The following is a 57,671-nucleotide window of genomic DNA, read 5'->3' as shown; positions in this document are numbered from 1 at the left end:
TTCAATTAAACTTAAAGTTATATCTAATATTCTAGTCATTGCTGATAACGTAAAAACAATACTGAAATGCTTTTAAAAGAACTGTATTTCAAAATATAATCTATAGAAGAGCATTATCAGAAAAGGGCTATATGAATCGCATTAATCAAATATTTACATAGCAAGTAAATAAAATGTTTTGTTATTTGTGACTAAACACGTATCGTCTTTTGTATTGGTTTATTATGCTGGAAAATTTCCTAAATTTGTTTCTCTTTTTTGAAATATTAAAGGCTTTCTTTAGAATTGTAGGTAATGTATACACATATAAAATATAATAGACTAGGTTTTGTGACCTTCAAAGGAGTAGATGATTTTTCCACATTGATGGAGGAGCTTGGGGGATATATGAAAATTCTTTTCTTGAAAGAGGGAGAAGTGCTGATCGACTTTACCCATTATCATATTCATTCAGATACCCTTTTTTTTATCAATCATTCGCAAATATTTGAGTTGCTAGGTGACCTTCCGGTAGAGGGAATATTGCTGTATTACAGCAGGGATTTTTATTGTGTTGAGATCAATGATTCTGAGGTAGCATGTCACGGTATCTTGTACAATAATGTGTATGAAATTCCATCGATCGACTTGAATGAAGAAGAGTCTTTTTCTATACAAAGTATTTTCAATAATATTCAGTTTGAGACTGAAAATGTTGATTCAGCAAATGAAGAGATGCTACAGCTTTTGCTAAAGCAGCTGATTATAAAAGGAACTAGGATCTGGAAGATAAAGCATCATATCAATGATAATGCAAGCAACCAGGAGCTTGATTTTGTGCGAAAGTTCAGTCAGCTTATCGAACGCAATTTTAAAAGTGTGCATGCTATCGCCGAATATGCCGACATGTTATTTGTGACACCTAAACATCTGAATAAAAAAATCACGCAATTCGGTTATCAATCACCAAAGCAGATCTTGATGGAACGGATCATGCTGGAAGCTAAAAGACTTTTAGCGCATTCAGTACTTACCGTTAAAGAAATAGGCTATAGCTTGGGTTACGATGATGATGCTCATTTCGTACGTATTTTCACCAAACATTGTGGCGAGTCTCCTTTGCAGTTCCGCAAACAGTATATCGCGTTACGTTAAGGGGAAAAAGTGCAATTATAGGAGATAAAAGGTCTATAATGGGACATATAGGGTAATGTAATTTTGCATTAGAAATTTAAACAGTTATCAAAATGCAAAGAGCAACAGATAAATATTTATCTAAAAAAACTGGATACTTCAACTTTATACTATCCAGAACATTACTAGTATTCACTATTATAACTTTATCAATCAAAATGAATGCACAAACTAAATTATCAACTTCAACTTCTAGAGAAGAATATATAGAAGTTGAGAAAAATGTAAAATTACATGTAACGGATCTGGGAAATGGTCCGGCGGTTGTTCTAATTCATGGTCTGCCGCTTAACGATGCGATGTTTGAATATCAATACCAGGAGTTGGTTGAGAAAGGGTTCAGAGTAATCGGTATTACTTTACGTGGATTTGGCAAATCGAGCAAGCCTTTCGGTCAATACAATTATGATGTATTTGCAGACGACATTGAAGAGGTTATTAAAAAACTCAAATTAGAAAATGTTACTTTAGGTGGTTTTTCTATGGGCGGAGCAATTGCTATTCATTACGTGGCAAAATTTGGGAACAAACAGGTCAGTAAACTTGCCTTATTTGGAGCTGCTGCACCAATTTGGACTCAGAGATCTGACTATCCTTACGGTCTTCGTATTGAGGATCTCAACGGTCTGATAGCACTTAGTAAAAATAATAGACCTTTACTATTGCAAAACATTAGTACCATCTTCGGTGCATCGGAAACTTCAATTTCTTCAGAACTGAGCAGCTGGCTGTTTTCGATCAATATGGAAGCATCACCTTATGCTACGACGCAAGGCCTGATTGCTCTTCGTGACACAGATTTAAGGCCTGAACTGATTAAAATAACCATCCCAACTGTTATTTTCCATGGTACGCAGGATAAAATTGCAGAATTTGCGCTTGCAGAGCAGATGCATCAAGGTATTAAAGGATCTAAGCTTGTAAAGTTTGAAAAAAGTGGCCATGGACTTTTTATCGAAGAACTTGAAAAATTCAACACAGAGTTTATTGCATTTTTGAAACAATAAACCAATTACAAAAGAAAAATTTAACTAAGTCTACATAATTCATGTGGGCTTAGTTTGTTTTTTCCGGGTGCTGCACTGAGCTGTTAAAGTTTTTCCTAAAATTAACCATACTTACACCAACCTGTTTTTTAAAGAACTTGTTGATATGGCTTTCGTCTGTAAAACCGAATTCATCAACAATTTCATTGATACGGCAATCGCTAAACTTTAAACGATGGACAATTAGCCGTAGCCTTGTCTTATTGATATAAGCTTGTAATGTTTCTCCGCACTGCTTTTTGAAGTATGCACTCAAATATGAATCGGATACGCCAAACTCTGTGGATATGACTGTACTTCTAAGGTTTGCAGGGCTATAAATGTTGGCTTGAATATAATTTAAGATCCTAACAATCTTTGATTCAGAAGTACTTGTTATTGTGTCAGGTTTTACAGCTGAAAGGTTTCTTGCTGTAATGACAATAATTGCATTAATCAGATTTCTCAATATATCCTCATTATAAGAGTCGGTATCTGTATTGAGCTCCAGAATTGCTTCAACAAGTGATCTTACAACATATTTATCCTTATTATTTTGCAAAACAGATCCAATGATATTGGAAGAGTAGTAGAGCAAACATTCAATATGATTGATGCTTTTCCATGAATAGTCTTCAATATATTTCTTTTTAAATTTCAGTACAACAAGTTCGCATTCCATATTCATTTTAAAGGTATGGGAATCATTGGGTGTAATCAGGAACAGATCACCATCTTGGAAACTGGTGCTGCTCTCATTGATCATGTAGGAACCATTTCCTGATACAATATAAATAAACTGAAACAGATCAAGGCTTACATTATTGATCGGACATTCTATGATTCGCTTATGAATAACTTCAAAATCATTGTGAAAATTACTGCTTCTCATTTTTAAATTATTGAGCTTTTTAGCATCACAAAATTACTTAATTATATTTAAAATATACCTATAAATGATTATTTATTCAGTATAATTTTGTGTTGTTAAATTTAAAGAACAAATATTATGAGTAATACCATGTTATTGTCTCCATTTCAGATTGGAGATCTGAAGTTAAAAAATAGAGTTGTGATGTCGCCTATGTGTATGCATGCCGCTGATGAAGACGGTGAGGTTACAGACTGGTTGACGACGCATTATACGGCACGCGCTCTTGGTCAGGTTGGGTTGATTTTTTTGGAATCGCTGGCCATCAATAAAAAAGGGATGATAGGTCCGAATGATATAGGGATATGGGCAGACAAACATGTTGCAGGCCTGAAGAAACTGATCGATAAAATTCATTCATATGGTGCTAAAGTAGGAGCACAGATCTCACACGGAGGCCGCCTAAGCTATGTTCCAAAAGAAGGAGATTATGAACGTCTTGCTCCATCAGCAATCCCTCTGTCTGAGGATTTTCCAATACCAAGAGCTCTAACCATTCCTGAGATTAAAGAACTTGTGGCGGAGTTCGGCCAAGCAGCGAGACGGGCAAAAGAAGCAGGCTTTGATATTTTAGAAATTCATACAGCACATGGCTATATGCTCAATGAATTTCTTTCACCATTATCCAATACACGTACAGATGAATATGGCGGTTCACAGGAAAACAGATATCGTATTCTCTCCGAGATTATTAGAGAAGTAAAAAATTATTGGGATCAAACTCTTTTTGTAAGAATATCAAGTAATGATTATAAAGAAGGGGGGAATATACCTGAGGACTTTATCAATTATGCAAAATGGATGAAAGCTGATGGTATAGATCTGATTGACTGCAGCTCTGGAGGGATTGCTGCTGTAAAGGTCAATTCTTATCCCAATTACCAAGTTGGTGCAGCGGAACTGATCAAGAAAGAAGTTGATATTCTGACAGGGGCGGTTGGCCTTGTAGAAACTGGAAAACAGGCTGAGGAAATTTTGAGAAATAATAGAGCTGATCTTGTTTTTGTCGGAAGAGCAATGCTAAGAGATCCTTTTTGGGTGAGGAGCGCGGCAGTGGATCTGAAAGAAGAAATTGATATACCGGTAGAATATACAAGGTACGGTTCAAACTGGTTTGTAAATTAATCTTATTGTTTATAAATACAGGCTGGATATAGTGAAATTAAATTTAAATTGGAAAAGGAGTACATAACTATGTACTCCTTTCTTTTTTTAATGAAGGTGAAAAATTGCCACCCTTTTGCCACAAAATTTACGAGTTCATTTGAAAAATATGCATTTTTTCAAATAAAAATCCTGCAAAAAAAAATTGCAGGATTAATAAATTTTTAGTGTATTTAGAGGTTTTACCAATTATACCAAGTGGAGAATACGGGATTCGAACCCGTGACCTTTTGACTGCCAGTCAAACGCGCTAGCCAACTGCGCCAATCCCCCTTTTTTGAAGCGGTACAAAAGTAAGTATTTAAATGGTATTTACAAATATTTGTAAGAATATTTTTGAAATTTAATGGCTTAATGGAATTTTTAATTACTCAGGACAATAAAAAACCGTCAAACTAAGCTTTTTTTATTACCTATAAATGAAATAGTCCTTTAATAGAGGATTTTTACTAGAATACTTCAGTTATAGTTTTGTCAACTATTGTGATAAAACTATTCTTTAAAAGTTCTGAGGGATAAATGAGTTGTTCTCCCTTATCGTTTCTTACAACTATAGCTGCCTGTTCATTATTTAAACATCTGTCAATCTGTTCCTGCATTTCATTAAGCCTGCCGGGAGTTATATCTAATATATATTTTCCTGTAACATGGGTGATCTGAACGATTTTTTCTTTCATGATTAAAAATTTAATTCTTTCAAAGATAACTTTTTTCCCTTAACTAAAGGGGTATCATTGGAGTAGAAATGGATTAAAAATAACAAACAGAAACTGACAGATCATTTTTACTTTTTTGTAGTTTTATGAAGGTAATCCTTTTTGCCTGTGCTTATAGGATATAATAAAAAAGAAATTTAGCGTGATTCTGTTCATACTGAAGAAATAAAGTAATTGGAAATCGTTAATTTTGAGGACGACTGAGGACGTATTCAATTATAAAAAACAAAAACATTCTATGACCCAACAGACCAAAGCCACAGCTATCGGATTTTGTGCTATTTTACTGTGGGCCTCCATTGTGGGGCTTATCAAAGAAGTAAGTCATTCCTTTGGAGCGACAGTAGGTGCAGCCTTAATTTATACTGTGGCTTCTATATTTTTACTTTTCACTATGAAATGGATTCCGTTATCAAAATTTCCCAAAAAATATTTGATATATGGAGGGCTGCTTATGGTTTCATATGAGCTCTGTCTGGCCCTTTCCATAGGATATTCTACTAATAGTAAACAGGCTATTGAAGTAGGAATGGTCAATTACCTTTGGCCAACATTTACAATGGTGGCTACTATTCTTTTTGCCAATAAAAAAGCCAATTGGCTGATTGTCCCCGGAATTGTTCTTTCTATGTTGGGAATCGTCTGGGTATTGGGTGGAGAGCAGGGACTGGATATTACTCAAATGCTTGCCAATATAGAAACCAATCCGCTGAGTTATGGATTGGCTTTTATAGGAGCTCTGTTATGGGCTGCTTATTGTGTGGTAACCGTTCGTATCGCAAATGGAGTAAACGGAATAACATTATTTTTTATGATGGTAGCTGTTGCTTTATGGATAAAATATTTAATAATAGGTGATTCAGTGAATATAGAAATTAATCTTTCTTCAGTTGTATACCTCTTGCTTGCCGCATGTGCAATGGGATTTGGATATGCGGCCTGGAATATCGGAATTCTGGGTGGAAATGTTACGATTTTAACGGGGGCATCCTATTTTATTCCGGTTTTGTCTTCGGTACTGTCGTCAGTTCTTTTATCTACATCATTAGGATTGTCTTTCTGGCAGGGAGCTTTAATGGTTTGTGCAGGCTCCGTACTTTGCTGGCTGGCAACAAAAAAATCTACTGTCAAGAATTATAGCAGTTCTTAACCCTATCGCACAAGCTGAATATTTTCGATTTCCTTATTCACAAGGATAAAATTTAAGTCTTCATCGTAATCAGCATTCCATGTAATTAATTTGCATAATTAATCTAATTGTATTATAGGTGAAATTGAATGCATAATGGTTTAATAAATCATAATTTTATTTAATAAAAGAAAACCCAGAGAAAGAATGATTTTCTCTGGGGTATATATTAATTCACACTAAATCCTTTACTATAAACTTTTTGAACGAGCTATAGAAAGAAGGTATACCAGGTGGGCATACATGTTTCTTTTTACAGATTCTATTTTTATATCTCCGGTTGTCTGGTTAATGGTTGTTATCAGATCCGTATTACACTGCCCGTTAAAGTTTCCGCTTCCTAAATAATTTACAGAATTAGCACCCGGATAGGAGATTCTCGGGTAGTCTGGTGCCGTTTGGTTAGCCACAGCAGTAGCATTTGAAAACCCTTTATTATCAACATATCGGGCAGACCATGAACCTAAGAATTGTCCGTTACTTGTATTAATACCTTGTACCACTACAACTTGCGTGTCTACGGGATTGCTAAATCCTGCACAAGAGGTATAATGATTTAAAGAAACAGTACAGGAAGAAGCATTGTCTCCAGGTTGAAAGCATTTTCCTTCATATACGGTGAATCTTTGCTCAGTGGATGACATGGAAGTATTTAATAAAGCCTTAGGAGAAAAAATCTCTTCAGGAGAAATTAGCATCAGAACCCCCTGTGCATTAGCAGCAACGATTTTATTTTCAGGATTTGAAAGTCCTCTTACTCTTATCGACCCGTTAACATCCAACGTGTTTGTAGGAGACGTTGTATTGATTCCTACTTGGGCACTTGCGAAACTAGACAAAGCAAGTGCTGACAAAAAAAAAGTCTTTGTTTTCATGGTATTATTTAAATACGTTAAAATTTTTCACTAAGGTAAGAAATATGTATGAATGGAGTATAAAAAACTAATTAAAAATCTTTTATATCTAAATTTATATTACAATATATGTTTATTGATGAAAATTTTAAACAAAGACTTTTAAACAATAACTCAAAAATTTAGCTTCTCTGTTTTGTTTGAAAAATATTTGTATTTTAGCCAAAATATGTTGTTTTTTAATAAACATATTGTCTCCTGATTAGAATTCAGATAATTTGAATGAAAAAATTAGTAGATTTGCACGGAATAAAAAATAATAAATATTAAGCTCATTCTCTGGAACAAAGTGTGTCTAATGCAATGTAATAGAGAATAACAGGATTTTAGGTTATAAAACTACTGAAACTATGAAGAAACTTTTTTTACTTTTACTAACGGCATTTTTATTTATCGGTTGCAGCTCTGATGATGACACTATCTATGATTATGTAGGAACATGGTCCGGAACATACGAAGGTGGTGATAAAGGAGTGTGGAATTTTGTAGTGGATAAATCAGGAAAAGTATCAGGAACGATGCACTCCGAAGTTAGTAATGACAACTATAATATTTCAGGTAATCTGAGTAATACAGGAGATCTGATTGGAACAGTAGGTCTTCCGTCAAAAGGAGAATTCAAAGGAAAACTTAATCCGGATAAAAAAGGAAGCGGAAGTTGGTCAAATACTCTGCCAACTCCGGCACAATACGGAACCTGGAAAGGAGACAAAAAATAACAGAAAAAAGCCTGCAAAACTGCAGGCTTTTTTATTTATACAAATCCCATCCGGGAAATTTCACCATTTTCATTTTTCAGTATTATAAAATAAAGTATAAAACCATCCTGTGAAAAATACTTTTTAAAAGCTATCTGATGCTGGCCCAAAATGAGATCTTCTTCAGTTTTCTCAACAGTATAATTCTCTGAATTCAGCTTTATGGTAATGATTATCGCTTTTCCTGCCTCAGCATTTTCTTTTATACGCAGAGTGTAATCCTGACGTTGAACTTCTAGGGCTACATTTTTTATTTCTCCAAACTGAAAGGTTGTAAGGAGTTTCTTTCCTTCTTCAGTTTTAAGTCCGTTCTCAACGGTCCGTTTTCCTTTCTCAGAAATAACATCCAAATCCTTTATTTCAGTCATCAGCTTTGCAAATTTCTGGTAGAGTAGGGTATCACCTGTTTCTTTCAGGTAAAGATCTATGCTTTTTCTGATGATCTTTCCCATTTTTGAACAATGTCCGAATTCAGAACTGTTCTGTCTTACCTTTTCATAAGACGGATCCTTTTTAAAGGCCGTTTTATTGAACCCGCTTTTCTTCCGAACCACATTTTTTCCATTCAGAGTATAAAAAACCAGGTCACCCACAGCTCCTTTGATCTTAATTAAACTTTCATATGTTGCCATATTCCAAAATTGAACTCAAATATAGCAATAAATAACGGGAATTCAAATTTTAACATATATTTATAATATAGTTGTAGTATAGTTATACTATAATTAAAATATAAAATGTATATTTGTACATCAATCGTTAATCAAGTAAAAATCAGACGAATATGGGATCAGGATTATTTGAAAAAAAATTGAGCATAAAGCAGCTTTCTGTATTGCTGATTGCATCTGCTTTTGTAGTGTCTTGTGGAAGCTCAAAAAAAGTATCTTCCAGCAGGAAATCAGGTTCTAAAACGGTGGTGAAATCCGAAAATCTAAGGAAGCTGGATTCTAAATTTGATGGAAATATTTCAAGATCCATTAATGATGTATTAAAAGATGCTGAAAAATACCTTGGAACTCCGTACAGATTTGGGGGGAATACCTCTTCAGGTTTTGACTGTTCAGGATTTACCGTAAAGGTTTTTGAAGAAAACGAATTTAACCTTCCAAGAAGATCTTCTGATCAGGCTGAAACAGGAAGAAATATTGATATTAGAGATGTGAAGCCCGGAGATTTGTTGTTTTTTGCAACAGCAGGCGGAAGCAGGGTTTCCCATGTAGGAATTGTTCATGATATTGGCCCGGACGGAGAAGTGAAATTCATCCATGCTTCCACTTCAAAAGGAGTTGTTATTTCATCCCTGAACGAAAAATATTGGAATAAGGCTTACCTTCATGCCCAAAGGGTTTTATAATAGTTTCCATGGAGAACCGGACATTTGCTTTTATTAAAACTGACAAAAAACTGGTAAAGCTTTTTTTTAAAGATATCGTTGTCATCAAAGGCCTTGGAAACTATGTCGAAGTTCATACCATAGACGAGAAAAGATATATTTATTATCGGACACTTAAAGATCTTATTGAAAGCCTGCCGGATGAATTCATGCGAGTTCATAACTCATATATTGTGAACCTTACTAATATTGATTCTTTTGAGGATAATCAGCTTGTATGTGGGAATTTAAAAATTACCGTTGCCAAAAGCTATAAAGATTGCCTCCTCAATACCATCAGTAAAATGATGCTTTAAAAATCAATCTGCATATACAAATATACCATACACATCTTATTTCTATCCCTCTGTATAAAAAGTTTTTATTCAATACTTACTAATCATAGTTTTACAGAAACTTATTAGCAAAATGAATAAAAACAAAGTACTGGATTATATTAAAACTAATAATCTTATCGGAATAAAAGCAGGATCAGAAAGACCTGATTTTTTGGAGATCTGGATGGTCGTAGTTCAAAACCGAATTTTTGCCAGATCATGGGGACTTGCTGAAAGAAGCTGGTATAATACTTTTTTGAAAAGCTCAGTAGGACAGATCAAATGTGATGATGAAATATATACCATTAAAGCAATAGTTTCTGAAGATATAGAGCAATTAACCGACAAGATTAACCAGGCTTACCTTACAAAATATAATTTCGGGAGAAACCGAAAATATGCAATGGGAATCATTGAAGAAAAACATATTGAGAGGACGATGGAGTTTATTATTGATGATGTAAAATAAAGAGAATCTAAATATTTCACAATAGCATATAAATCAATAGGATAGATAATAGCTCTGTAGGGTCGAAGTTTAATCCGTTTTGAGAATGATTTATCATATTCAATAGGAACGGACTTTAGTCCATGTAATCAATAAAACAAATCAATTCCATTGGCTTTAGCCAAAACATAACAAAAAAAGCAACTCTTTCCGGAGAGGAGTTGCTTTCATTTGTAAAATAAGCTCTTTGTATAGATTAAGTTTGCTCACAAGCAGAAGTTACAAGTTCGTTTTGTTCGGTTTTTTCCTTTTCTAAAATGTCTTTTGGGAAAGAAAAGAAACTTAGTAAGAATGTAGCTGAAAGAAGTAGAACACTTACCGAAAGGACATACTGAACTCCATAATAAGCACTGACTATTCCTCCAAGAAAGGCACCTAGTGAAATTCCAATATTAAAAGAGGATGTAAGTAAGCTGTTCACAAATTCCAACGCATGATGAGGAATGTTTTGCGTGGTTCGGATATTTGAAACCAAAAAACCTCCTGTATGAATCATTCCCCAGAAGGACACAATGATAACCATCGGAATAAAAACTCCACCCATGAAGTAAGCCAGAACCTGTACTGAAATCAACAGCAGTAAAAACAACCTTGAGGTGAGTTTTACATTTCTGCTTAAAGCTATTCCCATGAGCCAGTTACCGAGCGTTCCCATCCCTCCGAAAAGAAGAAGCATAATGCTGATCTGGGCTCCATTCATTCTGGTGATTTCTTCCAGATAAGCAGTAAGATAAGTGTAACTGGAGAACATAGCGGCTAAAGTACCAATAGTAGAAATAAGATTCATCCACAAGAAAGGATTTTTCAATATGGTTAATTGATTCTGTCCGGATTTTTCTTTTTCTGCAGGTATAGAGGGAATAAAAACCAATAATCCGATAAATGCAATTAAACTGATGCCACTGCTCAGAAAAAATGAAGCTTTCCAATCGTGAAAGAGGTCAGCTGCATAGGTCGTCATCGGAATACCGAGAACTGTGGCAAGACTCAGTCCCAGCATGACGGTAGAAACTCCTTTTGCACCCTTTTCCTTAAATGCAATAGCAATGGAAATATTCCAGAAAAGTGGATGTAATATTGCCGGTAATATTCGGGCAATCATAAGCATCGTAAAGTTTGTAGAAAAAGCAGATATAATATTGGATAGTACAAATATGCTCATTACAAGGCATAGGAGAAACTTACGGTTTATTTTGCTGGTGAAAGAGGTGATAAAAGGAGAAGACACAGCGACAGTAATGGCAAAAGCGCTCAATAACCATCCAGCTGTATCAATTGATACCCCAAATTGTCTGCTGATGGTAGGAAGAATACCTACAACACCAAATTCAGTAGTAATAATGCCAAAAGCTCCAAGCGCCAGGACATAGATTGATCTTTTCATTGATTTTAAAAATTTTGATGTAGCAAATTTGGACAGAAAAAATGTAAAAAATCAGTATATTTTAATGATAAATAAGTACTTTTACCACATGAAAAGAGAGAATATAGATCAATTGGTTAAAGTTGAATATTATGAAACTGAAAATTGCCCCTTAAAAGGTATTCAATTCTCGTTCTTTCAGATTATATATGTCATTTCCGGAAAAGGTTCTTTTGTAATCAATGACAATATTGCTTCTTATACTAAAGGGAGCCTGTTATTACTGACTCCTGAAGATAAACATCACTTGGAAATTAAAGAAAGAACAGAGCTTTTACTCGTAAAGTTCAGTGAGCGTTATGTAAAAGATTATAAATGGAATAACATTAATTCAATAGGGTGCCTGCTGTATGGAGCATCTTATCTTTCCGGATGTATTTTGCAGAATAAACCGGATGTTGTTCTGGTGGAATCAATTGCTTCTTCACTTCTTCATGGGATTCATCATCCGGATATTTATCAGGAAGAACTGACGCTGCATTATGTGAATGCTTTAATTGTGATTGCTGCAAGAAATATATCAAAAATGCGGATTGAACATGTGGCTTCCAACACTGATAAAAGAATTGTTGAAATCATTGATTATATTCAAGGTAATATTCACGATCCGGCTCTTTTAAAAGTCTCTGTAATCGCTCAGAAATTTGGATTGTCTGAAACTTATCTCGGCAGCTACTTTAAAAATCACAGCGGAGAAACCATTACCCACTATATTCTGAATTATAAATTGAGACTAATTGAACACCGTCTTCTTTTCAGTGATATGAGAGTTAATGAGATTGTTACTGAATTCGGTTTTTCCGATGAAAGTCATCTGAATAAATTTTTTAAAAAGCAGCATAACATGAGCTTGACAGAGTTTAAAAAGCGCAAGTCTGTATCTAAATCTAAGGTTTAAATAAATGTATTTAATGTATTGTAATATAATTTTTTAGTTTGTATTATTAAAAGCTGTATTTAGCCGAAATTCAATACATGCGGCTATTGTACAAAATGTACCGGATTGTGCCGGATAAAAGGTTGCAATGATTATTTCTGTACAGTAATTATTGCAATAGTATTGCATGGTAAAATCCTTGAAATTTGTCACAAAAACAAACCATGACAGATTTTATCAGATTCTTTATCCCTATTTATTTTATCCTGTTTTTTTTAGTTTCATTTCTCGGAATCAGCATTGCTGTAGCTAAAAAAATAGGGAAGAACCCTAATGTTTTACCAAAAGATGATTCTGCTTATGCATTGGTAGGGTTGTATTTTAAGCTTGTTTTAATGGGGTTATTCATGTATACATCACTGCTTTTATTATTTCCGGATATAATAATGGATGCGTTCAAAATATCTGTTTTAGATTCTGATGTATTTCAGTATATCGGCATTGCATTAATGATATTTTCTTTTATATGGGTGATTGTGGCTCAGCTTTATATGAAGGATTCATGGCGAATCGGGATTGATGATAAGTTGAAAACTAAGCTCATTACCAATGGTGTATTTTCCTTTTCCAGAAACCCTGTCTTTTTAGGAATGACAGTAAGTCTTATAGGATTCTTCCTCCTTCTTCCTACAATGATTTCTCTGATATTTTTCTTGACAGGAAATATTTTGATACAGGTTCAGATACGCCTTGAAGAGGATCATTTATTAAAACAACACGGAGAAACCTATGAGACTTATAAAAAGAGGGTTGGACGTATGCTGAGTCTTTATTAAAAGCATAAACTTAAAAATCGTTTTGCTGAACTTTTTTGTATCTTTGGCGGGTATAATTTTTCAAACTAATTTAAATAAGAAACATGTCGTTACAACAAACTATTGAAAACATCTGGGATAATAGAGAGCTATTACAAAATGAAGACAGCCAGAAAGCGATCAGAGAGGTTATTTCTTTATTAGATTCCGGAGAACTTCGTGTAGCTGAACCTACGGAAAACGGTTGGCAGGTAAATGAATGGGTGAAGAAAGCAGTAGTAATGTATTTCCCGATCCAGAAAATGGAAACTATTCAAGTAGGTCCGTTTGAATTCCATGACAAGATTCCTTTAAAGAAAAATTATGCGGAAAAAGGAGTAAGAGTAGTTCCTCATGCCATTGCGAGAGAAGGTTCTTTCGTAGCTTCAGGAGTAATTATGATGCCATCTTATGTAAACATTGGGGCTTATGTAGATTCAGGAACAATGGTAGATACTTGGGCAACAGTTGGAAGCTGTGCACAGATCGGTAAAAACGTTCACCTGAGTGGTGGTGTAGGAATCGGTGGTGTACTTGAGCCATTACAGGCTGCTCCGGTAATCATTGAAGATGACTGTTTTATCGGTTCGAGATGTATCGTTGTAGAAGGAGTACATGTAGAAAGAGAAGCGGTATTGGGAGCAAATGTTGTATTAACGGCTTCTACAAAAATAATTGACGTAACAGGAAGTGAGCCAATCGAAATTAAAGGAAGAGTTCCTGCCCGTTCTGTAGTAATTCCTGGAAGCTATACAAAACAGTATCCTGCGGGAGAATATCAGGTTCCATGTGCATTGATCATTGGTCAGAGAAAAGAATCTACAGATAAAAAGACATCTCTTAATGATGCTTTGAGGGAGAATAATGTAGCTGTTTAAGATTAAGTTTTTAAACTAATACCAACCTATTTTGAAAGAAAAATTTCTTAACATACTTTTAAACCCTAAATATATATTTGGGGTTTATATTATTGTAGCCATCGCTACTGCACTTTCTAAATTTTCCAGAGGATATCAGGCAATTAATAACTATTTGATTTTCAAAGGGGTGTTTTTCAATACTCTTGATGAGAAAAATCTGTATTTACAGTATCCTGAGCGTTATTCTGATATGAATCATTATGGCATTTTTTTCAGTTTACTGATTGCTCCTTTTGCGGTAATGCCTGACTGGATGGGAATTGCCTTATGGAATGTAGCCAACACAGCCATTTTCCTGTATGCGATTCATAAGCTTCCATTTTCAGATCCTAAGAAGGCACTTTTTGCCTTGTTATGTCTGCAGGAATACATTACTGCTGCTGTAAGTTTACAGTTCAATATTGCTTTAGTAGGGCTTCTAATGTTATCTGCCATATTCATTTATGAAAGAAAAGAAGTACAGTCTGCTACAGCCATTGTGATTGGGATTTTTGTAAAACTTTACGGAATTGTAGGGTTATCTCAGTTTTTCTTTATCAGAAACAAGGTTAAATTTATTCTTTCAGGAATTGTCATTGCCGCAGTATGTTTATGTATTCCGATGATCTATTCCAGTCCGCAGTTCGTGATTCAGAGTTATTCTGACTGGGCAACATCTCTGATTTCAAAAAACAATGATAATCAGGTGTTGGGAAATATGCAGGATATATCACTGATGGGGTTTGTAAGAAGAATTCTGGGGGATGCGTCCATTTCAAATCTTACCTTTTTAGCTTTTGGTGTTCCTTTATTTGCATTACCGTATATCAGAATAAAGCAGTATAAGAACTATGCATTTCAGTTGATGATTCTGGCTTCTACATTACTCTTTTTAGTATTGTTCAGTTCAGGTTCAGAATCACCAACGTATATTATTGCGGTAGCAGGAGTCATGATATGGTTTACTCTTCAGAAAGAAAAAACACCATTCATTATTGGATTACTGGTGTTTGTTATCATTCTGACCTGTTTTTCACCATCGGATTTATTCCCGAAATTTATCAAGCAAAATTATATCATTAAATATTCTTTGAAAGCCGTACCTTGTATCGTCGTTTGGTTGAGAGTTATTTACGAATTAACAACCAAAGATTTCGAAAAGGATTACACTTTAAATTAAGGTATGAAGAAAATTTCTATTGTCATTCCTGCTCATAATGAAGAAGGTAACGTTGCTTTAGTTCATGAAAAAATAAAAGAAGTTTTTTCAGAACTGGAGAATTATGATTTTGAAATCATCTTTGTGAATGATGGAAGCAGAGACAATACACAAGAGAAGTTGGAAGAACTGTCCGGCAAATATGAAGAAGTAAAATTTATTGAATTCTCCAGAAACTTCGGACATCAGCCAGCTGTAAAAGCAGGAATGGATTGTGCAGATGGAAACGCCGTTATTTCAATGGATGGCGATCTTCAGCATCCTCCTGAGCTGATCCCTGAAATGATTCAGAAGTGGGAAGAAGGGTATGATATTGTGTATACGGTAAGAACCTATCCCAAACAGATTTCTTATTTTAAAAGGAAGACTTCTGATGTGTTCTATAAGCTTTTGTCCAGTCTTTCAGATGTGAACCTTACCAAAGGAGGCGGATCTGATTTCAGACTGATGGATGCCAATGCCGTAGAGGCGATGAGAAGCTTTAAAGAAGATGACCTGTTCCTGAGAGGTCTAACCAGCTGGATGGGCTACAAACAAATCGGAATCGATTTTACAGCAGGAGAAAGAATAGCAGGAGAGAGCAGTTATAACCTGAAAAAAATGCTCAAATTTGCTTTTACAGGAATTACTGCCTTTAGCGTAAAACCGCTTTATTTAGCAGCTTATCTGGGCTTTTTATTCTCAGTACTTTCAGTAATTGGATATCTTGCCTATGTTATTCATTCATTTGTGGTGCATACTGAGATCTCAGGCTGGGCATCGTTAATTATGACCATTGTGTTCTTTGGGGGGCTTCAGTTGATTATCCTGGGAATCATTGGTATCTATTTAGGTAAGATCTTTAAACAGGTTAAAGAAAGACCTAATTATATTATAAAAAACAAAAATTTTTAAATGGTTTTATTAAGTTTTGATATCGAGGAGTTCGACATGCCTTTAGAATATAAAGGAGAAATTTCTTTCGATAAACAAATCTCTATATCTCAGCACGGACTTGAAAATATTTTAAATATTCTAAAAAAATACGGAGCAAAAGCGACCTTTTTTTCTACTGTAGTCTTTGCTGAAAACAGTAAACATCTTATTGAAAGGTTGCTTAATGAAGGGCACGAACTGGCTTCTCATACCTGGTTTCATTCAGAATTTGAAAATAAACACCTGAAAGAATCAAGAGAAAGGCTGGAAGAATTATTTTCCACAAAAGTGACCGGATTAAGAATGCCGAGAATGATGCCGGTAGATGAAAAAGAAGTGGAGAAGGCAGGGTATTCATACAATTCATCCGTTAATCCTACGTTTTTACCCGGAAGGTATAATAATCTTAAAGTATCAAGAACTTACTTCAAAGAAGGAAATGTAATGCAGGTTCCCGCATCTGTATCGCCTAATTTCAGAATTCCTTTATTCTGGCTAAGCTTTCACAACTTTCCTTTAGCTTTCTATAAAAAGTTAGCTGCTGATGTTTTGAAAAAAGATAACTATCTGAATATTTACTTCCATCCGTGGGAGTTTTCATCTATTAAGGATGAAGCATTTAAACTGCCTGGCTTTACCGTGAAAAATTCCGGACAGGATATGGTGGAAAGATTTGATACCTTTGTAGGATGGCTTAAAGAAAAAGGCCATACTTTTGGTACTTTTCAGGAATTTCAAAAACAGATACACGCATGAAAATTGCTTTTGACGCAAAACGTTTTTTCCATAACACCTCCGGACTGGGCAATTATTCAAGAGATCTGGTAAGGATTCTTTCACAATATGAGCCGGATAATGAATATCTGTTGCTCAACAAAAATAAATCTGAACGGGGAAAGGATATTCTTGACCGCCCTAATGTTAAGTTTGTGGAAACCTCAAAAGGAAACTTTTCACGTCAGCTTAAAATGGGAAAAGATTCCCAGAAACTAGGAGCAGATATTTACCATGGTCTATCCGGTGAATTACCTTTGAAATGGGATCAGAAACCTATTAAAAAAATCGTTACCATCCATGATCTGATCTTTGTGAGATATCCGCAGTATTACTCCTTTTTTGACCGTAAAATCCACTTTTGGAAGTTTAAAAAGGCTGCTGAAATGGCAGATAAGATCATTGCAATTTCAGAACAGACCAAAAGAGATATTATTGAGTTTTTAAAAGTTCCTGAAAGCAAGATTGAAGTCATTTATCAGGGCTGTCATAAAGCGTTTAAAGAACAACAGTCTTCCGAACAGATTCAAGCAGCCAAAGATAAATTTAATCTTCCGGAAAGGTTTATTCTGAATGTAGGAACCATTGAAGACCGCAAGAACCTTCTGAATGTTGTAAAAGCGATCAGAGATACAGGAATTCCGTTGGTAGTCGTAGGAAAGAAGACCAAATATTATCAGAAAATAGAAAGCTTTCTGAAGAAAAACAAAATGGAAAAGCAAGTGCATTTTCTGGAAGGAGTTTCTATGGATGAATTGGCTGTAATCTACAAACTTGCTAATATTTTTGTATATCCAAGTTTCTTTGAAGGCTTCGGAATTCCTGTGATAGAGGCGCTTTTTTCAAAAACAGTAGTGGTAACAAGCAATGCAAGCTGTCTTCCGGAAGCAGGGGGGAAAGATTCCGTCTATATTGATCCTAAAAATGATCTTGATATCAAGGCCAAGATAAAATTTTTGTGGGAAAATGAATCCGAAAGAAAACGCCGTGAGGAAAAGGGTTTTGAGTTTGTTCAGAAGTTCAATGATGAGTCCATTGCAAAAGATCTGATGAATCTTTATCAAAAAATTATCTGAAAAAACTTTGCATTTTAAAAATAAATCCTACATTTGCATCATAATTCAATACAATGAAACCAATAATTTTAGCATTACATCATTATTATCATCATCTCTGTTAGGCGGAATTGATTGATATATGTTTGTGCTAAAATCAAAAATATTAAAAAAACCGTCTGAGTAAGTAGACGGTTTTTTTGTTTCCTGAATTCTCTTCAGAAATTTCAACAGATCAGCTTTTATTTACTCAGACTCAAAAAAGACGAAATGAGTAAATTAAAAATTGCGATTCAGAAAAGTGGCCGTTTATATGAAGAATCCCTGCAGCTTCTCAAGGACTGTGGAATCTTTGTCAACAACGGAAAAGATCAGCTTAAAGTTTCAGTAGACAGCTTCCCGATGGAAATCATGTATCTCCGGAATTCAGATATTCCTCAATACCTGGAAGACGGAGTGGTGGATGTTGCCATCGTGGGAGAAAATCTTTTAATTGAAAAACAGAAAAAGATTCAGATTGTTGAGAAACTGGGTTTTTCAAAATGCCGTGTTTCCATTGCGGTTCCCAAAGAAATTGAAACTGATGATCCGGCTTACTTTCAAGGTAGAAAAATAGCCACCTCTTATCCTAACACCCTTAAGAATTTTTTAGAAACAAAAGGAATCACATCAGATATTCACGTGATTTCCGGTTCTGTAGAAATTGCTCCAAACATTGGGCTTGCAGACGGAATCTGTGATATTGTAAGCTCCGGAAGTACCTTATTCAAAAACGGATTGAGGGAAACTGTTACTTTATTGAAATCAGAAGCTGTTTTGGCTCAAACACCACAGCTGTCATCCGAAAAAGCTGCTATTCTCAATAAATTTCTTTTCAGAATTCAAGCCGTTTTAAAAGCAAAGAATTCAAAATACATCCTGATGAATGTTCCCAATGATAAGATCCAAAAGGTAGCAGATGTACTTCCGGTACTGAAAAGCCCTACTGTAATTCCATTGGCTGAAGAAGGCTGGAGCAGTATTCATTCTGTGATTGATCAGGAAAGATTCTGGGAAGTTATTGATGAACTGAAAGAAAACGGTGCTCAGGATATTCTCATCATTCCTATTGATAAAATGGTCATGTAAAGCACAAAATAATGAACTGTTAAGAAAAGAAAAATTAAGATAAGTTAAGTTTGAAAATACCTTCAATTATCGTTTTAATCATTCTTAGCTCCTTAAAAAATCTTAAGTCAAAAAATAACAATCAATTTATACTAAGAAAAATAATACAGATGAAAATATATCGATATCCAACAAAAGAAACATGGGCAGATCTGGTACAGCGCCCCGTTTTTGAACGGGAAGAAATTAGCGGATTGATCTCAGAAATTTTTAATGAGGTTGAAAACAACGGAGATAAAGCTCTTATAGCATTTAATAAGAAATTTGATAAAGCAGAAACAAAAAGTATCTCTGTTCCTGAAAATGAGATTGATAATGCAGAAAATGAATTAAGCAACGAGTTGAAACTGGCTATTCAGGAGGCCAAAGAAAACATCTATAAATTTCACGTTTCACAAAATGCTGAGGTTCAGAAGATTGAAACTGCAAAAGGAGTGGTGTGCTGGAGAGAGAACCGGGCTGTAGAAAAGGTGGGGATTTATATTCCGGGAGGTACAGCACCCTTATTCTCAACCGTTTTGATGCTTGCAGTACCTGCTAATATTGCCGGGTGTAAAGAAATCATTCTTTGTACGCCACCAGATCAAAACGGAGCTGTTAATCCTGCTATTTTGTATGCTGCCAAAGTGTGCGGAATTTCAAAGATCTTTAAAACAGGAGGTGCTCAGGCAATTGCAGCAATGGCTTTGGGTACAGAAAGTATTCCAAAAGTATATAAAATTTTTGGTCCGGGAAATCAGTTTGTAGTAGCAGCAAAAGAATATGCCCAACGGTTTGGAGTAGCCATCGATATGCCGGCAGGGCCAAGTGAGGTGCTCGTGATAGCTGATGAGCAAGCCATCCCGGAATTCTGTGCAGCAGATTTGCTTTCACAGGCAGAACATGGTAGTGATAGTCAGGTTATCTTCCTTACGACAGACCTTAAAGTTTTTAATGAGACGGTTGGATCCGTTGAACAGCAAATTAGGGACTTACCTAGAAATGAAATGGCAGGAAATGCACTTGAAAACAGCAGTTTTATAGTGTTAAACAGTATTGAAGATGCCATTGAGTTCAGCAATTTATATGCTCCGGAACACCTTATTTTGGCGATCAGGGAATTTGAAAAATATATTCCTGATATTCAGAATGCGGGATCTGTATTCCTTGGAAATTATTCCTGCGAAAGTGCCGGAGATTATGCCAGCGGAACCAATCACACCCTTCCGACCAATGCCTATGCAAAGAACTATAGTGGAGTATCTCTGGACAGCTTTGTAAAGAAAATTACCTTTCAGTATTTATCCAGAGAAGGTCTTCAGAATTTAGGAAAAACAATAGAAGTAATGGCTGAGGCAGAAGGCCTTTTTGCCCACAAAAATGCAGTATCAATAAGATTAAAATAATAAAATGAGCACAATAAGTATCAATACACTGGTAAGAGAAAATATTTTAAAACTAAAGCCGTATATAAGTTTCAGAGACCATAATGAATTTAATGCCCCAACATTTTTAGATGCTAATGAAAGCCCTTTTGGGGAATGGAACCGTTATCCGGATTCTACCCAGAGAAAGCTTAAAAACAGCTTAGCAGAAATTAAAACTCTTTCTCCTACGCAGATCGCTATAGGAAACGGAAGTGATGAACTGATTGATCTGATTATTAAAATTTTTTGTGAGCCTAAAAAAGATGCTATTCTGATGATGAATCCATCGTTTGCAATGTATGGTTTTTATGCCACTATTAATGAAAACAGGGTTTTACAACTGAATCTGGATGAGAACTTTGAGATTGTAAAAGATGACTTTTTAAAAATAGTAGAACAAGAAGCTATCAAAGTTTTCTTTTTATGCTCGCCCAATAATCCAACCGGTAACAGTACTGAAGATATTGAATTTTACCTTCAGAATTTTAATGGTATTGTCGTTGTAGATGAAGCTTATATTGAGTTTTCCGGTAAAAAGTCAAGTTTGGAACTGTTGGGTCAGTATCCTAATCTTATTGTTCTTCAGACCTTTTCTAAAGCCTGGGGGATTGCAGGAGCAAGAGTAGGGGTTGCCTATGCTTCGGAAGAGACCATTCAGTTGGTCAATACAGTAAAAGCGCCTTACAATGTTAATGCATTGAGCCAGGAACTGATCCTGAAAGCACTTGAAAATGAAAATCAGTTAAAAGAAAATGTCCGCGATATTATCACAGAACGTGAATGGTTGCAGGATCAGTTTAACAATATTGAATGTATTACCAGAGTATTTCCAACAGATGCTAATTTCTTTCTGATCAAATTAAAAGATATAGAAAATGTTTATACACAAATGCTGGAGCAGGAAATATTGACCAGTAGGAGAGATCCTGCAATTCCCGGCTGTATCAGGATTAATATAGGCAACCGTCTGGAAAATGAAAAATTGATTAACCTTTTAAAAAACATATAAGGATGAAAAAAGTATTGTTTATCGATCGGGATGGTACCCTGATTATAGAACCTCCCATTGATTTTCAGGTTGATTCATTGGAAAAACTGGAATTCTATCCCGGTGTTTTCCAGAACCTTGCAAAAATTGCCAATGAACTGGATTATGAATTGGTGATGGTGACCAATCAGGACGGGCTGGGTACAGAAAGCTTTCCTCTGGATACCTTTACTCAGCCTCATGAAAAAATGATGAAGGCTTTTAAGAATGAAGGAATTATTTTCAGTGATATTCTTATTGATAAAAGTTTTGAACACGAAAATATGCCCACCCGCAAACCGGGAACAGGAATGCTTGGAAAATACATCTATGGTGATTACGATCTGAAAAATTCCTATGTAATTGGTGATCGGGAAACGGACGTTCAACTTGCTAATAATTTGGGTTCTAAATCTATTTTCTTAAACCAAAACTTTAATAATGAAGCAGATTTGGTGACAACAGAATGGAATGAGATTTACCAGTTCTTAAAGTCTGGAATGAGAAGAGCCAAAGTCTATAGAAAGACCAATGAAACGGAAATAGAAATTGAAGTGAATATCGACGGAAATGGAAAATCTGAAATTTCAACAGGGCTTCATTTCTTTGATCACATGCTGGACCAGATTGCAAGGCATGGTAATATGGATCTTCGCATCCAAGTAAACGGAGATCTTCAGGTGGATGAGCATCACACGGTTGAAGATACGGGAATAGTGCTGGGAGAAGCCATTTTAAAAGCCTTAGGAAAGAAAAAAGGAATCGAAAGATATGGTTTTCTACTCCCTATGGATGATTGTCTTTCGCAGGTAGCTATTGATTTTGGGGGTAGGCCATGGCTGGTATGGGATGCTGAATTTAAAAGAGAAAAAATAGGGGATGTTCCCACAGAAATGTTCTTTCACTTTTTTAAATCTTTTACAGATTCTTCAAGAACCAATTTAAATATTAAAGCAGAAGGAGAGAATGAGCACCACAAGATAGAATCAATTTTCAAAGCTTTTGCTAAAGCTGTGAAAATGGCAGTCAACCAATCTGATAGTAACTATAATTTACCTTCAACCAAAGGAAGTTTATAAGCACATAAAAGATTGAATTTAATTTAAAATCTACTGTCAATGTTAGTAAACTATTGTAAAAACTTATGATCGCAATAATAAAATATAACGGAGGCAATGTAAGCTCCGTACAGAATGCTTTAAACAGGCTAAATATCAGCTCAGTCATTACAGATGACCATGAGCAGATTATGAAGGCAGATAAGGTGATTTTTCCTGGTGTAGGCGAGGCTTCATCTACGATGAAACTTTTGAAAGAAAAAGGACTTGATAAGCTTATTCCTACATTGAAACAGCCTGTTTTGGGAATATGCCTGGGAATGCAGCTGATGTGTAAAGGAAATGAAGAAGGAAATACCGAAGGAATGGGGATTTTCGATATCAAAGTAAAAAGGTTTCCTCCTTTGGAACTTGTTCCTCATATGGGCTGGAATACTGTTTCGGGAGGTAATTCCTCATTATTTTCAGGAATTACCCCGGAAAATGATGTTTATTTTGTTCACAGCTACTACTGCGAGTTATCAGAATTCACCACTTCTGTGTGTGATTATATCCTTCCATTCAGTGCTTCTTTACAGAAAGATAATTTTTATGCAACACAGTTTCACCCTGAAAAATCAGGAAGCGTAGGCAGCCGGATACTCAACAACTTTATAAATTTATTATGATGAAAATTATTCCGGCTATTGATATTATTGATGGAAAATGCGTGCGTCTGTCCAAAGGAGATTACAGCACAAAGAAAATATACAATGAGAACCCTGTAGAAGTGGCCAGGGAATTTGAAGACTTTGGGATTCAGTTTCTTCATCTGGTGGATCTTGATGGGGCGAAGTCTAAACATATTGTAAATCAGAAAGTATTGGAAGAGATCGCAAAATGTACTTCGTTGCAGATTGATTTTGGAGGTGGATTAAAAAGCTTACAGGACATTGAAACAGCCTTTGATTCAGGTGCCAAACAAATCACATTAGGAAGTATTGCCGTACAGGATCCTGAGTTTTGTCTTACGATCATTGAAAAATATGGTCCTGAAAAAATTATTCTGGGCGCCGATTGTGATAACAGGAAAATCAAGACCTCCGGTTGGCAGGAAGAAAGCGATGAAGATATTATAGATTTTATTCTCGATTATCAGAAAAAGGGAATGCAAAGCACAATATGCACCGATATTTCAAAGGATGGAATGCTGGAAGGACCTTCAACAGGTCTCTATATTGAAATTTTATATAAAACCTCATTACAGCTGATTGCCAGTGGTGGTATTTCGGGGATTAAAGATGTCTATAAAATGAAAGATATCGGATGTGCAGGAACCATTATCGGTAAGGCTATTTATGAAGGAAAAATAAGTCTCCAACAACTTCAAAATTTTATTGAAAATGCTTAAAAAAAGAATTATTCCATGTCTGGATATTAAAGATGGAAGTACAGTGAAGGGAATCAATTTTGAGGATCTTAAAAATGCCGGTGATCCGGTGGAACTTGCCAAAAAATATGAACTGGAAGGGGCTGATGAGCTTGTTTTTCTTGATATTACGGCGACCATTGAAAACAGAAAAACATTTGTGGAACTGGTAGGGAAGATCGCCAAAGAGTTGAGTATTCCCTTTACCGTTGGGGGTGGAATTGCCTCTGTGGAAGATGTAAGAAAGCTTTTGGAGGCCGGAGCAGATAAGATCAGTATCAATTCCTCTGCGGTAAAAGATCCAAAACTGATTGCTGAGCTGGCTAATGAATTTGGAAGCCAGTGTGTAGTAGTTGCAATTGATACTAAAAGAGTCAACCAAACCGATCTTGTTCACATTAAAGGCGGAAGAGAAGCTACAGAACTGGGCACTGTAGAATGGGCCAAGAGAGCAGAAGCATTAGGGGCCGGTGAAATTCTTTTAACCTCTATGGATGGTGACGGAACTAAAAATGGTTTTGATCTTAGCATCACAAAGCAGGTTTCAGAACAGATAACAATCCCTGTAATAGCTTCCGGTGGTGCGGGAACAGTCAATGACTTTGTTAAAGCTTTTAATGAAACTAAGGCTACGGGAGCATTGGCAGCCAGCATATTCCACTTTAATGAAATAGGGATTCAGGAGTTAAAACAACAGTTAAAAATTCAAAAAATAAAAGTACGATGAATATTAATTTTAAAAAAGATAATGGCCTTGTTCCGGTAGTAGTCCAGGATGACCGGACACTGCAGGTGCTGATGTTGGGATATATGAATGAGGAGGCTTTTGAGAAAACAAAAAAAGGAAAAGTGGTCACATTCTTCAGCCGTTCCAAAAACAGACTGTGGACAAAAGGAGAGGAGTCCGGTAATTTTTTAACAGTGAAGAGTATAGCTATAGATTGTGATCAGGATACGATACTGATTAAAGCCGTTCCCACTAATGTGGTATGCCACACAGGAAGTTTCAGTTGTTTTGGTGATAAGGATGCAAAAGGTTTTTTATACGAGTTGGAAGAGACGATATCTCAAAGGATTGACGGTAAAGTTGATGGATCTTATACCTATTCACTTTATCAGAGAGGAATGAATAAAATGGCTCAAAAAGTAGGTGAAGAAGCAGTAGAGCTAGTTATTGAAGCTAAGGATGATAATGAATTGCTCTTTAAAAATGAAGCAGCTGATCTTTTATATCATTTACTGATTTTATTAAAAGCAAAAGGATTTTCCCTGGAAGACATTGAAGAGATTCTTAAGAAAAGAGATCAATAAAACCTTTGAATTATTTCAAAGGTTTTTTCGGTAAGACAGTAAAAATTTATTAAAGCAAAGATATCGTTGGGTAGTTTTATATATGATGATTATCAGCTATCATTGATAAAATTAACTGCATAGATAAATTGGATTGATTATTTAATTTAAATATTTTAAATTAATTTATATATAACTAGATCATAAAGTTAGCTGTTAAAATATCCAAATTTTGAAATAGGCTCAAAATTGTAATTTTGTTTTTAATTATTCTAAATAACACTTAAGTATGAAAAAAACTATTTTATTAATCGGAAGTCTTGTGGTATTTTCCCAAGCGGCTGCTCAGAAAAAAGATTCATTAGAACAGAACAGACTTGATGAAGTTATTGTTACCGCATCAAGATCTCCTGAAATAGTAAAGAAAACAGCTTCTACAGTTAACATTATCAACAAAAAAGAAATTACAGAGCAAGCATTAATTTCTGCCGATCTGAGTAATATTCTGGCTTATAAAGTACCCGGATTAGCATTTGGGAATAATCTGGTAAGCAACAGAGGGCAAACTTTAAGAGGAAGAAACGTACTGATTATGATAGACGGAATTCCACAATCAAGCCCTTTACGAAATAATGACAGAGAAATACGAAGTATTGATCCTTCTGTTTTAGAACGAATTGAAGTGGTAAAAGGAGCAACATCTATTTATGGGAATGGCGCAGAAGGAGGAATCATCAATTATATTACCCAAAAAAGTAACTCTGGTAAAACTTTTTCAGGAAGAACCGTATTGGGATTTACCAGCCATGATCTGTTTAATAACAAAATGTTTAAATCTGATGGTGGTGCGGGGTACAGAATTTCACAAAGTTTCTTTGGAAAAGCAGGAAAGTTCGACTATCTTGTGAATGGAACGCTTACCCAAAACGGAGTAAAAATAGATGGTGAAGGATTAGTCCAGAACCCAAGATATGGATTGGGAGAGACTGCCGTCAACAATATTTTTGCAAAAATAGGGTATGATCTTAATGATAACAACAGGCTAGAAGTGATGTATAATTACTATTCGAGTCTGCAGGATTCCAAATATATACTGGATCTAGGAAAATACGGTGAACAGCCTTCTACCGGGAAATTAGGTAATAGAGAAGGTGTGAAAGAAGGAACAAGATATAATCACAACGGATATCTTAAATATATCAATAAGAATATTTTTCGTAACACAACTCTTAGCACCACTTTGTATTTCCAGGATTTTTATACCATTTATGATTACAGAAATGCACCCAGATGGAAAACAGGAGGACAATCTGCTATTTTAGAAAAAAAATATGGATTCAGAGCAGATTTTAATACTGAATTTGGAAAAGAAAAAGGATTAAAAGGTTCACTGACTTATGGTCTGGATCTCCTGAATGAAAAAACAAGTCAGCCTCTGGTAGATGGAAGAATATGGGTTCCGGAAATGAATATGCTGGCTGTAGCCCCTTTTCTACAGGGGAAATTATTCCTTACTGATGATTTAACGGTAAAGGCAGGTGTTCGATGGGATAAAATGTCCATAAAAGTTCCGGATTATACTACTTTGCCTTCCAACAAAGATGTTCCGTTCAATGTAGAAGGGGGAAGATTGAATTATTCAAACCTATCTTACAATGTAGGAGTGAGTTATGTGGCATTTGATTTCTTCCAGCCTTTCACCTCTTATTCCAGAGGGTTTAACATTTACGATCTTGGCCGCGTACTTAGAGACGCCAAAAGCAATGTCTTAAATGAAATCAATACGGATCCTGTAGTTATTGACAACTATGAAATTGGTTTCAACAGTAAAATAGGACAGTACATAGATTTTTCAGCCAGTTATTTTTATAATTATTCCAAGATGGGAGCTGATCTGGTTTCTATGAATGGCTTCTGGACTCCGCTTCGTGCACCTCAATATATTAACGGAGTAGAGCTGGCATTGAATATTTATCCGACACAGGGATTAACTGTCGGAACCAATTATACATATCAGGAAGGAAAAGTAGATGTGAAAAATGACAACAGCTACGAAAAATATTTAAGCGGTTTAAGAATTGCACCCGCGAGGTTGAATTCTTTCGTTAAATGGAATGATAAGGCTCAAAAACTACAGCTGGGAGTCTATCATATGTACTCATTTAAAAGAGATCAGTTTGAACCTGCTGCTTCAGGAAAGTATGCTGAAGGAGAAGGTCCTGTAAAAAGTTTTAACCTTTTCAATGTTCAGGGAAGTTATAAAATTAATAAGCTCCTGACAGTAGGACTTGGAATAGAGAATGTTTTTAATACTTCTTACTTCACACCTACCTCAATGTATACTGCACGTGATGCAGAATATGTACGTGGAAACGGAAGATATTATACGCTTTCTCTTAATTTTAATTATTAATCTAAATCCCTTCTTATAAAAAAAAACTTTTCTTAATGGAAAAGTTTTTTTAGGGAGGACAGCAGATTATACAGAAAATGCAGCTGCTTATTATGTTTATAATAAGTATGGCCAGTTTGCATTTGTGATTTCACCTTTAGCTATAGATACAACTCTATCAGATATCCTTTGTTATCAATATAAATATGACGAAAAAGCACCTTGTGGAAAAGAAATTTTCGATTGGGAAATAGCTGGATTATAAGCATAAGCGAAAGGATTTGCACTAAAAAATATGGAAGAAACTCTTCTGAACAGAAACAAGTAAACCTTTGAAATTTTTCAAAGGTTTTTTTGTGGAATATAAGTAATATACGACAAGTTCTGTCGTTGTGCTGTGGTAGATTTGTATAATTAGAATAAAGTATAATAATTAACCTGATATTATAAATACTTTGTATTAAATCATGCCAACGTGATATTGTTGTATTAAAAAAAGTTAAATTTGCAAAAATTTGAAAACTAATCATTAAACTCAAAAACAACACAGGAATGAAAAAGATTTATCTCAGTGCATGTACTGTATGCACAATTCTTGGCGTATCTGCCCAGAATGTTCTTTGGCAAAAAGATGTCAAGTCCTCTACTCAGGATTTCCTAAGCCAGGTCACTACCACTATCGATCAGCAGTATCTTATCACAGGAAGCTCTATCCAGAGCGACAAACAGCAAACTTCAGGAAGTAAACAAAACAATGGCTATGATTTCCACCTGGTTAAACTCAATCAACAGGGAGAAGAAGCCTGGGAAAAGTATTTCTCAGGAAATAATCACGATTATTTATCTGCAGTAGTCAGCACTCAGGAGGGAGGATTTCTTTTAGCAGGAACCTCATACTCCGGAAAAGGACTGGATAAGAAAGAAGATTCCAAAGGCGGTTCAGATATCTGGCTGATCCGGATCAATGAATTTGGCGATGAAATCTGGCAGAAAACATTAGGAACCACTTCTGATGAAGAAGCCAAGGCAGTCATTCAGAGCACAGATCTTGGATTTTTTGTTGCCGGGAATGTACAAAACTCTTCCCAAGGGTATGGCTCCAAAGATGTCTGGATCACGAGACTCGACAAAGACGGAAAAGAACTTTCCCAATTGATAGTAGGTGGAAAAGGCTTGGATGAAGTAGAGAAAATGATCCCCACAAAAGATGGTGGAGCCTTATTAGGAATTTATTCAAGAAGCTCCGAAGTTCGAGGTTCAGGATTAAGAAATCCTGAGAGTAAATCTTCAGATGAAAGATCTGTCAGTTCAACAGCCATTAGCCAGACGCCAAAAGCCAGCAGCAACTTCGGTGAAGGCGACTACTGGATCATCAAGCTGGATAAAAACGGAAAAGTAGAATGGGAAAAGAATTATGGTGGTAAAGGAGATGACCATATCAGAACCCTGTCTTTAACCTCAAATGGCTATATCATCGGTGGGGAATCCCGATCCGAAAGATCAGGAAACAAAACGGTAGGAATTGAAGAAGGAACCGATCTGTGGCTGATTTCTTTAAATGAAAAAGGTGATGAACAGTGGCAGAAATCCTACAATTTCAAAAACCGTGATATCCTGATGGGAGCCAGTGTGATCCATTCAGGAGACGAAAAATCCTCGAAAGGAATTCTTTTGGGTGGTTACACCCAGGCAGAAGGAAGAATAGAAAAAGATGATGAGACGTTCTGGATGATCTACTTGGATGGTAATGGAAATGAACAGTGGCGAAAACATGTAAGCGGAGAATCCAGACAGAAAGAAGAGAGACTTTCAGATTTGAAACTCAACAGAGACGGTTCTATTATTTTAGTAGGAACCAGTGCCAAAGAATTAGGAAAAGAAAACTGGAAGATTGTAAAGCTTGGTGATAAACAGGTCAATGATCTGATTAAAAAATATGATATTAAGATCTATCCCAATCCTGTATCTGATTATGCTTATATAGAAATAGGTTTTGATTTTAAAGAGGCTGATATTATGCTGTATGATATGAGCGGAAGACAGCTTCAAAGCTTGAAAACAAAGAACAGAGTGACTAAGATAAATACCCAGGCTTTGGTACAGGGAGCTTATCTGGTTACCATAAAAACTGATACTAATAAAACAGCGAATGCAAAGCTGATTAAGAAATAAAAAACTAAAAATCATGAAGAAAATATATGTGTCAATAAGCATGCTTCTGGTATTTCAATTATACAGTGGGCAGGCATCACCCGAGCCCAATAACAATTACGGACTCCCTAAAATAGTGGCTCCATCACAGGAGACATTTGCCAGCAGCAGGATCAGCTTTGAACAGTCTTCCAATGGTGATTTTACCCATCAGGTTCCTGTTTATACTCAGCTCCGTACTCCCATATCCTTAAACTACTCCAGTGGAGTGAGGGCAGATGATATTGGAACCAGTACAGGAATGTCCTGGATGCTGACAGCTCCAGGTGTTATATCAAGGGTTGTAAAAGATGAAACAGACGAAAACAACACGAACTGGAAACCTGAAACGGTAAATGAAACTGCCAATCTGGCCCAAATAAGAGAAGCCGCAAGAACAGGCAACGAAATGGATACCGAATACGATTGGTTTAACTTTTCAATTGCTAATGGGTTGTCCGGAAGTTTCTATATTAACAATACCTTACAGGTTTTTACCGAATCCAAGGATAAAGTCAAAATTGAGATTACTGATCTGAATCTACCTGTTTTTGGTTACGGAAAACTGTTCCGTTTTAAACTGACGGACAAAACCGGAACGGAGTATTATTTTGGGGGAGCGGTAGAAAATATTGAAAGGTCTACCACCCAGAGCGCAGGACCTGACCGTAAGGCCATCACGGGCTGGTATTTATATAAAATCATCAGCCCTGACAAACGGGAAACCAATTTTACCTACATTACAGAACCCCTTACTTATTATTCCTCTTTGAATGCGGGTTTTAGCTTACTTGGCAAATGCCCGAGTGCCTCATCCGGCTCTCAGTATACATATAATGATATCGTTAAAAGCAAAGTTATCCAGCAGTCCTACAAGCCGAGACTTACCCTCATCTCAGAAGATGACAAGAATGTTTCTTTCATGTATGGAAAAGCGAGAAATGATTTGTTTAACAGCAATGCTGAAAACAATCTTCTGACTTCCATTGAGGTAAAAAACGGGAATTTGCTTATTGAAAAATTTAACCTGGAATATCAGGATGTTGCATCGTCCGCAGCAGCTACTTATTACGGGATTCCTTCCAACGAAACATCTACACGAAACAGACATTTTTTAACATCATTAAAAAACGTGACCAGGAATACCAGTACGGATTTCAGCTATTACAGCCCTGAAAAACTTCCTGCAAGGTTTAGCCTGGATACGGATTATTTTGGATATCCCAATAATAAGAGTAATTCTTCTCCTTTTCCTGCTCCTCGTCCTACCAACAATTTTGGTATTTTTCAAAGTTTTGGTGCTTATATGCCTTTAACGATCCTTTCTGCTAATAAAGAGGTGGAGCCATCATGGGCTTCCATTGGTAACTTAAAACAGATTACCCATCCTACCAAAGGGATTTCTGAGATTTTTTATGATCCCAATTCAAGCGCTGGAGCCACCACAAAAGAAGTGATGGAATTAGGAGGTGTGGAAGCCCTGTATACTCCCTGTGATCCATCACATAATTTTCCTACCGGGACCTTTACTTTTGTTTCTAACGGAACGGATATTCATTACTTTGCAGCGGCAGGTCCTTATCCGGCACAAGGATGTTACGAGCCGGAGCCTAAGCTAGTCAAACATACTTTGACTATTACGGATGAAACAACAGGAACGAATGTACGTACTGCTGCCGGCAATGGTACTAAAGAATTAGATTCCAAAGCACCGGGTTCTTCTGCTATAGCTACTGTAGCCGGACATACTTATAAAGCGACATATACGGTTAAAGGAGTCGCCGCCTCATCTGGCGTTGCTTCAATTTACTATAATGCCCATAACGTTACCACCTATGAACCGGTATATTTTGGAGGAAGCAGGGTTTCGTCTATTAAAGAATCTGATATAGAGGGAGATAGCTATACCCGGAAGTTTTATTATAATTCCCTGGCTAATATTAGCAGTCCCAAAACTTCAGTGGCAGACTTTAACCTGAACTATATAGGTGCAAAGGCGGGCGAAACTTCAATGCCTTGTACATCAGGGTCCAATAATTTTCCATCCGTAGAAATAGTGAATATTTATACAGGCAGTCAGAATAATTTACTCCCAAATTTCAACCATAGAAAAAATAAGGTTACCTATACTGATATTACAGAAGTTATAGAAAACAAAAGTGCCATAGAGAAAAAGTTTAGCTATATTCCCAATGCAGAGTACAATATTGGAAGATGGCCAGCTATTTATAATATCCCAGGTACTAATTCCGGAGAAGAAAAATCTTATTTACTGCTGGAGGAGAACAGGTATCAATATGAAAATGTGGCTTTTAAGAAGCAGCTTGTTAAGACGTACAAATATGAGTACAGCCAGCTGAAAAGTCTTAAAAGCTATGTCTTTAAAGAAAATTTCACCTATAATCCGAATCCTAATGAAGACCAACTACTCAATATATCCTACGGGTCTTATGAAAATTATTACGGGTTTTATAATCTCACGGAAGTAAAAACTACGGAATCTCTGCCTGATGGTTCTGCCATGACCAGCACCAGCTTCAGTAGTTACGGGAATCCTAATCATCACCAGGTAACCTCTTCAAAAACGGTCTATGCTGATGGTTCTGCTCGTGAAACCACGTACCAGTATGCCCATGAAAAAGGAAACCAGAAGTTGATCAATGCTAATATGATCGGTGTTCCGCTGGAAACTGCTGTAACTAAAATACAAAATGGGAATAGTCCTTCCGGAAAAATCATCTCCAAAATGGAAACCCGTTATGATGATCCTGCAACTTTATTTCCTACATCTGTCATTTCTACCGGACTTCAGAGTAATACAACTACCGAAGTTATGTATGATCAATATGATTCCAAAGGGAATATCCAGCAGTATACTACAAAAGATGGTATTCCTACTGTTATTATCTGGGGATATAATAAGACTCAGCCCATTGCGGAGATAAAAGGTGCAAAATTAACAGATATACTACAGTCACTGATTAATTTGATTGTCAATGCTTCCAATACAGATGAGCTGGCCGAAATCAATAATGATGAAACAGTACTCTTAAAAGCATTGAGAAGTTTTAGAGAGAGGCTTCCAGAATATCAGATCTCTACATATACTTATGACCCGCTTGTAGGAATTAGAAGCATTACTCCGCCGTCGGGGATTACAGAATTCTATTATTATGATTCTGCTAACCGCCTTGACAAGGTAATAGATGCCAATGGAAAGATCCTGAAGGAAATGAAATACAACTATAAAAACTAAAACCGATGAAAAAAATAATAATCCCTATAAGCATGCTGCTGATTACCCATTCAGTGCATGCCCAGCTTACCCCGCTCCCTAATATGGAGAATTATATACAGACCAAAACCTATCTGGATTATAATGGATCTGTTCCTACAAAATCTTCTGAAACAGTAGGATATTTCGATGGCTTGGGAAGAGCCAAGCAGGTTGTGAATGTAAAAGCTTCCCCATTAGGAAGAGATGTAGTCACTCACATCGAATATGATCAGTTTGGAAGACAGACAAAAGATTACCTTCCTGTCCCACAATCAGGAACTCAGAATGGTACCATTATTACCAATCCTTTATCCAATGCAACCCAACCAGGGATTTATGGGTCAGAAAAGATCTATTCGGAAAAGATGCTGGAAAAATCACCTTTGGACAGAATCATGCAGCAGATTCAGCCTGGTAACGACTGGGCCAATAAACCTGTAGGATTTTCATATGAAGCCAATATGGCTAATGAAGTATATCAGTATACCACAAAAACAACATGGGAGAACGGAGCTACCAAAAGCGAGCTTATTCTGGCTTCAGCTACTTCCTTCTATGCTCCCGGAACATTGTATAAAAATGTAGTAACTGATGAAGACGGAAATAAAACCGTGGAGTTTAAGAATGGAAAAGGTCAGACCCTGATGGTAAGAAAGATCATTACCAATGCATATATAGACACTTATTATGTGTATAATGAATATGACCAGTTGGCTTTTGTTATTTCCCCCAACGCTGTTAATAAACCAATAAATGAAACATTACTTAATGATCTCTGCTACCAATACCGCTATGATAGTAGAAACCGTCTGGTTGAAAAGAAATTACCCGGCAAAGGTTGGGAATTGATGGTGTATGATAAAGCAGACAGGTTGATTTTGACACAGGACGCTGTAATGGGATCCAAAGGTAAATGGCTTCTCACTAAGTATGATATTTTGGGAAGAGCGATCTATACAGGAGTACTGGTATCAACAGCCAAAAGAGCAGTATTACAGGATCTTATTAAAGACCTGGTCATTACCGAACCTCGCAGTGCCCAGGGATTTATCAGAAATGGGATGACGATTTATTATGTCAATAATTATTTCATGGTGGATACAGAAAGTATTCTAAGTGTCAATTATTATGATACTTATCCTGGATATACCTTTAATCCGCCATTTCCTTCCACCATTCAGGGAGTCACTACTTTAACGGAAGAACCTTCATCGGAAGGAAGAAGTACCAAAGGGCTTCCTGTGATGAGTCTGGTAAAGAATATAGAAAATGACAGTTGGACTAAAAACTACACCTATTATGACACCAAAGCAAGAGCTATTGGAGCGTATTCTATCAATCATTTAGGGGGTTATAGCCAAACAGAATCCAAGCTGGATTTTGTCGGAGTAGCTCAAAATGTTGTTACCAGACATAAAAGACTGGCAACCGATACAGAAACAGTGATCATAGAAAACTTTGAGTATGATCACCAGAACAGACTGCTTGTCCACAAACATCAGGTGAATTCCAATCCTGTGGAAATCCTTACCCAGAATACATACAATGAACTTTCCCAGCTTGAATCTAAAAAAGTGGGTGGAATTTCTGTAGGAACTCCGCTTCAGCAGATTGATTATAAATACAATATCAGAGGCTGGATGACTAAAATTAATGATCCTGCTAACCTGAATGGGAAACTGTTTGGGTATGAAATAAAATACACTAATCCAGTTAATCCACTCTATGCCACTGCAAGATACAACGGTAATATCGCAGAAATAGACTGGAATACCTCCAACAATAATGTATTGAAAAGATATACCTATGATTACTATGCAGATAATAAACTGAAGTTTGGGCATTATTCCGAACCCTGGGCAACAGCACCTCAAAACAGCTTTTACAGTGAGTATATTATTTATGACCTGAACGGAAATATCAGTCAGTTATACCGTAATGCTAAGAACTCCACTACTGGAGCGGCAATGCAGATTGATGATCTTACCTATAGCTATACTGGAAACAGGTTACAGACGGTAACAGATGGCACCCAGAATAATGCAGGTTATGAAGGAGGAGGTAATATTATTGAGTATGACCTGAATGGGAGTATGACCAGTATGAAGGATAAAGGAATTACATCCATCGCTTACAATTTTCTCAATCTTCCTGATAAAATGATCATGCTACAGTCCGGAGTAGGTCTTACTTATTTATATGGAGCCAATGGTACAAAACTTCAGAAAGTAAACTCAACTTATGAATGTGGTATTGTAGATTGCTATACTGTCAATGCTGTCTCAGATTATCTGGATGGCTTCCAGTATATGAGTACTTCTATAAGCAGAGGTAATGGTGGTGATACTGAGTTATTGTCTAAAAGTCGGGAAATGTCTAAGGCAATGGAGATCCAGGCCTATACACTCAATGATACTATTGTCCCAGCTACAGCAAGAGGTTCTTTGGGACAAACAAAGAATCCCAATCTTTCTTTTTTTTCAACAGCAGAAGGGTATTATGATTATCAAAAAGATCAGTATATTTACCAATACAAGGATCACCTTGGCAATGTGAGAATAAGTTTCGGAAGAAACAGCGCAGGTGCTCTTGAAATCACAGATGCCAATGATTACTATCCATTTGGGATGAATCACCTCAATACCGGAAATACATTTTTTGGTCAGGGTACTTATAAGAACTACAAGTACAATGGCAAAGAGTTGCAGGAGACGGGAATGTATGACTATGGAGCAAGGATGTACATGCCTGATTTGGGAAGATGGGGAGTTGTGGACCCGTTGGCAGAGCAATATTACACAATGTCTCCATATAATTATACTATGAATAGTCCTATAAATTACATTGATCCTTTTGGATTAGATGTTTATAAATTGGGCAAAGATGGTTCTATAGAAAGAGTTTCTGATTCTAAGGATGATGTAGTTTATGCAGCTAATCAATTTGATAAAAAAGGAAATCTAAATAAAAATGCCAAAGGTTTTACAGTTGGTAAACAGGGATATATTGCAGATAATACCATCAAAGGTAATATTACTGATGAAAATGGAAATATTGTAAAACAATATAGTATAATAAGTTTTAGTAATCAAGATACGGCTTTAGGCTTACATGAATATATTTCAAATAATACAGATGCTGAATTTGCTATTGGATCTGGTTTAAAGAATGGAGTTGAGCAAACTGTAGTTGGAAAAAATGGAGCTTTAGGTGATCCTGCAAGTACAGGTAGCGTTTCAATAAGTCCTTATCTAAGTTATTTTGATTCGAATTCAATATCATTATTTGGCCATAATCATCCAGATAGGGCATTTGAAATCGAACCTTCAGGATATGATGTACGAATGACTGGATGGAAAGGAAAAGACTATACATCTTTTGAAAATGTAAATAATGATATTGGAAAGCCAGTAAAAAGCGGAGACAAAAATACTAGTTCTCTTTTTCCAAAGACAGCTACATTATTTATGTATAATCCACAATATTTTACTGGCTCAAAAACAGTATACTATAATCAAGAAAAAGTGACTTCAATAAAAAATGGCTATCATAAAAATATGAAAAAATGAAAAACTTAATTACGATTTTATTACTATTATTATTCTCCATTTTTCATTCGCAAATAAAATGTGATAAGTTGGGTGAAATAACAGAAAATATTATAAATCTTTACGTTAAAGATACATTAAAAACTTCTTTTAAATCAGGAGATTTTATAGCAGTTAGTGTTTTTTCTGATTCAATATCTAATAAGAATAGCTTGTACATTGAGACTATAGAAAAAGATTTTAAACTTTATAAAAATACGCCTAATTATCGATGGTTTACAGTTGGGGGTAAGAAAATGATTATTTTTTGTGGTTTAGGCTCTAATGATAGATGTAATAACTATTTTGAAACATTAAATTTTAAAAGAAAAGAAGATAATATAGAATTATTGGATATATCAACTTCTTCATATGAATTGGATGGAGAAATTAAACTTTGGAAATTACTTCTGAATAAAAACTATAAAATTATTAGTGTTAATGGTAAGGTAATTGAGTCTGAAATTTCTAACCCTCGAGATTTTAAAATATTCCTTAAGAAGTATTCTAATCTAAAACTTTATCAAATGGTTGAAAATGGAATAATTGTTTACCCTAAACCGAATAAGTGATTCTTCGCTTCGCTTCGCTTATACTTTTAATAATTATAAGTACAACGGTAAAGAGCTACAAAAGACCGGGATGTATATGCCGGATCTGGGAAGATGGAGTGTTGTTGATCCGTTGGCGGAGAAGATGACAAGACATAGTCCTTACAATTATGCTTTTAATAATCCTCTAAGATTTATAGATCCAGATGGAAGAGCTCCATTAACTGATTATAAACTTCTACAAGGTGGGAAAATTGAAAGAGTAGACAAAGAAGATGGAAGCGAAAAAAATAGTACAGATACTATATATGCTACTGACGAAAAAGGTAACATAAATAAAAGTAAATCTATTACAATCAATAAGGATGTTATAGGCAACAGATTAGATGGAAGGTCAACAATTCGCGAAGGAGATAAATCAAGGATTACGGATTCTTCTGTATATATCTCTACAGATAAGAAGTCAATGAAAAGTTTTTTTAATTTCATTAAAGATAATGTAAGAAATGAGTTTAGTTTGGCAGGATATAAAAATGTAAAAGACGGAGGAAAAGAAGTTTTTGCAATTTCCACAGAATATAAAAAATCTCAAGAGGGTGTTGGAGGTTATTTAGCCTGGCAAATTTTAAATAATAAAAATATGAAGATGACAGAGTTTACTCATTTACATCCTGGAGGCACACTTGTTCCATCAGGGTTCAATGGTTATGGTTTACCAAAAGAAGGAGATAGAGGAAATAAAATACTTTTTGAAAACGATTTTTACGAAAATAGAACACCTGATAATTTTAAAATAGTTGTACCAAATTCAAACGAAACAATAATTTATGATTCCTACAAATTTGATATTAAAAAATAAGATCATTATAATTTTTTTACTAATAGTATCCTCCTGTAAATCGACAGATAATAATATTAGTAACATTGTAACCGACGAGGCTGAAAAAATGATAGAAAATTCTTCGAAAATTAAAAGTGAAGATGATGTATTATGCCTTTATAGTACAGTCAGAAATAATGATTCTATAGTAGGAATCGCTTATGGTATGCCTACTTTTGAAAAAAATAAATATTATTTAAAAAAAGTTAGTAACACTCCTTTACTTATTGAAAAAAATATCTATTTAAAATATTTCAAAAGTGAAAACTTGAATATTTGTAATGAGACTAAATATTTTAGAGGGGAAAATTATTTTCCTAATATTGGAGAACCATATTTTGTCAATATATTTATAAAAAATGGCAAAGTACAAAAAGTAGAAAGGCAAAATATTCCTGAAAAATAACAATGAGTTTAATTATTAAAGCCACTAATCTTGGTGGCTTTAATAAATATAAGTACAACGGCAAAGAGCTACAAGAGACCGGGATGTATGATTATGGAGCGAGGTTCTATATGCCGGACTTGGGAAGATGGGGTGTTGTTGATCCATTAGCAGAAAAGATGACGAGACACAGCTCTTATAATTATGCTTTTAATAATCCTATAAGATTTATAGATCCAGATGGAAGACAGGGTAAAGATATTATTCTATCATTAGGACATGATAAATGGGGAGCAGAGATAAATGTAAGATATGATGGAGGAAAATTGTATGAATATTCTAATGGAAAACGGACAAATACTGAATATAATGGTGATGTTTCAAAAGTAAGTAGTATTGTATCTGATTTAAATAAATTAAGTACAAACTCAGTTGGAAAGTCAGAACTGATCGATTTTTTTTCAAAAGAAGGAAATGATGTGAAAATTAGAGCGAATACAGCTCCTGGAGCTGTAAATGAATATTTAGATGATTTAGGAACAGTTGTAGTAAACGGACAAACCGTTTCAATGGCGACAACTTCAGGAATGCAAAATGCTGATTCATATGTAGTGTTAGGACACGAACTTGGGCATGCTAAATCAGATATTTCTAAACAAAAAGGGAGGGATGATGTTTGGTATACTACACCTAGTGGCAGATCACTAACAGTTGATGAAATAAATGCCTCTCATATTGAAAATAAAATCAGAAAAGCTGATGGTCTTCCTTTAAGAACACAATATAATCCTAATAGAACAGATACATCTATTTTAACTTCTGATAATAAAAAGAGTTTATATATAGATAAAAGTGAAAATTACCCAACAAACAAACCAATTAAAAAAGATAATTATGAATATTAAAAGTACCATAATGATATTTATTATTACAATTTTCTTTACTGGTTGTAAAATAAAAAGTCAATGTAATATTTATTCAAGTATAATAAATAAAAGTATCAAATCCGACTACAACAAATTTTTAAAAGAAAATGTTAGTAAAATTAAAGCTGGAGAAATTAAAATTGATCCATTAGAGTATTATATTAATTTTAATAGTTGTAATAGGAAAAATATTTTATTTTCATTTCCTAAAGACTCCATCTTTGTAATGGAAAATAATGTAGATGATGATTATGCAGGTACAATTGTAAATTCAACTAGTATCTATAAGAATAATAAGGTCTTTTTCTTTAGATCGACAAATCAAAATATAGATTCTTTAAATCTTGATAAGGATTATATTTTAAATAACTCTTCCTATGCATATATTTTGAAACTAAAACAAGGCAAGTTATTGAGGACCAAAGTACTTCAGAATTCTAAATGTATCCCGTTAAAAGATATGACATATATTTCATTAATTGTTGATAAAAAACTAAAGAAAATTTATAGAGTTTGTTCAGAGGAATTTGTGGGATTATAAAATGATTGACATACTACTAACAATATAAGTACAACGGCAAAGAGCTACAAGAGACCGGGATGTATGATTATGGAGCGAGGATGTATATGCCGGATTTGGGTAGATGGGGAGTAGTGGATCCGCTTGCTGAAAAGATGACAAGACACAGTCCATACAATTATGCATTTAACAATCCGTTGAGATTTATTGATCCTGATGGAAGAGAACCCGTTAATGATTATATATTTAAGAATGGTAAATTGATTGGAGTTAATTTAAACAACAATGAGGATAGGTATTTTAATGTTGTTTCCAAAGATTCTTATTCCCACACAACCACAATAGATGGTAAAACAGAATATTTACGAGAAGATAAAAAACCTAACTATTCAGTTGTATCAGTTTATACGGAAATAGAGGGAGCTGTTGGTCACTCTGGATTAGGGTATGATGGAAAAGTATTTGGTTTTTATCCTACTGACGGAAATAATACAGGCAGTTATGAAATGAATGAATGGTGGGGAACACCTTTGGTTATGGATACCAAATCTACTACAGAATTTAGTAAGAAATATTCTAATTCTAATGCATTCTTCTTTAAAACAACTAATGAGCAAAAAGAGAGTTTAGTAGAAGCTGTTAACGATAGAGTATCCGAACTTAAAAAGAATCCTGAAAATTATAGTCTTCAATCAAATAACTGTACAACAAATGTTTGTTCTTTACTACAAAAAAGTGGAATCAGTTCTGTAGATGTTGTCAGACCAGGAAGATTAGATTCAAAAATGAAAGAGTCGAATGCTGTAGGTAGTATTATTAGACAAAGGCCTTTAATTAACATTAATCGCTCTGCTCCTCTAGGTAGAAAACTTTATGGAAATGAATAGTCAGATTTGCATGTTTTATAATTATTATAGTTTTAAAAAATGAAAATAAATAGAATATTTACTTGTATCTCTTTAATATTGATATTATTCTTATTTATAGATTTAGCTATATTTAGAATTAATACTATGCCTAAACTAACTGAAATTAATCATGAAGATTTTATAAAAGAAGCTAACAATATAAAAGATTTAGATCTTGCTAAAACAGAATTAAAAAGATGGATTAATAATAAGTATGATATGGTTGAAAGACAAAATAATCTATATATGAAGTACTTATATATTGGCATTATTTTGTTATTAATAGAAGTTATTAAATTAATTTTTGGAAAAAAAAGAGTGTGAAAAATTTTTCATTGCTGGAGCAAGCGTTCCACTGAGACTCGGATAAAAGTAAAACCACTGTATTTGGCGGTGGTTTTCTTGTTCTGTTTTGTAAATGAAAACAGAACAAGAAAAATAAATCTTCAGGATAATACTTAAGAATAGAACGATCTGTCTGACCTGTCGTACCGAATCTGCTTTTGAAGAACAGGCTTACGGAAATCTCGGAACAACCTTTCCTAATATAGGAAATCCCCCAGCATGGAAACTGGATTTTGCACCCACTTCAGAAGGCTTTTACAGTTTCACAGAAAGCTGTTATTTTCACCAGTATAAAGATAAAGATATGATAATATATTGCGCTACGGATATTAATGTAGTAATACCATTTGAACATTTAAATGGTATCTCATTAGAAAATTTAAATCTTCATAGAGCAAATCTAGAAGATGCCGATTTGACAGGTTCAAGTTTTAAAAACTCTAATCTTAGAGGGGCAATTTTATTCAATGCAAAAATGAACGGGTGTAATTTAGAATCAGCTAACTTAATTGTTGCTGATTTAAGAAATACGGATTTATCAAATGCAGTATTAAAGAATAGTACATCAATTTCCACTTTATTTGAAAATGCAAATTTTGAGGGAGCAAATATTGAAGGAGCAAATTTTCGAAATGCAAATTTAAAAGGAGCAAATTTTGAATATGTTTTAGGAATTGAAAATGCAATATTTGAAAAAGCTGTATTTGATACTAAAACGAAATGGCCTGAATATTTTAATGTTAAAAATTCTAGAGATGAACAAAAGTAGTTATAGCCCCACAGATATCGTGGACTTGAAGTCCGCGATTGATAGTAAAAATAAACCCATCACAATTGCAGTGGATTTTATGTTATAAAGTACCGGCATTTTTAGCGAAAATTGGTAAGCATTTTTTCTCCGAGCCTGAAAATGGTTTGCTTATCTTTCTTTTTGGGCTGCTCTATGAAACGAATCTGTTCAGGTTCAGTTTTATTTGCCAAAATTATTTCTTTAGGAATAGAACCGTAGCAATTAATAATCTGATCAATCGATATGTCAAAAGTTGTATCATTTTCTATAGCACTATGCAGATAATAAACTGAAGTTTGGGCATTATTCTGAGTCCTGGGCAACAGCTATAACAAGCACTTAAATGGCTTGTCAGATCATTTAAAAAGAAAATTTACTCACAAGAGTAAAAGCATCATATTTTCAATAATAGCAAAAAAAACATTACGGGCTTTTCTATATTAACTAGGAGAAATCACCATATTACAAAAAACTGCTATATTTACCCTCAATTAATAATACTTTTAACCAAACGAATGAATTTTCCGGATATGAGAAAATGCCTGATACCTTAAAGAAGATTGGGCTTAATGAGAATGAATTATCAAAATTAGATAAATTAAAATGGGTAGTGACCGAAAAAGTTCATGGTGCTAATTTTAGTTTTTCTTATCAAGATCATAAGCTTCAATATGCCAAAAGAAGGGAATATCTTAATTGGGGAGATGATTTTTTTGGATTTCAGCTTGTTGTTAATCAGTTAGAAAGTACGATAATCAGCTTATTTGAGCATTTGAGTGCTGTAATTCCGGGGAGCAGGTATATTATCTACGGAGAATTGTTTGGAGGGAAATATCCTCACCCTGATGTTCAGGATGTTGAACATGTACAGGCGATCCAAACAGGAGTCTATTACGCTCCGGATATCCATTTTTATGCTTTTGATATAGGAATCGTCAATGAACAGGGGACAAAGTATTATCTTGATTATGAAACTGCAGTCTCTTATTTTGAGCAATTTGGTGTTCCTTATGTAAAACCTTTATTGATAGGGAAGTTTAATGAAGTTCTGAACTTTAATACCAGGATAAATTCTCCTATTCCCACCCAACAGTTTAACCTTCCGAAATTGGAACAAAACCTGATAGAAGGAGTTGTGATCAAACCTTATAATTTGAAAAATATCGAATTATTATCCAATCGGCCGATTATCAAACTGAAAAATCCGGAATTTGATGAAGAAGAGAAATTCCATAAAGCTGAGAAATGGTCATTTATTCCTGATATTTCTTCGAAAGCTGAAAATCTTTCCTTTATTATTGATGAATTAAGAACGTATGTGTCACAAAATCGGCTGGAGAGTGTGCTGTCTAAAGTAGGGGCCTTGGATATCAATAATATGCTTCGTATCTCTGAAATTAAATCTGAATTTTTACAGGATATTATTACTGATTTTAATGAAAATAATGGTGATCTGCTCAAAGAACTGGATCTCGAAGATCAGAGATGGATTACTGAAAGACTTCATTCTGAAATTCAGAAAATAATTTCAATCGCGGCAGAATAAAAATAATGTAATACAGATAAATAAAAAACAGAGCAGTTTGCTCTGTTTTTTTATTAATAGGTTATCTCTCAATCATAATATTTTTAACGAACGTCTGTTCCCCAACTTTTAAAATCCCTACATAAACACCTCTTTCCAAGGTAGAAACATTAATTTTAGTTTCATTATTCACTTTCAATAAAGTTCTTCCTGATATATTTGTTATTTCAAAGCTGAAATTTGCTGTTTTATCAGGCAATTCAATATTAAGAATATTGCTGGCAGGGTTAGGGTAGAGCTTTATATTTTCCAATGAGTTTTGTGGAGCTGTTTTATTTGCGCCTAAGGTTGTGGAAGCTGTTGCAAAATGCTGTAAAGCACCCACAGTAGCCTTTCCTATATTATAAACATAAACAGGATCTACATTCGCAAAAGTATCCTTGGTAGTATGAGGATAGCTGCTTCTTATTCTTTCAAAAAAACCGGTGATCACTTCACCCTTTCGTTCAAAAGGAATATAATCGGTGTCTTCAGCAGGATCTACAGCAGTCTGAAGCGGAGAATAGAGTGCTGTACAGTTTCTGAGCTGTTGGGTTACTGCAGCAGATGCAGCATTATTACTTGAAACACCGCCTTGGTCTTCATCACAGTATACGGTATTGTTGTTATTTCCTTTTACACCACCTACCTGATCCAGGTTGAAAACAAGTTTTATATCCAGTTTACGGACGCCGCCCTGGTAAGCAACATTATTAACATAATGACTGCTGCCTATCAATCCTTGTTCTTCTCCGGAAAAATGAATAAACTTAATAGAATACTCTGTAGGAACATTTTTCAATATTCTGGCAGCTTCCAGAATGATAGACGTTCCACTGCCATTATCATTTACTCCAGGTCCATAAATTGTATCGAAATGCCCACAGATAATCACATACTTGTTTGGATAAAGCGTTCCTGTTTTAGTAATGATTAAATTCTTTGAATTCGTTGAACCATAGGTAAAAGGACTTTCCTCAATCTGACTGGCAGTATATCCGTAAGACAGATATTTGTTTTTGATCCATGTTAAAGTATTTGCATTGGCTACTGATCCTGTCTTTTTTATACCCAGATTGCCGAACTCCTGAAGATTTGTAGTAATATTAGTTTGAGTAACCATATCAGCCCGGTCTTTATAAGCCTGAATAAAAGTTTGAGCACTCATAGCTTGCATAATCAGTGAAGTGCATAAAAATGTGGTAATTCTTTTCATATAAATTTATTTATTTGGTACCACGAATGTAGTAAATAAATCACAATAAAGTGTGTAATATTTTATGAATGCCATAGTATTTTATTTGGAATATATAAAATAGAGTAGTGATTCTGCAGAATGCTTATAAATACGGTTAATTGAAAACTAAACCCTTTGAAGGGTTTCAAAGGGTTTAATGTATTTAAAATGAAAATTGTTAAGGTTGAAAAATTACTTGGCAATAATAACTTTTCTTACCACAGTCTGATCTCCAGCTTTTATAACACCAACATAAGCACCATTTTCAAGACTGGAGACATCAATTCTTTTTTTATTGGAAGTTTTAAGGAGTGAGTGTCCCTGAAAATCTGTAACTTCAAAACTGAAATTTTTAACGTTAGAATCAGGAAATTGAATACTGATAAAATTTTTAGTAGGATTTGGGTAAAGCTTTATGTTTTCCAATGTATTTTTTGGACGAACTTCATCCGTTCCTAATGTTCCTGAAGCAACAGCAAAATGTTGTAAAGCACCAACAGCCGCTTTTCCTATATTATAAATATATACGGGATCTGTATTGGCAAAAGTGTCGTTGCCTGTATGCGGAAAGTTACTTCTGTTCCATTCAAAGAAACCTGTAATGGTTTCTCCTTTGTTTTCAAAAGGGATGTAATCTGTATTTTCAGCAGGGTCTACATCTGTCTGAAGTGTAGAATAGAGTGTGGTACAGTTTCTGAGCTGTTGAGTTACTGCAGCAGAAGCTGCATTATTACTGGAAACACCACCTTTATCTTCATCACAGAATACGGTATTATTATTATTTCCTTTTACACCACCTACCTGATCCAGGTTAAAAACAAGTTTAATGTCAAGAACACGGTTATTACCCTGGTAAACAACATTATTCACATAATGGAAACTTCCCAGAAGTCCCTGTTCTTCTCCAGAGAAATGAATGAATTTAATAGAATATTCAGTAGGTATCGTTCTTAAAATTCTTGCTGCTTCTAAAATAATGGAAGTACCGCTGCCATTGTCATTCACTCCGGGGCCATTGATGGTATCAAAATGTCCACAAATGATAACGAATTTATCGGGATACACCGTTCCTGTTTTCGTAATGATTAAATTTTTGGAACTGCCACCCCAAAAAGTAAAGGGATCTTCTTCCATTTGGTTGGCAGTATATCCATAAGAAAGATATTTGTTTTTAAGCCAGTTTAATGCATTGGCATTGGCTTGAGAACCTGTTGTTTTAATTCCCCAACCCGCAAACTCCTGAAGATTGGTAATAATATCCGTTTGGGAAACAGCATCAGCCCTATTTTTATAGGCCTGGATAAAACTTTGGGCTTCTATAGTATAGGTTGCTATGGCAGTTAATAAAAAAGCAGTAATTTTTTTCATCATACAATCTTTATTAGAATTATTATTACACTTCAAGGGAACAACTGATTCATTATTGAAGGCTGGTTATTTATCAATGATTACCTTCTTAATGATATGATTTTGAGCTGTTTTTACAGATACCATATAAACTCCTTTATTTAATGAGGTAGTGTCTATGTTCCGCTGGTTTTCTGTACGGAGTAATACATTCCCTGTCATGTCAGAAAGTTCAATATTGAAAGGTAGATTACTTTGAGGGAGCTCAACCGTTAGCAGATTCTTTGCAGGATTAGGATAAATGTTGACTGTCTCCAAATCCTTTTGTGCAGCAGTTTCGTGAGTTCCCAGAATGTCATTAGATGTAGAGGCAACGGCAAAATGTTGTAATGCACCTACAGCCGCTTTTCCTACATTAAACACATATACAGGATCGATATTGGCCAAAGTATCATCCGCAGAATGCTCATTATTACTTTTGATACGCTCATAAAACCCGGTAATTGTATATCCTTTTTCCTCAAAAGGGATATAGTCTGAGCTATAGGCATTGGAAATATAAGTCTGAAGAGGAGAGTAGAGGCCGGTACATACTGCCAGTTCCTGCGTTGCAGCAGCAGATGCCGCATTGTTAGCAGATTGCCCGCTAATATCTTTTTCACAGGTAATGGTATTGTTGTTATTTCCCAATTGACCACCTACCTGATCAATATTAAAGACAAGTTTAATATCCTGTTTCCGTACATTTCCCTGATAAGCAATATTATCAGCATAATGATAGCTGCCTATCAGACCCTGTTCTTCTCCGGAAAAATGAATAAATTTAATAGAGTATTCTGTAGGAATATTTCTTAATATTCTAGCTGCCTCCAAAAGAATAGAAGTGCCACTTCCATTGTCACTTACTCCTGGTCCTACTATAGTATCATAATGTCCGCAGATAATAATATACTTATCAGGATACACCGTACCTGTTTTAGTAATCACTAAATTTTTGGAATCGCCTCCCCAGAAGGTAAACGGATCTTCCTGTATCTGGTTTGCTGTATATCCATAACTAATATATTTATTTTTAAGCCAGTTAAATGCATTGGTATTTTCTGATGATCCGGTCGTTTTTACCCCAAGATTAGAAAACTCAAGAAGGTTGTTATTAATATTTGCCTGAGAAACCATATCCGCTCTGGTCTTATAAGACGGTATTAGATTTTGTGCTCCAATATGGTGTAATGCTAAGGATGTAAATAAAAAAACAGCTATTTTTTTCATTTATTCAATTGAATTATTTTTCAATTGCTAATATATGAATTAATCATTATTTATTTCGCTTAATTAGCTTTATTAATCGCTATTTAATTGATTTTTCAATAATGATTTATCTTGTTGTATTATTGATCTTAAAACTAATTTAATTTTCATCAGATTATCTAATTATCATATTATTTTTTATACCATGGAGCCATTAAGCTATATAAACAAAAAAATCCCGGAAAAATCCGGGACTTATATTGATAACAAAAATAGTATTCTACATTATTTTACTTGATCTACAACAGCTTTGAAAGCTTCAGGGTGATTCATTGCTAAATCTGCTAAAACTTTTCTGTTAAGCTCAATGTTGTTCTTTTTAAGAGCTCCCATAAATTGAGAGTAAGACATTCCGTGCTCTCTAGTTCCCGCGTTGATACGAGTGATCCAAAGTGCTCTGAAGTTTCTTTTCTTCTCTTTTCTACCACGGTAAGCATATTGCATTGCTTTTTCTACCGCGTTTTTAGCTACAGTCCAAACGTTCTTTCTTCTACCGAAAAAACCTTTAGCTTGCTTAAAAATTTTCTTTCTGCGAGCTCTTGAAGCTACTGCATTTACTGATCTTGGCATAATTTAAATTGTTTTTTTTGAAAAGGGCGGTAACAAATGTTACTCTTAATTGGCACCGTTTCAGGGTTAAAATTTTGAATTTGTTTTTGAATTCTTATAAACCGAATATAGATTTATAAAAACTACTTAATTGCTAATTGACGTTGAACGCTTTTCTCATCCACTTTAGCTACGTAAGAAGTAGTAGTAAGATTTCTCTTCTGCTTAGTTTCTTTCTTAGTTAAGATGTGGCTTTTGTAAGCGTTTTTTCTTTTGATCTTACCTGTTCCAGTAAGAGCAAAACGTTTCTTAGCACCTGATTTCGTTTTTAATTTTGGCATTGTTTTGCTTTTTTATTGTTTTTGTTATCAATATCTGTTTTGGCTACTCCTAAAGACGTTAGGAATAATAGTGTGCAAAAGTACGAAAAAAAAGTGATACCCGAAAGGAATTTTTAAGTTTCAGAGGAAGTCTCTTGTATTGATACCATGAATGCATGAATAAAAGAAATTCATGCATTCATGGTACTATAAATTTTTCTGTCTGAAATTTGTCGTTACAGGTGAGTTGTGAATGAATTAAATAATGATCATTAATAAATCCATCACATTCATAACGCGGATAAGTTCCAGTTGCTTGATCTATTTCATTGAAGAAATCAGTTAGGCTTCAGAAAAACTATCATCACATCAGGATAGCACACAGTGTATTTTTAAGATTTGATAAACTCCAAAAGATCTCTGTTGATGGTTTCTGCTTCTGTAGTAGGCATTCCATGAGGGAAACCAGGATAAGAAATCAGCTTTCCGTTTTTAAGTAAGGTAGCAGCTACTTTTCCCGTGGTTTCAAAAGGGACGATCTGATCATCTTCGCCATGCATTACCAGTACAGGTATTTCCACACTTTTAAGGTTTTCTGTAAAATCTGTTTCAGAAAAAGCTTTTACACAATCGTAATGCGCCTTAATAGAACCGCTCATTCCCTGTCTCCACCAGTTTCGCTGGATTCCTTCAGACACTTTTGCCCCTTCTCTGTTATACCCGTAAAAAGGGAAAGTTATATCAATAAAGAACTGCTGTCTGTGGTTGGCTGTATTGTTTCGGATATCATCAAAAACAGCAATGGGAACTCCATTAGGATTACTCTCATTCTGAACCATAATGGGCGTTACCGCACTTACCAAAACTGCTTTGGAAGCCCTTCCTTTTCCATATTTGGCAACATATCGGATCACTTCACCACCACCAGTGGAATGGCCAATGTGAATAACGTCTTTCAGTTCCAATGCCTCTACAATTTCTGCCACATCTGAAGCATAGGTGTCCATATCATGGCCATAAGGAGTTTGTTCAGATCTTCCATGTCCTCTTCTGTCATGGGCAATAACCCTGTAACCCTGCTCCAGAAAGAAAAACATCTGTGCATCCCAATCATCACTGGATAATGGCCAGCCATGATGAAAAAATAAGGTTTCGCCTTTTCCCCAGTCTTTGTAATAGATTTCTGTTCCGTCTTTTAGTCTTAGTGTGCTCATTGTTTTTATTTTTAGATTAGTTTATTCCACTTTTTATATTCACAAATGTAGATAGGAAATCTTCAGAATACATTGATGTAAGATAATAATTGATCGGAATAAAAAAAGCGGGCAAACCTATCATTAACGTTAATTTAACACCCTGAGATCAGGAAGACTATTAAAAAACGAAGTATGAAACAGAAACCGTTTTACCTGTTATAAAATATAGCTGATAATCGGGATTGTATTATGTTTTACACCTCTTTAATATTGATGAATATTTCGGAGTATGAAAACAATAGTATGTAGTATCTTTTTTATGTTAACCTCGGTTATGGCCTGTACACAGGAAAAAACAAACAAATCTTTACCAGATGCTTCAAAAATGAAGAATATAAATAGTGTCCCATTTTTAACCAGGCAGAAACTTTTTATGTACGTAGATAAAACAAGCCTCAAACCTGTCATCAATCAAAAATTCAAAAGCGCATCCGTATTTACTTCTACAGGTTTTGCTGTTGTTGTAAATGAAAAAAATGAATATGCAGCCATCGATGAAAATGGAAAGATCGTATTAGGCTTTTCAGCTGAAGAAATCAATTTGAATGTGATCAACGGGCTTACATTTTATAAAAAAGATATTGAATATGAGAAGAAAATGCCGGTCTGGAAATGGGATTGGAATATTATGGGAAGTGGCATTAAAAAAGAACAGACCTATCACAAAATAGAAATTGGAGTAGTAGAAAGTCAGCAAGTGCTACTCAGTGAAGATGTTCCATATTTAGAAGATAATTATTATCTCAACTTCATTTCTGTGGACGAGACCCATGTATTTTGGAACGGAACTCTTTATGAAGTTAAAAAGAACCGCTTACATAAAGTTGAAAACAATATTGCAGAGCTGTTAGAAAATAAACGGTGGCTCAAAGGCTCAAATGAAGAATTTTCAATGTATGGATTAAATCAAAAAAAAGCAATTCACAGCGGATTAAAAGGCTCTGAAACCCTTTCAGTAAAGTTTGAAAAAGAAGCCATAACACTGAATGAAGTCAATAAAGAACGGTATGCTCCGGAAGTACCTAAGCTTTTAGCAGATAACAAAACCAATGATGTTTACATTTTCCCACAATATGAAAAGGTATTTCCCAGGAAAATTACAAAAGCAACATCTTCGCATATTGAGTTTATTAGAAAAACTTCTTTAGTGTATTCGATCACCAATTCCCCTTATTTTTTATTGGGTGTTTTTAATTATGATCATGACATTTGGGCTTATAGCTGGCTTTATATCGATACTGAAGGGAATATTACGGATTCCATTGGTAGCTATGATTTTAAAGTCTTGGACCGGGTCGGAAATTTGGTGTGGCCAGATAGAAAAATGATTTTGCCCGATGAGTTCATTAACAAAGACTGGAAATTCGGAAAAATAAAATACTATAGCGGAATGGAGGACTGCTACCTTATCGCAATTGAAGATGAAAAGAAACGGAGAACCATTGGATTGTGGAACAGCCGTGAAAAGATCTGGGAAATAAAACCTCAATACTATGATATTTCAGTTTTGGATACTGAGAAACAAATCTATGCACTTCAAAAAGAACAAGCCGGATTGTATACACTTTTGGACAATAAGACTAAGAAGAGTATCGGATCAAAAGCTTATAAGTCTATTAATTCAGAAGGGATGGTGAGTATTAAAAATACTTTAGGAGAAACTGTGTATTATTATATTGATGTGTATTCAGGAAAAGAATATAAAGAATGATAAATATTGCCGGAAGCTGGAAGAAGGAGGCTGGAAGTTACCTTCTGTCATAATTAGCAATGATCATTTTGTAATTAAATTACTTTAAAAGATCAACTATTATTCTTTATGTTCATCATGACTTCCTTCTTCCAGCTCCCCGCTTCCAACTATTGCATTCTAACCCATTAAAAACCACTGTTATCAGGGATATTTTGATCCCACATCTTTGATTACCTTTAATTCGAAGATTTATTAAAGATAAGAGGGTGAAACATTTCGTGATTTTAACTTCATTTTTTGCATTGCTAGGGTGTAAAAGCAATGCTCAGAAATTGCAGGTGACTTCCATCTACACAGAACCGCAACGGGTTACCAAAGAGATTCCTGAAACAGGGAGAATCCAAACATATACAACTCGTAAGGCGGTTGTAGAGCGCCTTAACCCAATGATTTTCATACTTTCAAAAAATGCTGAAACGCTACAGTTGCGAATACAGGGAAATATCAGTTCCGGTGGACATTCTGTTCATCAGGTGAGAAAAATTCGTTTTGAAAAAGGAGAACGAAATGGTAATACCATTACACTACGATATTACGTAGAGATCAAAAAGATTCCTGGTAAAGAAAGTGCTGATGTGAGTGGATATAATTATACAAAAGATGAAATCTACAAAATACCGGATGGTGTTAAGAGCATAAGAATTGAATTGTACGAAGATAAGATCAATACTCCATCAGATACAAATCCACAGCTTATTGCTCATCAAACCTTTAATTTCTTTGTAAAAATCTAATGACACTATTAATAGGTTTAGTCTATCTCCGGATCTTATGATAAATACACCGAATATAAATCTCAAAAGAAAGATTATGCTTGAAGAATTTATAAAACTGATTAAAAAAGCAAAAATACTGGATGAAGATCCTAAATTTTATGGATCCAATTCCGAAGAAAATATCAGCAGAGTAGAGAATGCTTTAAAAATAAAATTTGATGATTTTCTGAAAGCTTACCTGCTTGAATACGGCGGTGGCGGAATTCCTGACCTGTTGTATACCAATGGAATTTTACCTGAAAATCCATTGAGTGATAATCAGTACACATTTTATGGAGCCACTGTTTATGCACGGCAGGAGTTTCAGTTACCAGATCATTTTTTAGTTATAAATTCCAATTTTCCGTCCGATGTTTTGGTTTTAGATAGCCATTCCGGAACAATTTACAATTATGAGATGTACTCCAAAAACAGAAGCTCAACATTGTATCCTAATTTTGAAAATTATCTTTTAACAGAATGGGAAGCTCTTATTGAAGAATATTGAATCAAACATTAGATTATTATGATGAAAAAAAAGTTGGCAAATCCACCATCAGATAAGCGTGATCGTGAACTGTGGATGCAGCATGGAGTAGGTTATATTGTTTTTGAAAATATCCGGAAATATGCAATTGGTAACATACCGTCAGAGATAGATAAAACCCTTCGTGAAGCTCATTTGAAAGCTATTGATAATACTATTTATGGAATGATGATGCAAATGGACGGAATTTTTAATCCTTTAGAAAATGAAAACTACCACTTAGCACTACAAACCAATATTGTTTTATATAAAGATGGAGAAGTGATTGAAGAACTCAACACTCTTGATGGTGATGGAATGTGCATGGGATTTCATGGGTGGATTGATGACGATTTTGGAAATAACGAAATTGTAATTCCAATCCCTGAAAAATGAATTCTGATTAAAAGAATAGCTACAGTAGCCAATCACTAAAAAAAGATGTAATGATAAATCTTACCTCAGAACAACAAAATTTTATCAACGATAACTTCTACGAAGACATTCTGCAAAATGAGTTGAAAGAGTCAAAATTCAAACAATTAACAACGTCTGAAGAATTGCATTATCTTGCTACTCAACATAACTGGGATGATGGGGTGAAAGTTTTACAATGGATTGCAGAAAGCCCTGTTTGCTCTGAAGCAACTGCCTTGGAGTTATTTTGGTTGGCACAGCCGCAGGATTTCCAACAGTATGCATTAGATGACACACTCAAGAATGAATCTCAAAATGAGGTATTTACCCTTTTGAAAATACTTCTGAAAAATTATCCCAATCATTTTTATCAAAAAACAGCGATTGAGTTTGATCCTACATCATTTTGTAACAGCGAATTTATGATTCCTGACTGGATTTTTCAAAAAACAAATGGCGAAGAAAGTTATATATATTATGAAGAAAACGATGTAGAAGTATGGTTTGACAGGGAGTGGGAAAACAATATCAGATGGGCTAAGTCTACAATTGAACTATTCAACATTGCTTATTTTATAGAGGAACCTGAATATGCAGCATTGATATTACAGAATCGGTTCTGTGACAAAGGAACTGCAGGGCTGGTATTCTGGCGATTGTATACCGAGTGTTCTCTTTATACCTATACAAACACAATGCTGCAGGGAATTATTAATAAGATTGAAAACAACCATTATCCCGAAATATTGAGCTATAACCCACAAACTGATGAGAAAGTTGATTACAAAAAGAAAAAAATAGCTTGGGAACTCCCTGAGATTTTTAGAAAACCTGTTTAAAACATATCTATGAACACTTTACAAGACTTAGAAAAAGAATATAATTTTACCTATCCCGAACTCTACAAGCAATTGTATACTGATAAAATGCTTGATTGGGGGGCAGAAGGAAACGGCTGGTATACCAATGTTTTTCCAATGCTCAAAGAAAATCCACCTTTGCTTTTATTTGGAAATGATATTGAGATCTGGGATCCTATTGCTTATCATCACGGAATCAGAGAAATTATCAACCATGAAGTGTATGATATTAATCCTAAATACAGGATGGTTCCCTTCGCTAAAAATGGGGCAGGGGATTTGTATGTTTTTCAGTTCGATATGGAGGTCAGTGGTGAAGTTCCCATTACGTTTTTTGGTCATGATTCAGATGCTGAAATTTTAGCTAAAAACCTTCAGGATTTTATCTTTAGACAACTTTTAGAATCTTTGACAGAAATGGATGAATATTCTATGTTTGAAGGAGATTCTGAAGAAGAAATCAAGATTCATCTGCAAAACCAACTAAATACACACCGGAAATATTTAACTCCAAAACAAGTTGAAATTTTAGAAGATATTTATAAACGTGATATGTTTGAATACACCTATAAGACTTCTAATGGTGGTGAATTTGAAGCTAAAGGCATGTTGACTTTTGATGAACTGGAAAAAATTATTAATAAAGAAATTGCTTTTGAAAAACTGAACCAAAGATTCGATTACTTTGAATAAGTAACTATAAAGAATGATGACAATGAAAAATATTTTTGTTTTCCCATTTCTGTTTGCGGTGTTGATTACAGTATTCAGCTGCAAAGAACCTGAACGGAAAAAAACAAACTTCCCGAATTATCTGAAAAATACCGAATGGATTGTAAATGAAGGCGGACTTATCACTCCGGATGGCGTGAAAACCTATTATATGTCTCCAAGAGATACGGCTTTGATCTTCAACTTTCACGCGGTAAACTTTTTGGATGAAGAAAAATTCAAAAGCTATGATGCCTGGCAGTGTGGAAATGATTGCTTTACAGAAATACATGGAAGGTATTATTTCACAGAAAAGAATCAAATACAAATGGAAATCGACAGTATGAGTAAGTCTGAGTTCTGCGATGCACCAACACAGATTTTCAAACCATCAAAAAATATGACTTTTGATCTTACAAAAGAAGGGAAACAGTTAAAGCTAACAAGAAAATAAAATGACAGATTTAATAAAAATTTTTCCGGAATATGAAGATGTATTTCATGATGATATTGAAAATCATAAAAAATATTTTCTTCCGATTTGTTCAATTAATTTAAAACTTCTGAATCCATTAGAAGATCATTGGCTGCATATTGTTTCTGTAAAGGAGATTTACGATGGCTGTGTTGGGGAGAATACACCGGAATATCATACAGAATATACCAAAGCGGATATGTTTGGTTTTGATGTGATTGATGGTAAATATAAATTTGATGCAGATTGGAACTATTTCTCAGTAGATACCGAGATTTCTCCGGAAGATTATGGAAATAAATATTCAGACCTAGAGATTGAATACAACATGAATGAGGCCATGTATCAATTGAAAAAAGAATATTACCAAAAACAGAATAAGCTTTATGATAAAGACAACGATCGACCGGGCTTAATGGTAGATGATATTCGTCGTTTAGAACGTTTACGCCAACTTACAGTTGAAGATCTGGAAAAAGATAATTATTCAGAATATCTGGAGGAACGTCTTCAGAAGAAGATTTTTGGAATTTTTGACGAGCTGAATACGGCAGCTCTTCCGTTAGAAGAAACTCACTTCGGTGGAGATAACCTGATTGAGAAGCCATATAAAAATGATAATACAGTAATGGATTATATTGGATGTTTAGAAGGCTATGATTTTCAAAATGCATCAGCAGATCTATTGTATTTATTCTATGACAAAGAACTTAGAAAAGCGGTTATTTGTTTAGAATACACATAATCTGAAAGAACTGACAATTGAAAATTACCAGGTAAAAGTATAAAGAATGGAATTATGGCATAAGCAAAATCTTGATCAACTAATAGGTAGAATAGTTGATCAGTTTTTGTACTTGTATAAAAAATGCACAGAAAATAATGATGAAATATATGGAATGACCATTCACTGCAATTCATTTTGTATAACCTCATATCTGGCTGTTGCATCACATAGTCAATTAAAAGAAGAATATGATGAGTTAAAGTGGCAACTTGATGAATGGGTAATTACAGTTGATGATGGTGTTTATGCGGATGATTTTTTAGATCAATTTAATAAAGATATTAGAGACTATTTTGGAGAAATAATGCTGCCAAAACTTCAAAATGGAGCTGATGAAAAAGAAGAAACTGAAAAGAATATACAGTTTTATATAGTAGGAATGAAAAAAGCTAAAGAGTCATTAGTTAATATTTTAGGTTTAGAGATTGAGAATATTGTATTCATTTTATCGGTAGATGAGCATCCTGATGTAGCACTACGTTCGGCATTAGAGATAAATTCATACTCTGATTCCTTACAAGAATTTGTTGAATATAAAAATCAGAACAGCTAAACTATCAGGTTTTTTACATAAGTAATTTTCTTTTGCAGGTTTGAATTCTTAGATTGATTAGGCATAAAAGAAAGCTGAAAAAAGCCATTAATTACTCTTAATAGCTTCGCAGGTATTTTACTTATATTTACGTTCTTTACCACAATAAAAATTAATAGAGATAAGGTTTTGATGTACAGGTTATTATTGATGTTCACTTTATGCATTTGTCCGTTTTTCGCTTATGCACAAGATGTTTTAAGCAAATTAGAGAAGGAATATAATAATGCTTCAGACAAACCAACAGAGCAGTTGAGCCTGGCTCCTAAATATGCTACGGCCTTATTTTTCCATAAATTTAAACCGGAATCCTATCAGATTTTAGCCCATAACATTTCCATTGCAACAAAGCAGAGTGATGGGAAATATGCTACCATTTTGTATGCTGTTCAGGCAATGAATTACAGACTTGACAATAAACAAGCAGAATCTTCAAAAAGTCTGGACATGGCCAGGATCTATAGCCTAAAAACCAATAGTAATGAAGCTAAAGGCTATATGGAATATGCTAAAGGCTGGATTCTCACGCGTAATAATAAAACCACAGAAGCTGTTACTGCTTACCTGAAAGCAATTAATTATTATGAAAATTCACCAACGACTTCTACATTGTACGGAAGATTCGGAAATGTAGCCAAAGAATTATCCACTATTTATTCTAACCTGAATGAATATCAGCTGGAAGAAAAATACAGCAAACAGTTTCTATTGCTAGCTTCCAAACAAAACGATCCCAATCTTATTTTCGATGCCTATATGCGAATGGGCTATATGTACGAACAGAAATATGCTCAAAGTCCCTCAGATATACAGTTGAGAAACAAAACAGAACAGTATTATCTGCAGGCTATTGCTACTTTCAACAAAAATAAAGGATCTATGCTCAATAAGAGCAATCTTTCTTATGCAGCCATTAATTTAGCCAATTTATATATCGAATTTAACCCGGATAAGGCAATGCAATACGCTCAATTAGCCAACAAGGTGAGTCTGGAGACCG

General features: G+C 34.8%; 57 protein-coding genes, 1 tRNA gene and 2 pseudogenes (2 of these 60 cut by a window edge). 48 read left to right on the top strand and 12 right to left on the bottom strand.

Translation table 11 applies throughout. The features are described 5' to 3' along the window. From M2372_RS25530 to M2372_RS10405, 3 genes are all read left to right on the top strand, one after another. On the top strand, positions 1-9 hold the final stretch of the coding sequence (locus tag M2372_RS25530; protein WP_310473124.1) for a hypothetical protein. It extends 102 nt beyond the left edge of the window; only the last 9 of its 111 coding nucleotides appear in the window; its start codon lies off the left edge, out of view; the stop codon is at positions 7-9. Positions 10-294: 285 nt separating this feature from the next. Then, positions 295-1,134 (top strand): AraC family transcriptional regulator, encoded by an 840-nt coding sequence (locus M2372_RS10410; protein WP_123319243.1) that lies wholly within the window; start codon positions 295-297, stop codon positions 1,132-1,134. A 92-nt stretch (positions 1,135-1,226) separates the two neighbouring features. Then, a complete protein-coding gene (locus M2372_RS10405; protein WP_228455693.1) occupies positions 1,227-2,180 on the top strand; it encodes an alpha/beta fold hydrolase in 954 nt (317 codons plus the stop codon). A 49-nt stretch (positions 2,181-2,229) separates the two neighbouring features. Here M2372_RS10405 and M2372_RS10400 read toward each other — a convergent pair whose 3' ends face one another. Beyond that, positions 2,230-3,090: an AraC family transcriptional regulator gene (locus tag M2372_RS10400; RefSeq protein ID WP_123319242.1), complete on the bottom strand. Its 861-nt coding sequence runs from the start codon at positions 3,088-3,090 to the stop codon at positions 2,230-2,232. A gap of 117 nt (positions 3,091-3,207) precedes the next feature. On the opposite strand from M2372_RS10400, the gene namA reads away from it, so the two are divergent. Continuing rightward, positions 3,208-4,254 (top strand): NADPH dehydrogenase NamA, encoded by a 1,047-nt coding sequence (gene namA / locus M2372_RS10395; RefSeq protein WP_123319241.1) that lies wholly within the window; start codon positions 3,208-3,210, stop codon positions 4,252-4,254. 238 nt (positions 4,255-4,492) lie between these two features. On the opposite strand, the gene M2372_RS10390 is transcribed toward namA, so the two are convergent. Together M2372_RS10390 and M2372_RS10385 are read right to left on the bottom strand one after the other, a co-directional pair. Then, positions 4,493-4,566 (bottom strand) — tRNA-Ala (locus tag M2372_RS10390). Between the two features lie 176 nt (positions 4,567-4,742). After that, positions 4,743-4,970 (bottom strand): glyceraldehyde-3-phosphate dehydrogenase, encoded by a 228-nt coding sequence (locus tag M2372_RS10385; RefSeq protein ID WP_123319240.1) that lies wholly within the window; start codon positions 4,968-4,970, stop codon positions 4,743-4,745. Between the two features lie 277 nt (positions 4,971-5,247). Here M2372_RS10385 and yddG point away from each other — a divergent pair, with 277 nt between their 5' ends. Further along, complete coding sequence (gene yddG / locus M2372_RS10380; protein ID WP_123319239.1) at positions 5,248-6,159, top strand: aromatic amino acid DMT transporter YddG; 912 nt, start codon at positions 5,248-5,250, stop codon at positions 6,157-6,159. A 230-nt stretch (positions 6,160-6,389) separates the two neighbouring features. Here yddG and M2372_RS10375 read toward each other — a convergent pair whose 3' ends face one another. Then, entirely contained in the window at positions 6,390-7,073 is a 684-nt protein-coding gene (locus M2372_RS10375; RefSeq protein ID WP_148060749.1) for a hypothetical protein, read from the bottom strand. A 389-nt stretch (positions 7,074-7,462) separates the two neighbouring features. On the opposite strand from M2372_RS10375, the gene M2372_RS10370 reads away from it, so the two are divergent. Beyond that, positions 7,463-7,831, top strand: a complete 369-nt coding sequence (locus tag M2372_RS10370) for a hypothetical protein (protein ID WP_123319236.1) — start codon at positions 7,463-7,465, stop codon at positions 7,829-7,831. 35 nt (positions 7,832-7,866) lie between these two features. On the opposite strand, the gene M2372_RS10365 is transcribed toward M2372_RS10370, so the two are convergent. Beyond that, positions 7,867-8,502: a hypothetical protein gene (locus tag M2372_RS10365; protein ID WP_123319235.1), complete on the bottom strand. Its 636-nt coding sequence runs from the start codon at positions 8,500-8,502 to the stop codon at positions 7,867-7,869. Positions 8,503-8,654: 152 nt separating this feature from the next. Between M2372_RS10365 and M2372_RS10360 the strand changes: the two genes are divergently transcribed. The 3 genes from M2372_RS10360 to M2372_RS10350 all read left to right on the top strand — a co-directional run bounded on the left by M2372_RS10360 (position 8,655) and on the right by M2372_RS10350 (position 10,052). Continuing rightward, positions 8,655-9,227 (top strand): C40 family peptidase, encoded by a 573-nt coding sequence (locus M2372_RS10360; protein WP_123319234.1) that lies wholly within the window; start codon positions 8,655-8,657, stop codon positions 9,225-9,227. A gap of 8 nt (positions 9,228-9,235) precedes the next feature. Continuing rightward, complete coding sequence (locus M2372_RS10355; RefSeq protein WP_123319233.1) at positions 9,236-9,562, top strand: LytTR family DNA-binding domain-containing protein; 327 nt, start codon at positions 9,236-9,238, stop codon at positions 9,560-9,562. Between the two features lie 112 nt (positions 9,563-9,674). Next, positions 9,675-10,052, top strand: coding sequence for a DUF2255 family protein (locus tag M2372_RS10350; protein WP_123319232.1), 378 nt, complete (start codon positions 9,675-9,677; stop codon positions 10,050-10,052). A gap of 235 nt (positions 10,053-10,287) precedes the next feature. Here the strand turns inward: M2372_RS10350 and M2372_RS10345 are convergent, their stop codons facing one another. Beyond that, complete coding sequence (locus M2372_RS10345) at positions 10,288-11,475, bottom strand: MFS transporter (RefSeq protein ID WP_123319231.1); 1,188 nt, start codon at positions 11,473-11,475, stop codon at positions 10,288-10,290. An 88-nt stretch (positions 11,476-11,563) separates the two neighbouring features. Between M2372_RS10345 and M2372_RS10340 the strand changes: the two genes are divergently transcribed. From M2372_RS10340 to M2372_RS10205, 29 genes and pseudogenes are all read left to right on the top strand, one after another. Next, on the top strand, positions 11,564-12,412 hold the full coding sequence (locus tag M2372_RS10340; protein ID WP_123320078.1) for an AraC family transcriptional regulator: 849 nt from the start codon (positions 11,564-11,566) through the stop codon (positions 12,410-12,412). 203 nt (positions 12,413-12,615) lie between these two features. After that, positions 12,616-13,227 (top strand): isoprenylcysteine carboxylmethyltransferase family protein, encoded by a 612-nt coding sequence (locus M2372_RS10335; RefSeq protein WP_115968742.1) that lies wholly within the window; start codon positions 12,616-12,618, stop codon positions 13,225-13,227. An 83-nt stretch (positions 13,228-13,310) separates the two neighbouring features. Then, a complete protein-coding gene (locus M2372_RS10330; RefSeq protein ID WP_123319230.1) occupies positions 13,311-14,123 on the top strand; it encodes a 2,3,4,5-tetrahydropyridine-2,6-dicarboxylate N-succinyltransferase in 813 nt (270 codons plus the stop codon). Positions 14,124-14,154: 31 nt separating this feature from the next. Then, positions 14,155-15,324 (top strand): glycosyltransferase family 87 protein, encoded by a 1,170-nt coding sequence (locus M2372_RS10325; protein ID WP_123319229.1) that lies wholly within the window; start codon positions 14,155-14,157, stop codon positions 15,322-15,324. 3 nt (positions 15,325-15,327) lie between these two features. Next, positions 15,328-16,257: a glycosyltransferase family 2 protein gene (locus M2372_RS10320; RefSeq protein WP_123319228.1), complete on the top strand. Its 930-nt coding sequence runs from the start codon at positions 15,328-15,330 to the stop codon at positions 16,255-16,257. Next, positions 16,258-17,034 (top strand): polysaccharide deacetylase family protein, encoded by a 777-nt coding sequence (locus tag M2372_RS10315; RefSeq protein WP_123319227.1) that lies wholly within the window; start codon positions 16,258-16,260, stop codon positions 17,032-17,034. Continuing rightward, positions 17,031-18,128 carry a glycosyltransferase family 1 protein gene (locus M2372_RS10310; RefSeq protein ID WP_123319226.1) on the top strand — a complete coding sequence of 366 codons (1,098 nt, stop codon included), beginning with the start codon at positions 17,031-17,033 and terminating at the stop codon, positions 18,126-18,128. The genes M2372_RS10315 and M2372_RS10310 overlap by 4 nt, the downstream gene beginning before the upstream one ends. A 249-nt stretch (positions 18,129-18,377) precedes the next feature. Beyond that, a complete protein-coding gene (gene hisG, locus M2372_RS10305) occupies positions 18,378-19,235 on the top strand; it encodes an ATP phosphoribosyltransferase (RefSeq protein ID WP_123319225.1) in 858 nt (285 codons plus the stop codon). 149 nt (positions 19,236-19,384) lie between these two features. After that, positions 19,385-20,659, top strand: coding sequence for a histidinol dehydrogenase (hisD, locus tag M2372_RS10300; RefSeq protein WP_123319224.1), 1,275 nt, complete (start codon positions 19,385-19,387; stop codon positions 20,657-20,659). Positions 20,660-20,663: 4 nt separating this feature from the next. Continuing rightward, on the top strand, positions 20,664-21,689 hold the full coding sequence (gene hisC, locus M2372_RS10295) for a histidinol-phosphate transaminase (protein WP_123319223.1): 1,026 nt from the start codon (positions 20,664-20,666) through the stop codon (positions 21,687-21,689). A gap of 2 nt (positions 21,690-21,691) precedes the next feature. After that, the gene (gene hisB, locus M2372_RS10290; protein WP_123319222.1) at positions 21,692-22,786 is read left to right on the top strand and encodes a bifunctional histidinol-phosphatase/imidazoleglycerol-phosphate dehydratase HisB; all 1,095 of its coding nucleotides are present in this window, start codon (positions 21,692-21,694) and stop codon (positions 22,784-22,786) included. A 65-nt stretch (positions 22,787-22,851) separates the two neighbouring features. Further along, a complete protein-coding gene (gene hisH, locus M2372_RS10285) occupies positions 22,852-23,433 on the top strand; it encodes an imidazole glycerol phosphate synthase subunit HisH (RefSeq protein ID WP_123319221.1) in 582 nt (193 codons plus the stop codon). Further along, the gene (gene hisA / locus M2372_RS10280) at positions 23,433-24,155 is read left to right on the top strand and encodes a 1-(5-phosphoribosyl)-5-[(5-phosphoribosylamino)methylideneamino]imidazole-4-carboxamide isomerase (protein ID WP_115968732.1); all 723 of its coding nucleotides are present in this window, start codon (positions 23,433-23,435) and stop codon (positions 24,153-24,155) included. The genes hisH and hisA overlap by 1 nt, the downstream gene beginning before the upstream one ends. Continuing rightward, entirely contained in the window at positions 24,148-24,900 is a 753-nt protein-coding gene (gene hisF, locus M2372_RS10275; RefSeq protein WP_123319220.1) for an imidazole glycerol phosphate synthase subunit HisF, read from the top strand. The genes hisA and hisF overlap by 8 nt, the downstream gene beginning before the upstream one ends. Further along, entirely contained in the window at positions 24,897-25,484 is a 588-nt protein-coding gene (gene hisIE, locus M2372_RS10270; RefSeq protein ID WP_123319219.1) for a bifunctional phosphoribosyl-AMP cyclohydrolase/phosphoribosyl-ATP diphosphatase HisIE, read from the top strand. Before hisF ends, hisIE begins: the two co-directional genes overlap by 4 nt. A 268-nt stretch (positions 25,485-25,752) precedes the next feature. Continuing rightward, the gene (locus M2372_RS10265; RefSeq protein ID WP_123319218.1) at positions 25,753-27,876 is read left to right on the top strand and encodes a TonB-dependent receptor; all 2,124 of its coding nucleotides are present in this window, start codon (positions 25,753-25,755) and stop codon (positions 27,874-27,876) included. A gap of 531 nt (positions 27,877-28,407) precedes the next feature. Next, entirely contained in the window at positions 28,408-30,027 is a 1,620-nt protein-coding gene (locus M2372_RS10260) for a T9SS type A sorting domain-containing protein (protein WP_123319217.1), read from the top strand. A 13-nt stretch (positions 30,028-30,040) separates the two neighbouring features. Further along, positions 30,041-33,301 carry a hypothetical protein gene (locus tag M2372_RS10255; protein WP_148060748.1) on the top strand — a complete coding sequence of 1,087 codons (3,261 nt, stop codon included), beginning with the start codon at positions 30,041-30,043 and terminating at the stop codon, positions 33,299-33,301. Between the two features lie 5 nt (positions 33,302-33,306). After that, positions 33,307-36,891, top strand: coding sequence for a DUF6443 domain-containing protein (locus M2372_RS10250; RefSeq protein ID WP_228455692.1), 3,585 nt, complete (start codon positions 33,307-33,309; stop codon positions 36,889-36,891). Beyond that, on the top strand, positions 36,888-37,481 hold the full coding sequence (locus M2372_RS10245) for a hypothetical protein (RefSeq protein WP_123319215.1): 594 nt from the start codon (positions 36,888-36,890) through the stop codon (positions 37,479-37,481). Before M2372_RS10250 ends, M2372_RS10245 begins: the two co-directional genes overlap by 4 nt. Continuing rightward, positions 37,456-38,319 (top strand): RHS repeat-associated core domain-containing protein, encoded by an 864-nt coding sequence (locus M2372_RS10240; RefSeq protein ID WP_123319214.1) that lies wholly within the window; start codon positions 37,456-37,458, stop codon positions 38,317-38,319. The genes M2372_RS10245 and M2372_RS10240 overlap by 26 nt, the downstream gene beginning before the upstream one ends. Further along, a complete protein-coding gene (locus M2372_RS10235) occupies positions 38,288-38,746 on the top strand; it encodes a hypothetical protein (protein WP_123319213.1) in 459 nt (152 codons plus the stop codon). The genes M2372_RS10240 and M2372_RS10235 overlap by 32 nt, the downstream gene beginning before the upstream one ends. A 44-nt stretch (positions 38,747-38,790) precedes the next feature. Further along, a pseudogene (locus tag M2372_RS25635) lies at positions 38,791-38,982 on the top strand (RHS repeat-associated core domain-containing protein); the annotation flags it as partial. Between the two features lie 637 nt (positions 38,983-39,619). Further along, positions 39,620-40,192, top strand: coding sequence for a hypothetical protein (locus tag M2372_RS10225; RefSeq protein WP_148060747.1), 573 nt, complete (start codon positions 39,620-39,622; stop codon positions 40,190-40,192). Between the two features lie 20 nt (positions 40,193-40,212). Continuing rightward, positions 40,213-40,395, top strand: a pseudogene (locus M2372_RS25630) (RHS repeat-associated core domain-containing protein); the annotation flags it as partial. A gap of 282 nt (positions 40,396-40,677) precedes the next feature. Continuing rightward, positions 40,678-41,058, top strand: a complete 381-nt coding sequence (locus tag M2372_RS25625; RefSeq protein ID WP_409013139.1) for a DUF4105 domain-containing protein — start codon at positions 40,678-40,680, stop codon at positions 41,056-41,058. A gap of 39 nt (positions 41,059-41,097) precedes the next feature. Continuing rightward, positions 41,098-41,403, top strand: coding sequence for a hypothetical protein (locus M2372_RS10215; RefSeq protein WP_123319210.1), 306 nt, complete (start codon positions 41,098-41,100; stop codon positions 41,401-41,403). Positions 41,404-41,728: 325 nt separating this feature from the next. Next, on the top strand, positions 41,729-42,193 hold the full coding sequence (locus tag M2372_RS10210) for a pentapeptide repeat-containing protein (protein ID WP_123319209.1): 465 nt from the start codon (positions 41,729-41,731) through the stop codon (positions 42,191-42,193). A 559-nt stretch (positions 42,194-42,752) separates the two neighbouring features. Beyond that, positions 42,753-43,760, top strand: coding sequence for an RNA ligase family protein (locus tag M2372_RS10205; RefSeq protein ID WP_123319207.1), 1,008 nt, complete (start codon positions 42,753-42,755; stop codon positions 43,758-43,760). A 61-nt stretch (positions 43,761-43,821) separates the two neighbouring features. Here the strand turns inward: M2372_RS10205 and M2372_RS10200 are convergent, their stop codons facing one another. The 6 genes from M2372_RS10200 to M2372_RS10175 all read right to left on the bottom strand — a co-directional run bounded on the left by M2372_RS10200 (position 43,822) and on the right by M2372_RS10175 (position 49,753). Further along, entirely contained in the window at positions 43,822-44,994 is a 1,173-nt protein-coding gene (locus M2372_RS10200; RefSeq protein ID WP_115972581.1) for a M28 family peptidase, read from the bottom strand. A 213-nt stretch (positions 44,995-45,207) separates the two neighbouring features. Next, entirely contained in the window at positions 45,208-46,386 is a 1,179-nt protein-coding gene (locus tag M2372_RS10195; protein ID WP_310473123.1) for a M28 family peptidase, read from the bottom strand. Between the two features lie 63 nt (positions 46,387-46,449). Then, positions 46,450-47,631 (bottom strand): M28 family peptidase, encoded by a 1,182-nt coding sequence (locus tag M2372_RS10190; protein ID WP_123319205.1) that lies wholly within the window; start codon positions 47,629-47,631, stop codon positions 46,450-46,452. A 264-nt stretch (positions 47,632-47,895) separates the two neighbouring features. Further along, positions 47,896-48,240, bottom strand: coding sequence for a 50S ribosomal protein L20 (gene rplT, locus M2372_RS10185; protein ID WP_034694451.1), 345 nt, complete (start codon positions 48,238-48,240; stop codon positions 47,896-47,898). A gap of 122 nt (positions 48,241-48,362) precedes the next feature. Then, on the bottom strand, positions 48,363-48,560 hold the full coding sequence (gene rpmI, locus M2372_RS10180) for a 50S ribosomal protein L35 (protein WP_034676300.1): 198 nt from the start codon (positions 48,558-48,560) through the stop codon (positions 48,363-48,365). Between the two features lie 371 nt (positions 48,561-48,931). After that, on the bottom strand, positions 48,932-49,753 hold the full coding sequence (locus M2372_RS10175) for an alpha/beta fold hydrolase (protein WP_123319204.1): 822 nt from the start codon (positions 49,751-49,753) through the stop codon (positions 48,932-48,934). A gap of 367 nt (positions 49,754-50,120) precedes the next feature. Between M2372_RS10175 and M2372_RS10170 the strand changes: the two genes are divergently transcribed. From M2372_RS10170 to M2372_RS10125, 10 genes are all read left to right on the top strand, one after another. Then, positions 50,121-51,506 carry a hypothetical protein gene (locus M2372_RS10170; RefSeq protein ID WP_228455690.1) on the top strand — a complete coding sequence of 462 codons (1,386 nt, stop codon included), beginning with the start codon at positions 50,121-50,123 and terminating at the stop codon, positions 51,504-51,506. A gap of 248 nt (positions 51,507-51,754) precedes the next feature. Then, the gene (locus M2372_RS10165) at positions 51,755-52,282 is read left to right on the top strand and encodes a hypothetical protein (protein WP_228455689.1); all 528 of its coding nucleotides are present in this window, start codon (positions 51,755-51,757) and stop codon (positions 52,280-52,282) included. Between the two features lie 76 nt (positions 52,283-52,358). Beyond that, positions 52,359-52,811, top strand: coding sequence for an SMI1/KNR4 family protein (locus M2372_RS10160; protein WP_185018786.1), 453 nt, complete (start codon positions 52,359-52,361; stop codon positions 52,809-52,811). 18 nt (positions 52,812-52,829) lie between these two features. Beyond that, complete coding sequence (locus M2372_RS10155) at positions 52,830-53,225, top strand: hypothetical protein (protein ID WP_123319200.1); 396 nt, start codon at positions 52,830-52,832, stop codon at positions 53,223-53,225. A 50-nt stretch (positions 53,226-53,275) separates the two neighbouring features. Then, positions 53,276-54,085: a DUF4274 domain-containing protein gene (locus M2372_RS10150; RefSeq protein ID WP_123319199.1), complete on the top strand. Its 810-nt coding sequence runs from the start codon at positions 53,276-53,278 to the stop codon at positions 54,083-54,085. 9 nt (positions 54,086-54,094) lie between these two features. Next, positions 54,095-54,799, top strand: a complete 705-nt coding sequence (locus tag M2372_RS10145) for an SMI1/KNR4 family protein (protein WP_123319198.1) — start codon at positions 54,095-54,097, stop codon at positions 54,797-54,799. Positions 54,800-54,821: 22 nt separating this feature from the next. After that, entirely contained in the window at positions 54,822-55,271 is a 450-nt protein-coding gene (locus M2372_RS10140) for a hypothetical protein (RefSeq protein ID WP_228455688.1), read from the top strand. Between the two features lies 1 nt (position 55,272). After that, positions 55,273-56,037: a hypothetical protein gene (locus tag M2372_RS10135; RefSeq protein ID WP_123319196.1), complete on the top strand. Its 765-nt coding sequence runs from the start codon at positions 55,273-55,275 to the stop codon at positions 56,035-56,037. Positions 56,038-56,083: 46 nt separating this feature from the next. Then, positions 56,084-56,632: a DUF4303 domain-containing protein gene (locus tag M2372_RS10130; RefSeq protein ID WP_123319195.1), complete on the top strand. Its 549-nt coding sequence runs from the start codon at positions 56,084-56,086 to the stop codon at positions 56,630-56,632. A 171-nt stretch (positions 56,633-56,803) separates the two neighbouring features. Beyond that, positions 56,804-57,671, top strand: the 5' end (the start) of a protein-coding gene (locus M2372_RS10125) for an ATP-binding protein (protein WP_123319194.1). The gene runs 1,340 nt beyond the window's last position; only the first 868 of its 2,208 coding nucleotides appear in the window; it begins with the start codon at positions 56,804-56,806; the stop codon falls past the right edge of the window.

Source organism: Chryseobacterium sp. BIGb0232, from assembly GCF_024810195.1.
GTDB lineage: Bacteria > Bacteroidota > Bacteroidia > Flavobacteriales > Weeksellaceae > Chryseobacterium > Chryseobacterium pennae.
The sequence above is the reverse complement of the archived record's forward strand: the minus strand, read 5'-3'. Positions and strand labels throughout refer to the sequence as shown.

Bases quoted from the DNA above. Each gene is read 5' to 3' on its own strand.
- M2372_RS10340 (WP_123320078.1), top strand. From the start codon at position 11,564: ATGAAAAGAGAGAATATAGATCAATTGGTTAAAGTTGAATATTATGAA.
- M2372_RS10375 (WP_148060749.1), bottom strand. From the start codon at position 7,073: ATGAAAACAAAGACTTTTTTTTTGTCAGCACTTGCTTTGTCTAGTTTC.
- M2372_RS10195 (WP_310473123.1), bottom strand. From the start codon at position 46,386: ATGATGAAAAAAATTACTGCTTTTTTATTAACTGCCATAGCAACCTAT.
- M2372_RS10155 (WP_123319200.1), top strand. From the start codon at position 52,830: ATGATGAAAAAAAAGTTGGCAAATCCACCATCAGATAAGCGTGATCGT.
- M2372_RS10265 (WP_123319218.1), top strand. From the start codon at position 25,753: ATGAAAAAAACTATTTTATTAATCGGAAGTCTTGTGGTATTTTCCCAA.
- M2372_RS10190 (WP_123319205.1), bottom strand. From the start codon at position 47,631: ATGAAAAAAATAGCTGTTTTTTTATTTACATCCTTAGCATTACACCAT.
- M2372_RS10370 (WP_123319236.1), top strand. From the start codon at position 7,463: ATGAAGAAACTTTTTTTACTTTTACTAACGGCATTTTTATTTATCGGT.
- M2372_RS10235 (WP_123319213.1), top strand. From the start codon at position 38,288: ATGATTCCTACAAATTTGATATTAAAAAATAAGATCATTATAATTTTT.
- M2372_RS10350 (WP_123319232.1), top strand. From the start codon at position 9,675: ATGAATAAAAACAAAGTACTGGATTATATTAAAACTAATAATCTTATC.
- hisF (WP_123319220.1), top strand. From the start codon at position 24,148: ATGCTTAAAAAAAGAATTATTCCATGTCTGGATATTAAAGATGGAAGT.
- M2372_RS10360 (WP_123319234.1), top strand. From the start codon at position 8,655: ATGGGATCAGGATTATTTGAAAAAAAATTGAGCATAAAGCAGCTTTCT.
- M2372_RS10255 (WP_148060748.1), top strand. From the start codon at position 30,041: ATGAAGAAAATATATGTGTCAATAAGCATGCTTCTGGTATTTCAATTA.
- M2372_RS10210 (WP_123319209.1), top strand. From the start codon at position 41,729: ATGATAATATATTGCGCTACGGATATTAATGTAGTAATACCATTTGAA.
- yddG (WP_123319239.1), top strand. From the start codon at position 5,248: ATGACCCAACAGACCAAAGCCACAGCTATCGGATTTTGTGCTATTTTA.
- hisD (WP_123319224.1), top strand. From the start codon at position 19,385: ATGAAAATATATCGATATCCAACAAAAGAAACATGGGCAGATCTGGTA.
- M2372_RS25625 (WP_409013139.1), top strand. From the start codon at position 40,678: ATGAATGAATGGTGGGGAACACCTTTGGTTATGGATACCAAATCTACT.
- M2372_RS10410 (WP_123319243.1), top strand. From the start codon at position 295: ATGTATACACATATAAAATATAATAGACTAGGTTTTGTGACCTTCAAA.
- M2372_RS10315 (WP_123319227.1), top strand. From the start codon at position 16,258: ATGGTTTTATTAAGTTTTGATATCGAGGAGTTCGACATGCCTTTAGAA.
- hisIE (WP_123319219.1), top strand. From the start codon at position 24,897: ATGAATATTAATTTTAAAAAAGATAATGGCCTTGTTCCGGTAGTAGTC.
- hisH (WP_123319221.1), top strand. From the start codon at position 22,852: ATGATCGCAATAATAAAATATAACGGAGGCAATGTAAGCTCCGTACAG.
- M2372_RS10245 (WP_123319215.1), top strand. From the start codon at position 36,888: ATGAAAAACTTAATTACGATTTTATTACTATTATTATTCTCCATTTTT.
- M2372_RS10170 (WP_228455690.1), top strand. From the start codon at position 50,121: ATGAAGAATATAAATAGTGTCCCATTTTTAACCAGGCAGAAACTTTTT.
- M2372_RS10215 (WP_123319210.1), top strand. From the start codon at position 41,098: ATGAAAATAAATAGAATATTTACTTGTATCTCTTTAATATTGATATTA.
- hisA (WP_115968732.1), top strand. From the start codon at position 23,433: ATGAAAATTATTCCGGCTATTGATATTATTGATGGAAAATGCGTGCGT.
- M2372_RS10150 (WP_123319199.1), top strand. From the start codon at position 53,276: ATGATAAATCTTACCTCAGAACAACAAAATTTTATCAACGATAACTTC.
- M2372_RS10130 (WP_123319195.1), top strand. From the start codon at position 56,084: ATGGAATTATGGCATAAGCAAAATCTTGATCAACTAATAGGTAGAATA.
- M2372_RS10385 (WP_123319240.1), bottom strand. From the start codon at position 4,970: ATGAAAGAAAAAATCGTTCAGATCACCCATGTTACAGGAAAATATATA.
- M2372_RS10345 (WP_123319231.1), bottom strand. From the start codon at position 11,475: ATGAAAAGATCAATCTATGTCCTGGCGCTTGGAGCTTTTGGCATTATT.
- rpmI (WP_034676300.1), bottom strand. From the start codon at position 48,560: ATGCCAAAATTAAAAACGAAATCAGGTGCTAAGAAACGTTTTGCTCTT.
- M2372_RS10365 (WP_123319235.1), bottom strand. From the start codon at position 8,502: ATGGCAACATATGAAAGTTTAATTAAGATCAAAGGAGCTGTGGGTGAC.
- namA (WP_123319241.1), top strand. From the start codon at position 3,208: ATGAGTAATACCATGTTATTGTCTCCATTTCAGATTGGAGATCTGAAG.
- M2372_RS10135 (WP_123319196.1), top strand. From the start codon at position 55,273: ATGACAGATTTAATAAAAATTTTTCCGGAATATGAAGATGTATTTCAT.
- M2372_RS10145 (WP_123319198.1), top strand. From the start codon at position 54,095: ATGAACACTTTACAAGACTTAGAAAAAGAATATAATTTTACCTATCCC.
- hisB (WP_123319222.1), top strand. From the start codon at position 21,692: ATGAAAAAAGTATTGTTTATCGATCGGGATGGTACCCTGATTATAGAA.
- rplT (WP_034694451.1), bottom strand. From the start codon at position 48,240: ATGCCAAGATCAGTAAATGCAGTAGCTTCAAGAGCTCGCAGAAAGAAA.
- M2372_RS10405 (WP_228455693.1), top strand. From the start codon at position 1,227: ATGCAAAGAGCAACAGATAAATATTTATCTAAAAAAACTGGATACTTC.
- M2372_RS10250 (WP_228455692.1), top strand. From the start codon at position 33,307: ATGAAAAAAATAATAATCCCTATAAGCATGCTGCTGATTACCCATTCA.
- M2372_RS10225 (WP_148060747.1), top strand. From the start codon at position 39,620: ATGAATATTAAAAGTACCATAATGATATTTATTATTACAATTTTCTTT.
- M2372_RS10310 (WP_123319226.1), top strand. From the start codon at position 17,031: ATGAAAATTGCTTTTGACGCAAAACGTTTTTTCCATAACACCTCCGGA.
- M2372_RS10355 (WP_123319233.1), top strand. From the start codon at position 9,236: ATGGAGAACCGGACATTTGCTTTTATTAAAACTGACAAAAAACTGGTA.
- M2372_RS10175 (WP_123319204.1), bottom strand. From the start codon at position 49,753: ATGAGCACACTAAGACTAAAAGACGGAACAGAAATCTATTACAAAGAC.
- hisG (WP_123319225.1), top strand. From the start codon at position 18,378: ATGAGTAAATTAAAAATTGCGATTCAGAAAAGTGGCCGTTTATATGAA.
- M2372_RS10140 (WP_228455688.1), top strand. From the start codon at position 54,822: ATGAAAAATATTTTTGTTTTCCCATTTCTGTTTGCGGTGTTGATTACA.
- hisC (WP_123319223.1), top strand. From the start codon at position 20,664: ATGAGCACAATAAGTATCAATACACTGGTAAGAGAAAATATTTTAAAA.
- M2372_RS10160 (WP_185018786.1), top strand. From the start codon at position 52,359: ATGCTTGAAGAATTTATAAAACTGATTAAAAAAGCAAAAATACTGGAT.
- M2372_RS10330 (WP_123319230.1), top strand. From the start codon at position 13,311: ATGTCGTTACAACAAACTATTGAAAACATCTGGGATAATAGAGAGCTA.
- M2372_RS10335 (WP_115968742.1), top strand. From the start codon at position 12,616: ATGACAGATTTTATCAGATTCTTTATCCCTATTTATTTTATCCTGTTT.
- M2372_RS10200 (WP_115972581.1), bottom strand. From the start codon at position 44,994: ATGAAAAGAATTACCACATTTTTATGCACTTCACTGATTATGCAAGCT.
- M2372_RS10260 (WP_123319217.1), top strand. From the start codon at position 28,408: ATGAAAAAGATTTATCTCAGTGCATGTACTGTATGCACAATTCTTGGC.
- M2372_RS10400 (WP_123319242.1), bottom strand. From the start codon at position 3,090: ATGAGAAGCAGTAATTTTCACAATGATTTTGAAGTTATTCATAAGCGA.
- M2372_RS10205 (WP_123319207.1), top strand. From the start codon at position 42,753: ATGCCTGATACCTTAAAGAAGATTGGGCTTAATGAGAATGAATTATCA.
- M2372_RS10320 (WP_123319228.1), top strand. From the start codon at position 15,328: ATGAAGAAAATTTCTATTGTCATTCCTGCTCATAATGAAGAAGGTAAC.